Origin of the sequence: Dulcicalothrix desertica PCC 7102 (assembly GCF_003991905.1) — a bacterium.
In the GTDB taxonomy this organism is placed as follows: Bacteria; Cyanobacteriota; Cyanobacteriia; order Cyanobacteriales; family Nostocaceae; genus Dulcicalothrix; species Dulcicalothrix desertica.
The window spans coordinates 616,325-673,995 of sequence record NZ_RSCL01000001.1 but is presented as its reverse complement, the minus strand read 5'-3'; the positions used below and the strand labels follow the sequence as shown (position 1 = coordinate 673,995).

The 57,671-nt window shown below is 39.1% G+C and carries 60 protein-coding genes and 1 pseudogene (2 of these 61 running past the window's edge); 27 read left to right on the top strand and 34 right to left on the bottom strand.

The genetic code is table 11. The features are described from left to right. A protein-coding gene (locus DSM106972_RS03035) for a TIGR03960 family B12-binding radical SAM protein (protein WP_127078678.1) crosses the window boundary here: on the bottom strand, positions 1-2,471 show its 5' portion. Its footprint begins 112 nt before the window's first position; 2,471 of the gene's 2,583 nt are visible here — the first part of the coding sequence; the start codon lies at positions 2,469-2,471; the stop codon falls past the left edge of the window. A 168-nt stretch (positions 2,472-2,639) separates the two neighbouring features. Then, complete coding sequence (locus tag DSM106972_RS03030; RefSeq protein WP_019493938.1) at positions 2,640-2,969, bottom strand: STAS domain-containing protein; 330 nt, start codon at positions 2,967-2,969, stop codon at positions 2,640-2,642. A 514-nt stretch (positions 2,970-3,483) separates the two neighbouring features. On the opposite strand from DSM106972_RS03030, the gene DSM106972_RS03025 reads away from it, so the two are divergent. Further along, positions 3,484-3,678, top strand: coding sequence for a hypothetical protein (locus tag DSM106972_RS03025; RefSeq protein ID WP_073619354.1), 195 nt, complete (start codon positions 3,484-3,486; stop codon positions 3,676-3,678). A 136-nt stretch (positions 3,679-3,814) separates the two neighbouring features. Here DSM106972_RS03025 and DSM106972_RS03020 read toward each other — a convergent pair whose 3' ends face one another. After that, entirely contained in the window at positions 3,815-4,168 is a 354-nt protein-coding gene (locus DSM106972_RS03020; protein ID WP_127078676.1) for a hypothetical protein, read from the bottom strand. A 208-nt stretch (positions 4,169-4,376) separates the two neighbouring features. Between DSM106972_RS03020 and clpS the strand changes: the two genes are divergently transcribed. Next, on the top strand, positions 4,377-4,658 hold the full coding sequence (gene clpS / locus DSM106972_RS03015) for an ATP-dependent Clp protease adapter ClpS (protein WP_073619352.1): 282 nt from the start codon (positions 4,377-4,379) through the stop codon (positions 4,656-4,658). A gap of 52 nt (positions 4,659-4,710) precedes the next feature. After that, positions 4,711-5,526: a type II CAAX endopeptidase family protein gene (locus DSM106972_RS03010; protein ID WP_127078674.1), complete on the top strand. Its 816-nt coding sequence runs from the start codon at positions 4,711-4,713 to the stop codon at positions 5,524-5,526. Here the strand turns inward: DSM106972_RS03010 and DSM106972_RS03005 are convergent. From DSM106972_RS03005 to DSM106972_RS54730, 6 genes are all read right to left on the bottom strand, one after another. Continuing rightward, positions 5,521-6,603 (bottom strand): WG repeat-containing protein, encoded by a 1,083-nt coding sequence (locus DSM106972_RS03005; RefSeq protein WP_158632755.1) that lies wholly within the window; start codon positions 6,601-6,603, stop codon positions 5,521-5,523. The two genes, DSM106972_RS03010 and DSM106972_RS03005, sit on opposite strands and share 6 nt — an antisense overlap. Positions 6,604-6,815: 212 nt before the next feature. Next, on the bottom strand, positions 6,816-7,448 hold the full coding sequence (locus tag DSM106972_RS03000) for a pentapeptide repeat-containing protein (RefSeq protein WP_127078670.1): 633 nt from the start codon (positions 7,446-7,448) through the stop codon (positions 6,816-6,818). Between the two features lie 7 nt (positions 7,449-7,455). Beyond that, positions 7,456-8,832, bottom strand: a complete 1,377-nt coding sequence (locus tag DSM106972_RS02995; RefSeq protein ID WP_127078668.1) for a DICT sensory domain-containing protein — start codon at positions 8,830-8,832, stop codon at positions 7,456-7,458. Positions 8,833-9,276: 444 nt separating this feature from the next. Further along, complete coding sequence (locus DSM106972_RS02990; RefSeq protein ID WP_201800665.1) at positions 9,277-9,504, bottom strand: hypothetical protein; 228 nt, start codon at positions 9,502-9,504, stop codon at positions 9,277-9,279. Between the two features lie 357 nt (positions 9,505-9,861). Continuing rightward, positions 9,862-11,454: a photosystem II high light acclimation radical SAM protein gene (locus tag DSM106972_RS02985; RefSeq protein ID WP_127078664.1), complete on the bottom strand. Its 1,593-nt coding sequence runs from the start codon at positions 11,452-11,454 to the stop codon at positions 9,862-9,864. 90 nt (positions 11,455-11,544) lie between these two features. After that, on the bottom strand, positions 11,545-11,676 hold the full coding sequence (locus tag DSM106972_RS54730) for a hypothetical protein (RefSeq protein WP_267901045.1): 132 nt from the start codon (positions 11,674-11,676) through the stop codon (positions 11,545-11,547). Positions 11,677-11,954: 278 nt separating this feature from the next. Between DSM106972_RS54730 and DSM106972_RS02980 the strand changes: the two genes are divergently transcribed. Together DSM106972_RS02980 and DSM106972_RS02975 are read left to right on the top strand one after the other, a co-directional pair. Beyond that, entirely contained in the window at positions 11,955-12,326 is a 372-nt protein-coding gene (locus DSM106972_RS02980; RefSeq protein ID WP_127078662.1) for a DUF1830 domain-containing protein, read from the top strand. A 134-nt stretch (positions 12,327-12,460) separates the two neighbouring features. Continuing rightward, positions 12,461-12,934, top strand: coding sequence for a DUF4079 domain-containing protein (locus DSM106972_RS02975; protein WP_127078660.1), 474 nt, complete (start codon positions 12,461-12,463; stop codon positions 12,932-12,934). Here DSM106972_RS02975 and DSM106972_RS02970 read toward each other — a convergent pair. Beyond that, the gene (locus tag DSM106972_RS02970; protein ID WP_127078658.1) at positions 12,931-13,260 is read right to left on the bottom strand and encodes an SH3 domain-containing protein; all 330 of its coding nucleotides are present in this window, start codon (positions 13,258-13,260) and stop codon (positions 12,931-12,933) included. The genes DSM106972_RS02975 and DSM106972_RS02970 overlap by 4 nt on opposite strands. A 166-nt stretch (positions 13,261-13,426) precedes the next feature. Here DSM106972_RS02970 and DSM106972_RS02965 point away from each other — a divergent pair, with 166 nt between their 5' ends. Together DSM106972_RS02965 and DSM106972_RS02960 are read left to right on the top strand one after the other, a co-directional pair. Then, a complete protein-coding gene (locus DSM106972_RS02965) occupies positions 13,427-13,990 on the top strand; it encodes a hypothetical protein (RefSeq protein WP_127078656.1) in 564 nt (187 codons plus the stop codon). Between the two features lie 161 nt (positions 13,991-14,151). Then, on the top strand, positions 14,152-14,901 hold the full coding sequence (locus DSM106972_RS02960) for an ABC transporter ATP-binding protein (protein ID WP_127078654.1): 750 nt from the start codon (positions 14,152-14,154) through the stop codon (positions 14,899-14,901). Positions 14,902-14,923: 22 nt separating this feature from the next. On the opposite strand, the gene DSM106972_RS02955 is transcribed toward DSM106972_RS02960, so the two are convergent. Continuing rightward, positions 14,924-15,694, bottom strand: a complete 771-nt coding sequence (locus DSM106972_RS02955; protein ID WP_127079133.1) for a response regulator transcription factor — start codon at positions 15,692-15,694, stop codon at positions 14,924-14,926. A gap of 570 nt (positions 15,695-16,264) precedes the next feature. On the opposite strand from DSM106972_RS02955, the gene DSM106972_RS02950 reads away from it, so the two are divergent. Further along, the gene (locus tag DSM106972_RS02950; protein ID WP_026093369.1) at positions 16,265-16,519 is read left to right on the top strand and encodes a DUF6761 family protein; all 255 of its coding nucleotides are present in this window, start codon (positions 16,265-16,267) and stop codon (positions 16,517-16,519) included. A 227-nt stretch (positions 16,520-16,746) separates the two neighbouring features. On the opposite strand, the gene grxD is transcribed toward DSM106972_RS02950, so the two are convergent. The 3 genes from grxD to DSM106972_RS02935 all read right to left on the bottom strand — a co-directional run bounded on the left by grxD (position 16,747) and on the right by DSM106972_RS02935 (position 18,180). Further along, positions 16,747-17,070 carry a Grx4 family monothiol glutaredoxin gene (grxD, locus tag DSM106972_RS02945; protein ID WP_127078652.1) on the bottom strand — a complete coding sequence of 108 codons (324 nt, stop codon included), beginning with the start codon at positions 17,068-17,070 and terminating at the stop codon, positions 16,747-16,749. A gap of 23 nt (positions 17,071-17,093) precedes the next feature. After that, positions 17,094-17,345: a BolA family protein gene (locus tag DSM106972_RS02940; RefSeq protein WP_127078650.1), complete on the bottom strand. Its 252-nt coding sequence runs from the start codon at positions 17,343-17,345 to the stop codon at positions 17,094-17,096. A 241-nt stretch (positions 17,346-17,586) separates the two neighbouring features. Then, a complete protein-coding gene (locus DSM106972_RS02935) occupies positions 17,587-18,180 on the bottom strand; it encodes a hypothetical protein (RefSeq protein WP_127078648.1) in 594 nt (197 codons plus the stop codon). A 182-nt stretch (positions 18,181-18,362) separates the two neighbouring features. On the opposite strand from DSM106972_RS02935, the gene DSM106972_RS02930 reads away from it, so the two are divergent. Further along, entirely contained in the window at positions 18,363-20,465 is a 2,103-nt protein-coding gene (locus tag DSM106972_RS02930; protein WP_127078646.1) for a S8 family serine peptidase, read from the top strand. A gap of 52 nt (positions 20,466-20,517) precedes the next feature. Here the strand turns inward: DSM106972_RS02930 and DSM106972_RS02925 are convergent, their stop codons facing one another. The 5 genes from DSM106972_RS02925 to DSM106972_RS02905 form a co-directional block, all read right to left on the bottom strand. Beyond that, positions 20,518-21,285 carry a lysophospholipid acyltransferase family protein gene (locus DSM106972_RS02925; protein WP_127078644.1) on the bottom strand — a complete coding sequence of 256 codons (768 nt, stop codon included), beginning with the start codon at positions 21,283-21,285 and terminating at the stop codon, positions 20,518-20,520. A gap of 114 nt (positions 21,286-21,399) precedes the next feature. Next, positions 21,400-21,879, bottom strand: coding sequence for a tRNA adenosine(34) deaminase TadA (gene tadA / locus DSM106972_RS02920; RefSeq protein WP_127078642.1), 480 nt, complete (start codon positions 21,877-21,879; stop codon positions 21,400-21,402). Positions 21,880-21,993: 114 nt separating this feature from the next. Continuing rightward, a complete protein-coding gene (locus DSM106972_RS02915) occupies positions 21,994-23,145 on the bottom strand; it encodes a beta-ketoacyl-ACP synthase (protein ID WP_127078640.1) in 1,152 nt (383 codons plus the stop codon). Positions 23,146-23,176: 31 nt separating this feature from the next. Next, positions 23,177-23,983, bottom strand: a complete 807-nt coding sequence (locus DSM106972_RS02910) for a peptidylprolyl isomerase (RefSeq protein WP_127078638.1) — start codon at positions 23,981-23,983, stop codon at positions 23,177-23,179. 82 nt (positions 23,984-24,065) lie between these two features. Next, positions 24,066-24,662, bottom strand: a complete 597-nt coding sequence (locus tag DSM106972_RS02905; protein ID WP_127078636.1) for a photosystem I assembly protein Ycf4 — start codon at positions 24,660-24,662, stop codon at positions 24,066-24,068. Between the two features lie 530 nt (positions 24,663-25,192). Between DSM106972_RS02905 and psbD the strand changes: the two genes are divergently transcribed. The 10 genes from psbD to DSM106972_RS02860 all read left to right on the top strand — a co-directional run bounded on the left by psbD (position 25,193) and on the right by DSM106972_RS02860 (position 35,384). After that, positions 25,193-26,251 (top strand): photosystem II reaction center subunit D2, encoded by a 1,059-nt coding sequence (psbD, locus tag DSM106972_RS02900; RefSeq protein WP_019489143.1) that lies wholly within the window; start codon positions 25,193-25,195, stop codon positions 26,249-26,251. After that, the gene (gene psbC, locus DSM106972_RS02895) at positions 26,235-27,620 is read left to right on the top strand and encodes a photosystem II reaction center protein CP43 (RefSeq protein ID WP_019493911.1); all 1,386 of its coding nucleotides are present in this window, start codon (positions 26,235-26,237) and stop codon (positions 27,618-27,620) included. Before psbD ends, psbC begins: the two co-directional genes overlap by 17 nt. A 442-nt stretch (positions 27,621-28,062) precedes the next feature. Further along, a complete protein-coding gene (locus tag DSM106972_RS02890) occupies positions 28,063-29,667 on the top strand; it encodes a serine/threonine-protein kinase (protein ID WP_127078634.1) in 1,605 nt (534 codons plus the stop codon). 598 nt (positions 29,668-30,265) lie between these two features. Continuing rightward, complete coding sequence (locus DSM106972_RS02885) at positions 30,266-30,991, top strand: FHA domain-containing protein (protein WP_233787775.1); 726 nt, start codon at positions 30,266-30,268, stop codon at positions 30,989-30,991. A 28-nt stretch (positions 30,992-31,019) separates the two neighbouring features. Continuing rightward, entirely contained in the window at positions 31,020-31,454 is a 435-nt protein-coding gene (locus DSM106972_RS02880; protein WP_127078630.1) for a hypothetical protein, read from the top strand. Between the two features lie 100 nt (positions 31,455-31,554). Continuing rightward, positions 31,555-31,776 carry an EVE domain-containing protein gene (locus DSM106972_RS53075; RefSeq protein ID WP_233787776.1) on the top strand — a complete coding sequence of 74 codons (222 nt, stop codon included), beginning with the start codon at positions 31,555-31,557 and terminating at the stop codon, positions 31,774-31,776. Between the two features lies 1 nt (position 31,777). Next, positions 31,778-32,008, top strand: coding sequence for an EVE domain-containing protein (locus DSM106972_RS53070; RefSeq protein WP_233787777.1), 231 nt, complete (start codon positions 31,778-31,780; stop codon positions 32,006-32,008). A 17-nt stretch (positions 32,009-32,025) separates the two neighbouring features. After that, a complete protein-coding gene (locus DSM106972_RS02870; RefSeq protein WP_127078628.1) occupies positions 32,026-32,472 on the top strand; it encodes a MarR family winged helix-turn-helix transcriptional regulator in 447 nt (148 codons plus the stop codon). A gap of 146 nt (positions 32,473-32,618) precedes the next feature. After that, positions 32,619-33,185 carry a 3'-5' exonuclease gene (locus DSM106972_RS02865; RefSeq protein WP_127078626.1) on the top strand — a complete coding sequence of 189 codons (567 nt, stop codon included), beginning with the start codon at positions 32,619-32,621 and terminating at the stop codon, positions 33,183-33,185. 396 nt (positions 33,186-33,581) lie between these two features. Further along, positions 33,582-35,384: a serine/threonine-protein kinase gene (locus DSM106972_RS02860; protein ID WP_233787778.1), complete on the top strand. Its 1,803-nt coding sequence runs from the start codon at positions 33,582-33,584 to the stop codon at positions 35,382-35,384. 39 nt (positions 35,385-35,423) lie between these two features. On the opposite strand, the gene DSM106972_RS02855 is transcribed toward DSM106972_RS02860, so the two are convergent. Beyond that, complete coding sequence (locus DSM106972_RS02855) at positions 35,424-37,550, bottom strand: tetratricopeptide repeat protein (RefSeq protein WP_127078624.1); 2,127 nt, start codon at positions 37,548-37,550, stop codon at positions 35,424-35,426. A 52-nt stretch (positions 37,551-37,602) separates the two neighbouring features. On the opposite strand from DSM106972_RS02855, the gene DSM106972_RS02850 reads away from it, so the two are divergent. Beyond that, the gene (locus tag DSM106972_RS02850) at positions 37,603-38,310 is read left to right on the top strand and encodes a rhomboid family intramembrane serine protease (protein ID WP_127078622.1); all 708 of its coding nucleotides are present in this window, start codon (positions 37,603-37,605) and stop codon (positions 38,308-38,310) included. Between the two features lie 108 nt (positions 38,311-38,418). Further along, a pseudogene (locus DSM106972_RS02845) lies at positions 38,419-38,934 on the top strand (Uma2 family endonuclease); the annotation flags it as partial. Positions 38,935-38,976: 42 nt separating this feature from the next. Here the strand turns inward: DSM106972_RS02845 and DSM106972_RS02840 are convergent. Then, on the bottom strand, positions 38,977-39,750 hold the full coding sequence (locus tag DSM106972_RS02840) for a hypothetical protein (RefSeq protein WP_127078618.1): 774 nt from the start codon (positions 39,748-39,750) through the stop codon (positions 38,977-38,979). Between the two features lie 298 nt (positions 39,751-40,048). Between DSM106972_RS02840 and DSM106972_RS02835 the strand changes: the two genes are divergently transcribed. Next, entirely contained in the window at positions 40,049-40,432 is a 384-nt protein-coding gene (locus DSM106972_RS02835; RefSeq protein WP_127078616.1) for a helix-turn-helix domain-containing protein, read from the top strand. On the opposite strand, the gene dusA is transcribed toward DSM106972_RS02835, so the two are convergent. The 6 genes from dusA to DSM106972_RS02805 form a co-directional block, all read right to left on the bottom strand. Next, positions 40,407-41,363, bottom strand: coding sequence for a tRNA dihydrouridine(20/20a) synthase DusA (gene dusA, locus DSM106972_RS02830; RefSeq protein ID WP_127079129.1), 957 nt, complete (start codon positions 41,361-41,363; stop codon positions 40,407-40,409). The two genes, DSM106972_RS02835 and dusA, sit on opposite strands and share 26 nt — an antisense overlap. 114 nt (positions 41,364-41,477) lie before the next feature. Then, positions 41,478-43,535 carry a magnesium chelatase ATPase subunit D gene (gene bchD / locus DSM106972_RS02825; protein ID WP_127078613.1) on the bottom strand — a complete coding sequence of 686 codons (2,058 nt, stop codon included), beginning with the start codon at positions 43,533-43,535 and terminating at the stop codon, positions 41,478-41,480. A gap of 98 nt (positions 43,536-43,633) precedes the next feature. Continuing rightward, positions 43,634-43,999, bottom strand: coding sequence for an endoribonuclease MazF (mazF, locus tag DSM106972_RS02820; protein ID WP_233787779.1), 366 nt, complete (start codon positions 43,997-43,999; stop codon positions 43,634-43,636). Beyond that, the gene (locus DSM106972_RS02815; RefSeq protein WP_127078611.1) at positions 43,986-44,222 is read right to left on the bottom strand and encodes an AbrB/MazE/SpoVT family DNA-binding domain-containing protein; all 237 of its coding nucleotides are present in this window, start codon (positions 44,220-44,222) and stop codon (positions 43,986-43,988) included. Before DSM106972_RS02815 ends, mazF begins: the two co-directional genes overlap by 14 nt. A gap of 93 nt (positions 44,223-44,315) precedes the next feature. Next, complete coding sequence (locus DSM106972_RS02810) at positions 44,316-44,498, bottom strand: hypothetical protein (protein ID WP_127078609.1); 183 nt, start codon at positions 44,496-44,498, stop codon at positions 44,316-44,318. Further along, a complete protein-coding gene (locus DSM106972_RS02805) occupies positions 44,467-44,784 on the bottom strand; it encodes a phospholipase D-like domain-containing protein (RefSeq protein ID WP_233787780.1) in 318 nt (105 codons plus the stop codon). Before DSM106972_RS02805 ends, DSM106972_RS02810 begins: the two co-directional genes overlap by 32 nt. A 12-nt stretch (positions 44,785-44,796) precedes the next feature. Here DSM106972_RS02805 and DSM106972_RS02800 point away from each other — a divergent pair, with 12 nt between their 5' ends. Beyond that, positions 44,797-45,054: a hypothetical protein gene (locus tag DSM106972_RS02800; protein ID WP_127078607.1), complete on the top strand. Its 258-nt coding sequence runs from the start codon at positions 44,797-44,799 to the stop codon at positions 45,052-45,054. Between the two features lie 164 nt (positions 45,055-45,218). Here DSM106972_RS02800 and DSM106972_RS02795 read toward each other — a convergent pair whose 3' ends face one another. Together DSM106972_RS02795 and DSM106972_RS02790 are read right to left on the bottom strand one after the other, a co-directional pair. After that, on the bottom strand, positions 45,219-45,452 hold the full coding sequence (locus DSM106972_RS02795; RefSeq protein ID WP_127078605.1) for a hypothetical protein: 234 nt from the start codon (positions 45,450-45,452) through the stop codon (positions 45,219-45,221). 161 nt (positions 45,453-45,613) lie between these two features. Then, positions 45,614-47,083, bottom strand: coding sequence for a DNA methyltransferase family protein (locus DSM106972_RS02790; RefSeq protein ID WP_233787781.1), 1,470 nt, complete (start codon positions 47,081-47,083; stop codon positions 45,614-45,616). 839 nt (positions 47,084-47,922) lie between these two features. Between DSM106972_RS02790 and DSM106972_RS02785 the strand changes: the two genes are divergently transcribed. The 3 genes from DSM106972_RS02785 to rnc all read left to right on the top strand — a co-directional run bounded on the left by DSM106972_RS02785 (position 47,923) and on the right by rnc (position 50,819). Further along, the gene (locus DSM106972_RS02785) at positions 47,923-48,498 is read left to right on the top strand and encodes a Uma2 family endonuclease (protein WP_127078603.1); all 576 of its coding nucleotides are present in this window, start codon (positions 47,923-47,925) and stop codon (positions 48,496-48,498) included. Between the two features lie 681 nt (positions 48,499-49,179). After that, positions 49,180-49,914 carry an NYN domain-containing protein gene (locus DSM106972_RS02780; RefSeq protein ID WP_158632754.1) on the top strand — a complete coding sequence of 245 codons (735 nt, stop codon included), beginning with the start codon at positions 49,180-49,182 and terminating at the stop codon, positions 49,912-49,914. 230 nt (positions 49,915-50,144) lie between these two features. Further along, complete coding sequence (rnc, locus tag DSM106972_RS02775; protein ID WP_127079125.1) at positions 50,145-50,819, top strand: ribonuclease III; 675 nt, start codon at positions 50,145-50,147, stop codon at positions 50,817-50,819. Between the two features lie 20 nt (positions 50,820-50,839). On the opposite strand, the gene DSM106972_RS02770 is transcribed toward rnc, so the two are convergent. The 4 genes from DSM106972_RS02770 to DSM106972_RS02755 all read right to left on the bottom strand — a co-directional run bounded on the left by DSM106972_RS02770 (position 50,840) and on the right by DSM106972_RS02755 (position 56,598). Continuing rightward, entirely contained in the window at positions 50,840-51,256 is a 417-nt protein-coding gene (locus DSM106972_RS02770; protein ID WP_127078599.1) for a type II toxin-antitoxin system VapC family toxin, read from the bottom strand. Between the two features lie 4 nt (positions 51,257-51,260). After that, complete coding sequence (locus DSM106972_RS02765) at positions 51,261-51,563, bottom strand: type II toxin-antitoxin system HicB family antitoxin (RefSeq protein WP_127078597.1); 303 nt, start codon at positions 51,561-51,563, stop codon at positions 51,261-51,263. Between the two features lie 117 nt (positions 51,564-51,680). Continuing rightward, positions 51,681-52,967, bottom strand: a complete 1,287-nt coding sequence (locus tag DSM106972_RS02760; RefSeq protein WP_127078595.1) for an APC family permease — start codon at positions 52,965-52,967, stop codon at positions 51,681-51,683. Positions 52,968-53,109: 142 nt separating this feature from the next. Then, entirely contained in the window at positions 53,110-56,598 is a 3,489-nt protein-coding gene (locus DSM106972_RS02755) for a WD40 repeat domain-containing protein (RefSeq protein ID WP_127078592.1), read from the bottom strand. Positions 56,599-56,708: 110 nt separating this feature from the next. Between DSM106972_RS02755 and DSM106972_RS02750 the strand changes: the two genes are divergently transcribed. Further along, entirely contained in the window at positions 56,709-57,365 is a 657-nt protein-coding gene (locus DSM106972_RS02750) for a SnoaL-like polyketide cyclase (protein WP_127078590.1), read from the top strand. 168 nt (positions 57,366-57,533) lie between these two features. Here the strand turns inward: DSM106972_RS02750 and DSM106972_RS02745 are convergent, their stop codons facing one another. Further along, a protein-coding gene (locus DSM106972_RS02745) for an MFS transporter (RefSeq protein WP_127079123.1) crosses the window boundary here: on the bottom strand, positions 57,534-57,671 show its 3' end. 1,047 nt of this gene lie beyond the right edge of the window; only the last 138 of its 1,185 coding nucleotides appear in the window; its start codon lies beyond the right edge, outside the window — the gene reads right to left on this strand; the stop codon is at positions 57,534-57,536.

The window sequence follows — 57,671 nt, the reverse complement described above, 5'->3', positions numbered from 1 at the left end:
CGACAACTACCAACATATCGCAAAGTGGCGACATTATTACCGACGTTTGTATCAATTAGTTCTAAATCTAACAAACGTTCACGTAGATTAATTTGTTGGTGTTTGCCTGACTTGGTTATTTGTTCGTACCAAATTTCTGCTCTTGACTTAATTGCGTTAAGTGCTTCACTCAACGTTGAAAAGGATATATCTTTTTCGGTTGCCACAGTAATTAAATACTCAGCAGTTTGTAATAGAGCAGCAGCAGCAGGCGCCTTTAAGTCGATTTCAACGACTTTATATATAGGTATATCACTGGGCAGTACTTCAGAGAGTTTAGTTTTAAAATCCTCTACATCAACAGGTTGCGTTAATTCAAAATCAACGATTTCACCATTACTAGTGGCGCCTAATGGTAAAGCACTAGCGAGAGAAATTCGAGGTAAAGGATGAAAACCACCAGTAAATGCAACTGGTAAACAAGCTCGACGAACCACACGGTCGATTAGACGCATTAAATCTAAATGACTTACCAATGCCATATTCCCAACTTTACCAAACCAAAGCCGCAAACGTTGCACTTTGTTTGTATTGGGAACAAATTGTCCATCAAAAGTCGGGCATTCTAAAGGTTTGATTACTATATTATGACCAAAGTCGGTACTGCAAACGCCACAATGAGAACAGGAAGCAAAAGAACAGTCTGGAACTGTAGCAGCTTCCATTGCACGCTGTAAATCCTCAACCAACCATTTTTTATCGATACCAGTATCGATATGGTCCCAAGGAAAAGCAACAGAAAGAAGTGTATCAGAATTTTGACATTCCATCACATTCCATTCACCATTTTCAACTTGGCGATACTTCCAAGACAAATTGGCTTCGGTAATTGCTTGACTCCAGGCAGCAAACGCACGTTCAACACTTTCGTACCATGAGTCCATGCCGGCGCCTAATTGCCATGCTCGTAGTAAAACTTTACCTAAGCTACGGTCTCCTCTACCAATAAAATCTTCCATAGCAGAGAGGCGAACATCAGTATAATTTACTTTTATACCGCGCAAACGACGAAATTCTTGACGTAAAAGCTTTTGCTTACGCTCAAATTCGGCGGTCGCAACTGAATGCCATTGAAATGGAGTATGAGGTTTAGGAGTGAAATTAGAAATAGTTAAGTTGAACTGTATAGGCTTTCTACCTTTACCTCGACACTCGCGTTGTAGCCAAGCCACAGTTTCAACGATACCAACTACATCAGCATCAGTTTCGCCTGGTAAGCCAATCATAAAATAAAGCTTAATTTTATCCCAGCCTTTTTCCCAAGCTGTTTTGATGCCACGTAAAAGTTCTTCGTTAGTGAGACCTTTATTAACGATATCGCGCATTCGCTGAGTGCCAGCTTCTGGGGCAAAAGTTAAACCACTTTGCCGAGTTCCACCCAGTATATTAGCGATATTTTCATCAAACCTGTCTACCCGTTGGCTTGGTAAAGAAAGCGAGATATTTTCATCCTTTAAGCGGTTTCTTATTTCCATCCCAACTGCGGGCAAAGAAAGATAATCAGAACAGCTTAGTGATAGTAAAGAAAATTCATTATAACCTGTGAAGCGCATCCCCTTTTCAATCGCTTCTACTACCTTCGATGGTTCAACATCGCGCGCAGGACGGGTAAGCATTCCTGGTTGACAAAATCGACATCCCCTTGTACAGCCACGACGAATTTCGATAGTTAAACGGTCGTGAACAGTTTCAACGTAGGGCACAAGTCCAATTGAGTACGCAGGAATTGGGGTAGCAACTCGGCGTAAAATTCGTGTCGGCACATCTGGACTTAAAGCACGTACCGAACCTGACTCTACTTGCTCATAAAATCTGGGTACGTATACACCAGGTATTTGAGCAAGGTCTAGTAATAATTCTTCACGATTGAGATTTTGCGCTTTGCCTTCTTCCAGAACCATGCCAATTTCGGGTAACAGTTCTTCGCCATCGCCAAGGGCAATAAAATCGAAGAAATCCGTATATGGTTCTGGATTCGACGTTGCGGTTTGTCCACCAGCAAAAATTATTGGGTAATTTCCGTTATCTCGTTCGCTTGAAGTTAGAGGGATACCTGCCAAGTCAAGCATTTCGAGAATATTCGTGGCGCCTAGTTCGTAACTAAGACTAAAACCAAGAATATCAAAGTCAACGAGCGACCGTTTAGACTCGACAGCAAACAACGGCGTTTGGGTTTGACGTAATTTTGCTGCTAAGTCTGGTGCTGGTAAATAAGCGCGGTCGCAAAGGATGCGAGGTTGGGCGTTCAAAATGTTGTATAGGATAATATGTCCTAAATTTGAGGCGCCAACTTCATAGATTTCTGGATAGGTGAGACAAAAGCGAACATTGGCTGAATGCCAGGGTTTGTGTATTGCTCCCAACTCGTTACCGAGGTATCGGGCTGGTTTAAGAATATCCGAAGTTATTAATTCTTGTACTGCGAAAGCCACGTTATGCTATCTTACTCGTACTTTAATTTACAGCTATACCACCTCCAACATAGCATTTATTAGGGTTTTCGAGATGTCTCAAATATAATCCTAGTAACTGGGCGTTGGTGTATTTGGTACTCTCTAAGCTGCGATTGAACAAAAGCGTTTACTTAATCCTACAAGGAATTACACGCTTGTCAATGCAGTTTCGTCTGCCAATATTTCAAATACACCATCAAGCTGAGTTAATTCAAAAATAATACGTAATGCGGGAGAACAAGCGCAAATGCTGAATCGCTTATTGGTCGCTTGAGCAACCTTGAGGGCAGAAACTAAAGCCATCAACCCTGCGCTATCCATCGACTCTACTGATGCTAGGTTAACCAGCATGGCGCCATATTCGTCTTGTCTCAAAGCTGCTGTTAAATCGCGTTCAAACTCTAGAGCGTTAGCTGCGTTCAAGCTACCTTGGGGACGAATTACGGACAACTTGCGATTACTAAGTACTGCTTGCATATTTAAATCCTTATTACCTAATTTAAAGCACTCATACTTTAAAGATAGATGTATTTGACCATAAACCTTTTTTCATCGCATCGACCATTCGTATTACATCTCTTTGCCGAATCTTTATTTAATAACCCCTAACGCTTAAAGATTACCAAAACCTCAAATCATTCTGTATTTAATTATACTTTTATCAGAAAATTATTGATTAAATTTTACACAGCAGAGTTTATTTACTTGACCTTAACCTTTATTTAATGGCGTATACAGCAAGTCATTAGTTATGATAATGGAATTCATTTATTAGCTTTATGAACTAAGCTTAAAGCATAAAAAACAAATATTTCACTCTTAAGACAGATGAGCCTTCAATAAAATACCACATTTGATATTACATATGAACCTCAAAATTAACAAGGTACCTGTTGTGATTAAAATCACAGATGGGCATACACCTCTATCACTTTTTATACAAAGCCGTGCCTGGGATAATAACTAACATAAGAATTAGGATTGTGCGAAAATGAGAACGAAGTACGCGATTCGTCAATTGGTAGAACAAGCTCTGAATATTAAAAAACTCACCCCAGAGATAGAAAACGAGATTAATTACGAATTAACAGAGATGGGTTATATTTCGGATGTAGATTATGAAGCATTAGAATTGCTTATGGCTGAGATGGATGCGGGTCGAATTAAGTTGGTAGCTAGCTACTAAGTTGTTGTGTAAGTTAATATGAGCGTCATGGATAACCAAAAACGAAACCCTTCACGCTATTTGTGAAGGGTTTTTAAATTATTTGTTTTAATGTAAAATTAATTTATATTTTTGATTTAGAAATTTAATGGTATAATTATGACCTTGGAGAATCATGTTGATTCCAGAGGCGTTGAATAAAACTATGAAGTCGTTGTTTTGCTGTAATTTCGAGGTTTAGCTGAGATTCTTTAGCAAAAATTTCGCTGAAAAAGGAAATCACCTCAACATCCAAAGCAGGTTGAAATAAATTTATTGACCAGAGTAAATCGGAACTCGAGCGTAAATCGGTAACTTGAGGGGGTTCAATATCAAAGTCAGCGAGCAATAAAGGACGCACCCAACCTAGCTGACGCTCTTTCACAATTTGAATGAGTTCAGTATATAAGCGCTCTTGACCGCATTGTAAAAATAAAATTTGTCCTGTTTGAAAATCTAGGTTCTTATTCATATATACCTAGTTACGTATGCCAAAATACCAATCAAAAGCACTTTAGTATTGACGATTACCATTATATCGTGCATATCAGCCCATAGGCGTAATAATTTCAACCTTCGAGAGCATTCGCTATTGAGTACGCTAAAATAAGTAAACAAGTGTTAAGCTTTCCCCGTATAGAGTCTCATTTGTAGTATTTGAATAAACGATTCTTAGAACTGTGTCAGTAGAAACCATTGAAAAACCTTCAACTACCCGGAAGCTGGCGCCTCGATACCGCGTCTTGCTTCACAACGACGATTTCAACTCAATGGAACACGTAGTGCAATCGCTCATAACTACAGTACCGGGTCTCACACAACCGCAAGCTGTTAGCATAATGATGGAAGCACACACCAACGGTCTTGCTTTGGTCATTACCTGCGCGTTAGAACACGCCGAGTTTTATTGTGAAACTTTAAAAGGTCATGGGTTGACTAGTACTATAGAGCCAGATGAGTAGTCAAGGGACAAGTTAAGGGACAGGCTTTCTATGCCTGTTCCACAAGATAAGCATGAAAATTAATATAAGTTGGTTAGCTAAATATTCTGCCCCAGTGCGAATTACTGGGTTTTTGGTATGTTTAGCAATAGTTTGGCTACCTGTTGCGGCGCCAATATACTTACTAGTACGCGATGCTAATTTAGTCACTATTTTAACAATGGGGCTATTAGCAATCGAATTTTTTATATTTTTGCCATATTGGAGTACAAAAGTACATCAACAGCCAAGAATATATAAACATGTAGGTTTAGAGTTTTCCAAAAAAAACGGGTTTGAGCTATTGCGGGGTTTGGCGATAGGGTTAATAAGTATTGAGTTATTATTCCTTGTGCAAGGAATATTAGGTTGGTTAGAATGGCGCCAAGCGAATTCTTACGTATTGAGATTTATTATTGAAGCCATACCCACAGCATTTGGAACAGGGATAGCAGAGGAATTATTCTTTCGTGGTTTTTTATACGACGAATTAGAACGCGACTATAAACCAAACATAGTCCTTTGGGCAGTTGCAATAATATTTCCTGTATCGCACTTTATAAAACCGATACCAGAAATAATTCGTACATCACCACAATTTTTAGGTTTATTGCTCCTAGCATTAATATGTATATGGGCAAAACGTAGTTGTAACGGACGTTTAGGATTAGCAATAGGTATTCATGCTGGGTTAATTTGGGGATGGTACGTTATTAATGTCGGAAAATTAATTACATATACAGGCGCCGTGCCAGTATGGGTGACAGGAGTAAACGATAATCCCCTAGCAGGTATAATTGGGTTAAGTTTTTTAGTAGTATTAGCGTTACGAATGCGCGCTCGATTATAAAGGATTACGAATAAAACCACATTTCCCACTGACACAAACATTCGCCACTCCTTCAGAAAAACGGCGAACTTCATCAAACTGTGGTTCAATGACTAATTGACCACCTTTATTGATATAACCCCACTTGGCGCCGACCTTAACTTGAGCTAACCCTTCACTGAAAGCAGTAGCATCTTCAAACGTTGGTTCTATAATAATTTTACCTTCACGGTTTATGTAGCCATATTTATCGCCAACTTTAATTTTTGCTAAATCATCTCTAAACTCAGAGGCGCCATCAAACTTAGCGGCAATTACAAACTTACCCTGTTTATTAATAAAACCATACTTCTCGCCCATCTTGACAGGTGTTAGTTCATCGCGAAAGAAATTTGCCTCATCAAACTGCGGTTGAATAACAAACTTACCGCTTTTATTGATAAATCCCCACTTCCCACCAGATTTTACCGCCGCTAAACCATTTTTGAATAAAAAGGCGCCTTCAAACTGTGCCTTAATTGCAAATTGACCCTGTTTATTTATATAACCGTATTTGTCATCTAACTTAACAGCAGCTAAACCACCCTCAAACCCAGAGTTAACTTCATCGAACTGCGGTTGAATAACAACTTTACCTTGCCGATTAATAAATCCGTACTTATCACCAACTTTTACAGACACAAGTCCATCACTAAAAAAATCGGGCTGCTCAAGTTGCGGTAAAATCTTAAATCTACCTTCTCTATTTATATAACCCCATTTAGAGTCCAGCTTGACTGCTGCCAAACCTTCAGAAAAATCTAACACCTCTTCAAAATTAGCTTGAATAACGAGTCTACCCCTTTTGTTAATAAAACCGTACTTGTTGCCAATACGGACAGGCGCCAAACCTTCAGAGAACTGCGAACCGTTGTAGAATCTTGCTGGTATACGGTAAAAGGGAATTTTTCTGCCTTGGTCTTGCGCTTTCGTCTCGAACGAGATAGGAGTATTCGCCAATGTAGATGATAAAGTTATCAGGGGAACAGTAGTAGCGATAAATCCTGTAACCCCTAGCTGAAATGATTTAAGTAGTAATTGCTTGTAAAACAGTGCCATGATATACATCTATTAAATATATATCTAGCTTGGCACAAGGTTTAACAAAATTATTTGAGTAATTTTTCGTATATATGTATGTACTTTTTATTACTTTAGTCGAATTTAAATGTTTTCTTGACTCTTGTGGGGTGGGCATCCTTGCCCGCCCTTATATTTGAAACGGGCAAGGATGCCCATTCCACATGAATTGATTACACAAGATGGATAATTTATTTTTGGGCTAATGTTCCGGTAAGGCATGCTTTATCTAGGTTGGCGCCGTTTAGATTGGTACCTTCGAGTTCGGCACAAAGTAAGTTGGCGCCAGTTAGATTTGCTCCTGCTAGGTTTGCTCCACGCAGGTCTGCTTCTTCAAGGTTGGCTTCATTTAAATTGGCGCCTTGTAAATCTGCACGGCTTACGTCTGCACCTTTTAGGTTGGCGCCTGTAAGGTTTACACCGCGCAAATCTGCACCACGTAGGTCTACCCCTTGTAAGTTGACGTTCATGAGGTTGGCGCCACTTAGAAATGCACCTGCAAGTGATACATCGGTGAGTCTAGCACTCATTAAATTTGCACCGCGTAAATTGCTACCACGCAAGTCAGCACCTGTTAAGTCGGCTTGCATTAAATTGGCGCCCATTAAGTTTGCCCGTAAGTCGGTTTGCTTAAGGTTGGCGCCCATTAAATTTGCTCCTTCTAAGTGCCCACCTTCGAGTTTAGAATTTTGAAAGTTAACTCCTACTAAAGTGGCGCCCATTAAAGAAATGCGCGTTAAATCTAGATTCGATAAATCCTCGTCTTCTAAATCACTACCCGATACATTTTTGAGTGTGCCGTTACGAATTGCTTCTATATTCATTTGCGATTTATATACGAGAAATTATTTCTTGGCTTGCTTTATTTTCACTTTCTAAACGAGAATCGAGCAACCACATGCCAGCACTGGTTTTTGGTGCCAATAAAGGTATTTCGAGTCCTTGTTGTAAACCCATAACTAGTAAGGTTAGAGCTTCGATTAATTTTGGGTCAAACCGTGTTGATTGTTGCTGGCTACATTCTTCTAGTGCTTGAGTAAATATCTCTTGCGTATTTATACCATCAATAGATTTTTTATGATTTATTCTCAACTGAAAGTCTGATAATAAAGCCAAAATTCTTGATTCTAAAGGAATTTCATCCCCTATTAACCCTGCTGGTTCACCAGTACCATTCCACCATTCGGTTTGATGGGCGATAATTTGAGCTATGGCACGTAACCTTGGCATTGTTCGTAATACTTGGGCGCCAGGTACTAGTGGGCAAGTCAGGGGACAACTTGGTGCATCTTCTTGGTAGCGATGAAAGCTTGTTGCTAATTCACTTTGGGCACGTTGCAATGGGTCGATACGATGTAGTAAAGCAGCAAGACGCAAACGCTTAATTTGCCATGCTGGTAAATCGAGTAATTGCCCCATTGTTTCAGCGAGTGCCACAACTTCGGATGCTGCCATTGGGTTTGTAATATCCGAGAAGTCCATTATTTGCGCCATCCGTAGAAACGCTTGGATTTCGTTGGACACCAAGTTATTGTCTAAAAGTTGTACTTTTGTATTTTTTTGCTCTGCTTGTAAATAGTCAACGACGCGCGAGACAACTGCATTTAAATCTTCGGGTGTAGCTGGGTGTGTCTGAATTGCGTTTTGATATTCAAATAACTTTTGTCCTAGTTCGGGGTCATAGCTATTTATATGAGAAATTGCTACCTTGGCAGTTTCTTTGACTAATTCTGGCTCGAATGTCCACAACCCGTAAAATTTCCTTTCCAAATCGTTTTGAGGAACTCCCGCTACTCCATAATCTGACTCAGAAAGTTCTTGACAAAGAACCATTGCTGTGTATTTAGAAGAAAGAATAATTAAGTGCCATTCCTCTGATACTGGGTCTTTGCTGTCGAGTGATACTAAGTCAAGATTAGGTAGTTGGCTTGTGGAATGGGAATTCCATCCGCTATCAGGCGCCGCCATAATTACAACATGTCCAGCGTTTTTGGTAATATCTGCATATCGTTCGGCTTCTTGCAGGTACCACTTACCCCGCTGGAAAGCTGTAATTATTAAAGGTTTGCTTTTATCGTTTAATATATGGTCTTCTAGAGCATGACATAGCGAAACTAAGGTGTTTTTAAAATACACACCGAATCGTATCGGTCGTTTACTATGACGATGATTCGCTTCAAGTTTTTGTAAAATAGAGCCTTCGAGCATGGTGGTAGTAAAAATAACCTTTACGGGGGCGCCTGGGATGTATATAGATAACTATAAACGTTCTTTACTAATCAAACAATCTTATATATACTTAGCCTGTTGCCGTTTGATGCAATTAATTTTGACGACTTGTAGCACAGGCTTCTAGCCTGTGCAGTAGATATAATTTTTTAAAGCACGCTCGTCACAAAGGGCACAAAGAGAAGATAAAAAAGAAGTTAATACTAGCCTACCCAGCAAAATTAATTACATAAAGTACCACATCTATAAAGTAGATACAATACTCTAATCAATTATAATATCAAGCTTAAATGCCTAGCTAAACATGAATATTCATAATAAAACTATCGCGAAAATAACCCAAATGCCAGACTATTTGGTAAAGAAGTCAGTGAGTATATCGACTACTTACTAAGGAAACACGCTAAAGAAGATATTTCCGACTCAATTTATTACAGTTAAAATTTCTGTATTATCAATATAGGCAGCAAACAATTCATTCAAAATAGTTTCTCTCTCAATTCCATTACTACTACTTATAAACCTTTCTACTTCGATAGAACCATCATTAAAAAACTCTATTTCCCAACGTTGTCCTGGAATTGCCACCATTACCATTATCGCTTCTTCCCGGTGATGAGCTAATGCATAGTGTATTTTATATCTTTCCAACTGCCAATCGAAAATTGGTTAGCTTTATAAATCCATTACTATTCATCTATCAAACATTTTATCACTTAGTAATTTACGAATTGTCCTAAAACCTGCTAGATTGGCTTCTGCACCATCTTCTATTTGTTCCCAAGTTGTATCACTCAATTCATCCTAACTAGGTGCATTTTCAGGTAGTTCAACTTGCCTAATACTACCTTTTTTTAGCTTGAGAATTTCAGATAGTTTTAAGAAAGCGAACCTATGTGGTGGAATATTTTTAACTCCTTGTATTACAAATTTAAACGCAAATAATTAATAGAGACGTGATAAATCCCTGCGGGAAAACCTCCGGTTTACACGTCTCTACATTTACGATTAAACGCCTACTAGTTGTTTTTGTTTGTTCTCGATAGGTGCCGATAATGCTTCTTCTAGAGGGGCACATCCTAAGCGTTCTTCTAGAATTTTCATAACTTCGCGTCCGAAGTCGTTGGGGTTACGGTTCCAAGCTTGTAAGCAAACTTCACCAAAGAAGGAACCAAGCGGTTCGGGGTTCCACAGTAGTTTCTTGGCTGTCCACGGCATTAAGCTCATGGGGTCGTAACCTGGTTGAAGAATATTTTCCTTGAAAGCATATTCTTCTAAGTGGGTATGAGGTTGTAAACCAATAAAGAATATAGCCGGTTCGACTTTATCGGCGCCAAATATTCTTTCGAGTTCACGATGATATGCAATGGTTTGACGAATTGTTTCGGGACGTTCGTCAATGACGTTGAATGAGTAGTTGACTGATACTAGGTCATTGAAACCAGCAGCTTTTAAGTCGCGACAGTTTTGTAGAACTGTACGTAGGTTGTAACCCATTCGCATTTTCCGCACGAGTTCTTGGGAACCACTAGTTATACCAATTTCAAAATAGTTCATCCCAGTCTTGACCATCAAGTCCGATAATTCAGGTGTAACATTATCCGCGCGAATGTATGCTGCCCAATTAATATCGGTCATTCCAGAGTCAACGATTTTCTGTAGTAACTCAATTGCATCATCGATAAATCTACGTGCAGGAATAAATTGAGCATCGGTAAACCAGAAGTTACGAACTCCTCTGTTATATAGCTGACGCATTTCCGCTACTACTTCGTCTGCTGGGTTGATACGTACTTGTTTACCTTCAACCACGGTGTACACGCAATAACAGCAGTTATGTGGACAACCGCGTTTGGTTTGAACACCAATATAAAAGTCTTTCTCTGACAAGTAGTAGTTAAACTCAGGCCAGATGCTTTCTATATAGTCGTAATTGCAAGCTGTTTTTTCGAGTGGAGTTGGTTGTTCGTGAATTAAACGGTTTCTAGGCGCCTGTTCTCCAACAACGTAACATCTCTCGTCGCGGAACTCTCCACCACTTAATAATTTACTAAGTAGTGTTTCACCTTCACCAACCGAAACAATTGTTCCATTTGGTAGACTTTTATTAAGTTGTTCATAGAATACACTAACGGCGCCACCACCGACCATAGCTCTGGCTTCGGTATGATATCGCTGTGCTAGCTTTAACCCGCGCTTAACGAGTCCGAGGTTACGCCATAACTCGACGTAGTAAGCGATAAAAATTCGTAAACCACCCAAGGCGCCGCGTAATTTGATAAACGGATTTTTAGCATAGTAAAATTCAAAGGCGTTTTGGAGTGGGTTGCCACCACGTCCACCGACTGGAGCATAAATTTGAATATCCCGCCATGAAAACACGAGCAAAGTCGGTTTAAATTCATCAATACAGCGGTCTAACGCCGAGGTGTAATCCAAAGGTGGTACAGTACCTAAGTCAAAAATCCGCTGTTCGATATTGGGAAACTGCTTGTGAACGTGGTCTGATAGATAAACAACCCCAATGGGGAAGATGGGGTTACAAGGAAGGCGAACGTAAAGTATTCGCTCGGATGTATGTTGCTGGGTTTTAACTTCCATCTTGCCGTGGGTAATGAGGATAAAGTGAGTAATCTTATATAAAAGTGTAAATATATTTTGATTTATGTCGCATACTTCTATCTTAATTGACTAATCGACCCGGCGCCGATTATTAATCGCGATTGCTGCGTACATCAACCAATAAAAGTTAGGTACAGTCGCGCTTACTGCTACACCCAGAGACATTAGAACTAATCGTGACTCAATACTTGCTACACTCAATGGTTCAAATAGGTAAATTCAATGTATTGAAAGTGCTTTTTACATTGCTTAAAAATCTGTAACATATAGTGTATAATTGCGGAAAAGGCATATATTTTTACGAAAATTTCATAAATATACTTCTACTTAAGACAGTTCTTTACGTGTAATGCATGTCTTTAGGTAGATATGTCGTAGAAAATTTAAGTTGGTATTCACAGTTACAGCATGTGGGGATCACCCAGTGTTAGCTTGACAGGTGTAATGTAAAATTGTGGCGTAAAGCATCGAGCGCGATTATGGCTCAAATATTAGACTCCTTACCACCTGAGCAGCCTGGAAAAATTCTCTGCTGCTACGTCAATGCCACTAGTAAAATGCAAGTGGCACGCATTAGTGATGTTCCGAACTGGTACTTTGAAAGAGTTGTCTTTCCTGGACAAAGACTAGTTTTTGAGGCACCACGTGAAGCTCACTTAGAAATTCACACGGGAATGATGGCAAGCGCTATTTTATCGGATAACATCCCATGTAATAGTCTTTCTTTTGATGACGCAGTTGATGGTAGTGACTCACAACCTGTTGATAGCACTATCAATAACAAAACAAATGTACCACCAATTTTAACAAAACCTGAAGAAACAGCAAAACCTTTAAAAGCGCTTGTTTAGCATCAAGTTGTTTTAAAAATGATTTTCAAAAATGATGGGTTGCTATCCTTAAGCAACCCTATTTTATTTAGTATCGACGGGTTCAGTTATATCCTGGTAAGTAGTGAAACATTTTAGTTAACCCGCCCTTACACATGAATTTGCCTTCGTTTATTTGGTTGTGGAAAATCGCTGCTTGGTCAATGGGGTTATCCGTACTGGCTTATTTTTTTCTGGCAGTATCGGGTGCGTGGATGTTTTACACTCGCACAGCACAAAACTCCCCATTTAGCAATGCTTTTAGTAATATATTTACTGATAAAGCAGGGGGTATGCGTTTATTTCATTATGTAATGGGCGCCTGTATGGTAGCGCTTGTGCTATTACTTTTAGCAATTGGTATAGTTGGCACACTAGGACACTTTGGAACGCTTGGACATTCTTCGCACCTAGTCGCTGGACTAATAGTAGTGTTTTTAGTATTAATTTCTGCTTTTAGTGCAACTCAAATTGGCGCCAAGCATCACTGGGCAAGACCTTTACATATAGGCACCAATTTTATTTTATTTGTTGGCTTTGTCTGGGTTTCTGTGACTGGTTGGGATGTAGTACAAAAATATTTACCCTAACGAGAGTCACCACACAAGAAACTAGCAGGCGCCCATCCAAGTTTACCCTTATAGGAAACATGCCACCACCATTTACTATCTTGGGCATATTCCCCACCCTTTAATGAAACTTCTTCACCATTGGGAATTTCTCGAATTTGCTCATAATTTTGTCCGGGGCCAGTACGTAGAAACAAACTACCAGTGTCACGGTTAGTACATACTGTTGCTGAACCTTGGATGCGTGATGCAAAGCTTGTAGTACGCCCCATTCCCGGCCCCTTGGAGGCACTTGCTGGTAATGTTGATGTCAATATTAAGGCGCCTATTATTAATTTAGAAAACATATATTTTATATATTTGATATAAGAAACCCGGCTTCTATTAAAAAAAAGTAATTAAAATTACGAATAAAGTTTTGCTGAAGCCATAAAAAACTCATAATCAATAGGCAGTTACAGCAAAGTCGTTACGATATATATATAGAGCAGCGACCTAGAAGCAACTTTGATTATGACGACAACTAACTCCACAAGTGTACAAACAACGATTTTTCGACTATCACCTCTAATTAGAATTACTCTTTTGTCCTTGTATGTAGCACTTACGGTTCCTTTACCTTTTTTGGCACAAGCTACTAAGGCGCCAACACCTCCTGCATTACTATGGGTAGGAATCAGTATTGGCTTAGTAGGTTTGTATGCAGTATTGTGCGAACGAGTTATTGTTGACGACGAATCAATTCAAGTAACATACCCAAATTGGGTGCCACGCTTTTTCCGCAAAGGATGGTCGTTACCGTGGTCACAAGTCAAAGCATTAAAACCCCGTACTACTGGTCAAGGTGGTTTGGTTTATTATTTTCTTAGTAAAGAAGATAAAGCTTATTTATTGCCAATGCGGGTAGCTGGTTTCGCGCGTTTGGTAAAACTAGTACAAGAAAAAACTGGTATTGATACAAAAAACGTGTATCCACTCGCACAACCTTGGATGTACGCTATTTTATTAGGATTTACAACACTACTTCTATTAGTAGACGCTTGGACAATTACAACTGCTTTGGGACAACCTTTGTAGTATAGGTTTATAGGCTGTACATAAAGTCTATTAGGACACAGAGAGAAAGGAATAAGGCGCCGATGAGGAAATGTCTCTCTGTGTACTCTGTGGCTCTGTGGTAAAAAGAATTACTATTAAAGTTTGTTTTTAGGGTAAGCACTAAAGTGCTTATTACGAGAATGCACACCATCTTTCGGCTTGAACAGGTTAGCTTGAATGTAAGGCTTAATGTTAATAGTAAGGAGAGTTTAGCTGGGTACTCTATTCTTAAGGATATTTCATTTGAGGTACCTACAGGCGCCCGCGTTGCAATTGTTGGGGCAACTGGTGCAGGTAAAACATTTTTACTACGTTTGTTAAATCGTTTGAGTACACCAACTAGCGGTAAAATTTATTTTGATAATCAAGATTATTCTCAAGTACCTGTACAAAAGTTACGTTCTGAGGTTGTATTGGTACCTCAAGAGTCTAGGTTATTGGGTATGACGGTAAAAGATGCTTTGTCTTACCCTTTAGTTTTGCGTGGTTTACCCAAAACTGAAATTACTCAACGTGTTAGTCAATGGGTTGAATTGTTACAAATACCTGATGATTGGTTGGGAAGAACTGAAGTACAACTTTCTGTCGGTCAAAGGCAGTTGGTTTGTATTGCACGCGCTTTGGTTATTCAACCTAAAGTTTTGTTGCTCGATGAACCAACTTCTAACCTTGATGTTGGTACTACACAAAGATTATTACAAACGTTTAAAAAGCTAGTAGATACAACTGTTTTAATCGTTAATCATCAACTCGATATTGCTTCGAGTTGTGACAACGTTATTCATCTATCACAAGGGCGCCTGATATCAAATCAACGTGCTTGCGATATAAACTGGGAACTACTAAAAGCATCTATTATTCAAGCCGAAGCTGAAGATGATTTTATTTAAGAAAGTAGTTTATTTTAATTAATTACCTGGGTACACTTACTGTTGATGCTTGGACTGGCAAGGAGCGCTCTTTCGCTACTTTGGAGTGCGAATTCGTCAAACTCGTATTCAATAATTCCATATTAAATCTATACCCTACGTTGCGGATTGTTTGAATTAAACTAGGCTGACGTGGGTCGAGTTCAACTTTTTTCCTCAGTGATAATACGTGTGTGTCAATGGTACGGGGATTGTCGATGGCATCGGGCCATGCACGACGTAGTAATTCAGAGCGACTTAGTGGCACACCGCTAGCTTGTGCTAGAACATACAGCAAGCTAAACTCTTGGGGTGTTAAGTCAATGAATTCCCCCTGAAACCGGACTCGACGCTGGACTAAATCGATTTGCAGTGACCCGTAGTCTAAATATGCAGGCGCCACAGGAGTGCGCTTGCGACGAATCAAAGCTTCGGTGCGTGCAAGAAATTCTTGCATTCCAAACGGTTTGGATAAGTAATCATCGGCGCCGGCTTTAAGACCTGCGACGACATCACCTTCAGCACTACGGGCAGAAAGCATTAGAATTAACGGTTGCTGCTGACGAGTTAGCCAGCGACAAAATTCCATACCATCACCATCAGATAAATCAGCATCGAGAATAATTAGCGTTGGCTGGTGACTGAGAAAAACTTCTCTAGCCTGATAAATACTCGCAGCTTGATGCACTCGATAGTCAAGCTGTTGCAAATGCCAGCCTAGCAAAGACCTCAAGTGCGGATTCCCCTCAACAATTTCGATACATACCAAACCCACAGTGGCAAGACCCCTAGCGCGTCTATAGAGTTTCAAGGTATCAAAGCCTTGTATAAAGGTTTTGTAACCGTTGTTACTTCAGTTGTAAATTATTCAATAATAACTGCCTAAAATTAGCGTTAAGTTTTATATCAATCCCTTGTTAACACAGCGATTTATCTCAATTGTTAAATTTTTGTGACACTACCAGGCTCCGGAACGGCTCTTGTGGGTGAAATTGGACAATTATGACTCAATATGGCGCAGCGAGCGTTGTTTTTAACACCAAAGCTTACGCATTTAGCTGCTGAATACATATTAACCACGTTAACTGCCCAGAAAAAAAGTTACAATTATTCCATAATATTATCGATGCAAGAAACGATTTTCCATGCATAATAATAAAAATAACTTTGCACTCATACCTGTTCCCATACTTCTGGAATAGGATGGGAATAGACTGTAGCTTATGGTAAGTGTTCTCTGAGGGAGATATATTAGCTATGAATTGATGTCAAAATGGTTTCAGTACTTCACTTTTTAGCTTGAATATTTTACAATTCTCATTCCAAACAGATTTCTAAAGCAGCTATGCTCCAAGACACACAGACCATCCGCTTTTATCAAAGAATAACCGATGCCTTCGTCGAGTTATGGAATCGCGGCTATCGGACGGACGATATGCGGATGTATTTGGATGGCTATCTAGCCTCATTGCGACACAGTAATGCAATTGAACCTTACTTGATTCATCGCTTAGAGGAGGAAGCCACTCGCTACTTATATGATGTATCTAATTTTGCAATGACAATGACGCAGCCTGAGCCAGAACACGATTACTATTAGATGTAACAAAGGGTTAATGCGCTTTTGACCGAGACATTAACCAATAGTTCATCAACGCAGATGATTGTAGCACATCATCTGCCTTTGTCAATAGTAGCAACGGTGTGAAATTTTAGGAATATCCCTAATTTTGTTTTAATTTAATAACCCCAGCCAGATAATAATCTATCTATAGATTCAAGCTTAAGTGGCTGGGGTTATTTGTGGTTTAAAAGCAAACTAGATAATTAAGAAGCTAGTGCAACTTCCACCATCTGCTGTAATTCGCCTTTTTGGTAAAGTTCAATCAGGATATCGGAACCACCTACGAACTCTCCGTTAATGTAAACTTGAGGGATTGTAGGCCAAGCTGAGAATTCTTTTATACCTTGACGAATATCAGCATCACTCAAAACGTCAATTGTTTCAAAAGGGACGCCAAGAGTATTGAGTATTTGGACTACGTTGTTTGAGAAACCGCACTGAGGCATTAGCTTGTTGCCTTTCATGAATACCATGATTTTATTTTGCTTAATCAGGTTTTCGATACGCTGTTGTAATTCTGGTGTCATGGTTTTTCCTTAATTTGTTTAAATTAGCTTTGTGAGGTTGTTTGCCAAGACTCAGGGGTGTATGTTTTGAGTGCTAAGGCGTGTATTGCCTCACTAGACATAGCCTGCTGTACAGCACGATAGACTAACTGGTGTTGCTGTACTAATCCCTTGTTTGCAAACTGCGATGAGACAACTGTCACATCAAAATGCTCGCCATCTTGACTTTGAACATTAACTTGGGCATCAGGAAGTGCTGCCTGAATCATTGCCTCAACTTGAGAGGGGCTTATCATCGCGCTTGTAGTCGCTCAAAACGTCATTATCTATTATTAACAAATTATTGCTGGTTGTTTGATTGAAAATGTAGAGACGTGACATGTGGCGTCTCTTATATAATATATTTGTATTAAAAAAAGTAGTTTGCAACGGATACAACGGATGTAACGGATGGGTTATTGGTAACGAACAAGGCTTTATATTTTATGAATCAATTGAATCAATTATCCGTTACATCCGTTTATTATCCGTTGCCGGTTATTTGGAGGAAGTGTTGCTGCCGCGTGGGAATGGAGCATTAACAAATCCGAGTTCCAAAAGTTGCTGGTAGGCTCTTTTACCTAGGTCTCGCGTTGGGTTTTGGCTTCTAACGATTTGTACTAGTAGTGGGACAGCGAGTTCAGGTTTGTTTTGAGCGCGGTGTACGACTGCGAGTTGATAAGTAGCTTGGTCGCGCATTTGGGCACTTTCGAGTGCTTTTTTACGCTGTTCGTCAGCGATACGGTTATCTATGCCAGAAAAACTAGCGGTGAGTTCTTGATAGAAGTTTGATAGCTGGTTGAAAACAACGCGCGCTTCTTGAAGTTTCTTAACTGCACTATCATAGTTTTGGGAAGAAACGGCGCCTTCAGCTTCAGACATCAATCGTTTGCCACCTTCCATGCTCAAGACACTGCTGGTTTGACCTGATGGACGCAGGTTCGACGGGTCGTTGGGGTCAATAGGTTGTGCTTGGTTGGAGTTTGGAGTCAGCGTTTGCGCTTGTGCATGAATTGGTGATAACAGGCTAAGGGCTGCTATCAACGATAAACAAGTGAAGCGAACCCTCGTGACAGTTGCAGCTTCTTTCATGAGTATATTTTCTTGGGACAACTAAGTAAAATTATTGGTTTAGAAAAATTAGAACTTCGCGTATATTAACTCTGTTTTGCTTTTTGACAAAGCAAAGCTACATACAACGGTTTCTTTTATTTAGACTCACAGTTTATTGAAGCATGTTCCCGTAAGCAATATTGCACTTTTTTAGTAGCTTTATGACTCAAAACGTAAATTTTAACGATTCGCAATTAAATTCTGGTGTGCCTGCAAGTAGCTTGGGGATGATTCTTCAGCGTGGTGGTGAAGAGTTGAGACTACAAAAAGTTAATGACCGCTTTACTGTTCGTCTTAGTCGTAATTTGTCAACTCAAGATTTAGCGACTGTTAGCTGGGGTAACTGGCGCCGTACTATACCTGGTGCAAACCTTGAAGTATTCACAGTACCTTTTTCCCAGCTAGATACGGCGATGCAACAAGCACGCAACTCGTCGAGTGTAGATTTTGCCAGTCATGTTTACTCTGTTGAGAATAATCCTGGCACGGTTGTTTATTTAGGAGACCAAATTACAGTTCAATTTGCACCCTCTATTGATGCAGCTAAAATCAACACAATTGCTGCAACTTTAAATTTAATTAAAGATAAACCTGTAGAGGGATTGCCTAACACGTTTGTGTTTTTGGTTGGTAAAGGTGCTACCGAAAACCCAATTAAAATTACAAATCGATTACAGTCTCTCGGAGAAGTTTTAGCGGCTGAACCAAATGTTATTATTCGTACTGAGCCGCATTATAAACCTCGTGATACCCTTTATCCGCAGCAGTGGTATCTCAATAATAGTGGTGGCAGTCAATTAAAAGAAGGGGCACATATTTTTGCTGAACAAGCTTGGGATGTTACACGCGGTGTTCGTTCGGTTGTAGTGGCTGTTGTCGATGATTCTTTTGATTTGAACCACCCTGATTTTCAAGGTGCTGGAAAAGTTGTGGCGCCTCGAAATTTGAAGGATAATAATTTTTTACCGTTACCAGATGGAAGCGCAAATAGTCATGGAACGGCTTGTGCGGGTGTGGCTGTTGCATCTGAAAATGGAACGGGTATTGTGGGAGTGGCGCCTGGTTGTGCTTTAATGCCAATTCGTACTACTGGTTTTCTAGATGATGAGTCTATTGAACAAATTTTTGATTGGGCACAAGAAAAAGGAGCAAGTGTCATTTCTTGCAGTTGGGGCGCCTCTGCTGTTTACTTTCCTTTATCTTTACGGCAACGTGCAGCAATTACACGCGCAGCAACAAAAGGTCGCAATGGTAAAGGTTGTGTGATTTTATTTGCTGCGGGTAATGCTAATCGCCCCATTGATGGCACACTGAATGAAAAGAATTGGGTGAAAAATATAGTATCTGGGAATACTAAATGGCTCAGTGGTTTCGCGATACATCCCGATGTTATTGCTGTTGCAGCAACGACGAGTTTAGGTAAAAAAGCAGCTTACAGCAACTGGGGAAAAGCGATTTCTGTTTGCGCTCCAAGTAATAATGCACCCCCAGGAATGTGGTTTCAAACCACAGGGTACGTATATACAACACCACCTATCGCTACTGCATTACCTGGACTAGGAGTACTTACAACTGACCAGTTAGGAGCAGCAGGATACGATACGGGTGATTTTACAAGTGACTTTGGTGGAACATCGAGTGCCACCCCAGTTGTTGCAGGTGTTGCCGCACTAGTTTTGTCGGTGAACCCTTTACTTAGCGCGCAGCAGGTTAAGAAAATATTACAAGAAACGGCGGATAAAATTGTAGATAAAGACCCAGACCCACAACTGTTAATGCGCGCTGGTAGCTATGATGCCAACGGTCATTCTGAGTGGTTTGGGTATGGAAAAGTAAATGCACGCAATGCTGTAAGAGCAGCACAGCAATCAGCAAGTGCAACTTCTGCGGTAAGAGAAGTTACGGGAAAAAATCAAAATAGATTAACAATTCCTGACAACGACCGACAGGGAATGAAAAGCTTAATAGTAATTACGGACTCTAGTTTGGTGAAAAACATTGAGGTAAGTATTAGTATTACCCATGATTTTTTGGGTGATTTAGAAATTTATTTAATATCGCCAAACAATCAACGGGTTTTATTACAAAGCCGAACTTTAGGTCGTCGTCAGGAGTTAAACGCGAATTATACTCGAAGTTCGGCACCTGCATTAACTCAATTAATCAATACACCTTCCATAGGTCGATGGTTCCTTTGGGTTATTGACTACGCACCGCAAGATGTGGGAACGCTTAATAACTGGGAGCTAAAATTAGGAACTTAAGTTCCCAACCTTAATGTGCCCAAATTTAATGTGCCCAAATTTATGCCCAAACTTACGTATTAGTAATTTCCGCAAAAGTATGACTAGTAACTTCTGTTTGGTGGTGACTGAGTTGTTGTAACGAAGACGCTAAATCTGCCGTAAGCATTTTGGCGCCAAGTTTTGTGTTCGAGCCTAAATAATCAGCAACTTTAATTGGTTTACCAATGTTTATACTGACGTTTGTACCCCAAGTTGGATTAGTTCGACTGTAATCTATATTAATAGGAACTATTTTTACTCCCAAAGGGGCATGATTAGATTCTGCACTTATGGCTAGACGGGCAATTCCAGGTTTTAGGGGGTGAAGTTTACCTTTACGAATACCACCTTCAGGAAAAATAACTAGCGTTTCACCACGAATTAGTAATTCGACTGCGTGACGAAGTGTAGCAACTGAAGGGTGTTTGAGATTAACTGGGAACCCTCCTAAATGTTTAATAAACCATCCTTGCAATCCTTGGCATTCAGTTATAGTTACCATAAATCGCAAGTCGCGTCCTGTTACACAACGTCCTGCTGCATACGGAACGAATAATGCATCCCACCTTGACCGATGAGTGGGGGCAAGAATGACTGGACCCTCTTTAGGGATGTATTGTTGTCCAGTGACGGAAATACGCCCAAAAAACAAAGGCAGAAGCAAATGGCGCCCCAACAGATACGCCAAAGGAGCCAAAATCGGAGAAACGCGCGAGATATTGGTAAATGCAATCGGATTAGCAGCACTAGGAGCTAAATTGTAGTGGCTTTTATCCTTTGGGCAGTGAAATTCTGTCATAGTGGTGGCAGACGGATTGTCGGGTAAGATGTGATAAAAAATCTGATTAGATACACCGTAAATTTTCTTCCCTCATTTTTGTGACACCAGCTGGACAGTTTTAGCTCTGTCCCATTACAAATTTGAATGTCGTCGATTTGCAAACCAGGTTTGTAAAATATTACGGCAATCAGATTCCAGAATGCCTCCAATTACACTTAATCGATGATTGGAAGCCGCACTATCAGGGATGTTTAGAACTGTTCGCAACGCGCCAGTTTTAGCATCATCCACTCCATATACAACAAGTCCCACACGGGAATGTACAATTGCTCCAGCACACATCGGGCAAGGTTCAAGGGTGACGTAGAGAATACATTCATGTAGGCGCCAAGTTTTTAACGAACTCGATGCTGCCCTCAATGCGACTATTTCCGCGTGGGCAGTTGGGTCTTGGTCGCGTTCTTTTCTGTTCTCACCTTCTGCAATTAATTCTCCGTTGGAGTTAATTATTACTGCCCCTACAGGAATATCACCTGCGTCACCCGCAGATTGAGCTAATTGTAAAGCGTGATTCATCCATTGTCGATGTATAGTATATTCTGAGTATTTCATTAATTTTTTCTTATCATTAAAATTCTCTCATGAAAAAATATTTTATATTTTGTTGGGAAAATTTCTAAATAAAAATTTCAAACAAAATTGACAACGACTCGTTGTCAATTTCTATCAACTTCCTAGAGCAATTACTGCGTTAGTTCCACCAAACCCAAAACTTAAGCACATTGCTGTTTTGATTGTACTTACGTGGGGTTCGGTAACTAAATTTAAATCAAAGTCTGTTGAGCGCAAACCCACGCATGGTGGGAGTATTTGATTTTTTAATGCTAGTAATAAGAATGCCACACCTAAAGCACCACTGGCACCAATTGTATGACCCGTGGCGCCTTTAGTTGAACTGACATATGGGTGATGTGTAAAAACATGCTTGATAATACGACTTTCGACTTCATCGTTAAGTATTGTAGCGGTGCCGTGAGCATGAATGTAGTCGATGTCGCGCGGGTACAAATTGCTGCTAAGTAAACATTGTTTGATTGCAAAAGTCGCCATTTTTCCTTCGGGGTCTGGGGAGTTGGGATGATAAGCGTCAGCAGTTGATGCAAAGCCAAGAACTTTACCATAAATTCTTGCGTTTCTTTGTTTCGCTAACTGTTCTGACTCTAAAACAAATACCGCTCCACCTTCACCTAAAGCCAAACCTTCGCGATGTTTATCAAATGGGTATGCTCCAGTTTTTGCTAAAGCACCCATTTGTGAGAACCCATTAATAGTCATTGGTGTAATTGGTGCTTCGATTGCCCCTGCAATTACACGTAGACATTGACCAGTTTGAATAAGTGATGCGGCTTGAATAAGAGCAATTATTCCCGTTGCACATGCAGCCATTGGAGCTAAAACTATACCAGTGGCGCCGAGTAGTCGAGCAACTGAGATAGCGTTCATATGGGGTAAACTATTAAGCCAATTATTTCCCCATTGAGTTTTGTTATTAGGTTCATGACCCATATTCCACACATCAGGCGCCATTTTTTCCCATGTTGCCTGATATGCACGACTAGAACCAATAACCACACCACAGTCAGGTTGTTGTGGCGCCAAACCAGCATCTTGAAGTGCAGAAAAAACAACCAGTTGAGTTAAAGCTTGTAACTCTACTGGTTGTCTACCAATCATCGCTAAAGGACGTGGTGCAAGTTCTGAAAATGGTTGTCGTAAACTAATTCCTGTCTTTCCAGCAATAAGACTTTGCCAACTAGCTTCCAAGTTTTCACCTATCGCTGAAATTAAACCAATACCAGTTACTACAACACCACTCATCACTCAGCACTCAGAACTAGCGCACTTTTTACTACTTCCCGCCATTTTTGAGATTTTCAGCACCTTGTGTGACTTTGGCATCGTCAATGCGGTCACCTTGCTGAATTTTGTCAACGATATCCATACCGTCGGTAACGTAACCAAATACAGCATACGAACCATCGAGAAATTCGAGGTCTGCTAAAGCAAAGTAGAACTGTGAAGAAGCGGAGTTGGGCATTTGGGAACGTGCCATTGCAACGGCGCCTAACTTATGAGTAAGTAAAGGGGGTTGGCTAATTCTTGCTTCTTGGAAAGTTTTACCGTAGATAGGAGCATCTGAACCTTTGGGTTTAATTTCTAAGGGGATGCGCCGTTCACTACCAGTATTTTTATCGATAAAGCCACCTGAACCCAAGCGATTTGCAGGGAAGTTGGTATCTTTACTTTGGGGGTCTCCACCTTGAACTACAAATGGCTGAGGACTGCGTACAACCCGGTGGAAAGATAAGCCATTGTAAACACCTCTTTGAACTAAATCAACAAAATTTCCAGCTGAAATTGGAGCATTTGTGCCGTCAACTTCAATAGTGATGGGTGACCCTTTAACGGTCATCACTACGGTTGCTTTTCCTTCGAGTTGTGGTAAATCGTTCATACCTGGGATTTCACTATTATTTTGAGATACAGAGGTTGTTTGAGTTGCTGTCTCTGTTGTAGCTGTCGTCGTCGCTGTGGTTTTTGCTTCGACTGCCGTTGCGGTTGAGTCGCTACTAGTACTTGCTTGTGGTGTCGTACATCCACCCAAAAGTAAAGCTCCTACAACTACAAGTGCTATCAAAAACTTAGGAATTTTCACACCGTTACCAGTTTTACTCTCAACTTGAGTATCTTAATCAAAATTTTAGATTTTAGACTCAGCATCTAAAATCTAATCATTTTTAAAGACCTTCAACCGACACACCTAAAAATCGAGCTAGTTTGGCGCCTTCAACTTCCAAATCTTTTAATGGAATTGGTTGCCCGACTCGTGTTAAAGGAATATCTCGACGACCTTTGACGCGCAAATACAGCGCACGACGGGGGTTTAGACCTTCTTTAATTTCAACGCGCACTGACTGTACATCTTTGGTCGAAAAGTCAATCTCGATTTTGCGGTTTTTGCCAGGAAAACCCCAACGAAAAATTTTAATTTTATTCGTCTCGCGATTAAATTCGTTATAACCGCCACCGATATCCCATAAAATTGCCAGCCAAAGGTAAAGCGATAGAAGTAAACCAGCTATACCATATAGCCCCATTACGATGCCTTGGGGGATGAAGATTAATTGGGTGGCATCGGTGACGGGAAGTAAATTGACTTTAAGATAACTTGACAATCCAGCTAGTAAGAACCCTGTTGCACCAGAAGTAACAACAATAGCCCACCAGTAATTGCTAAATCGACGAGAACCCAGAACTTTTTGATTCAAAACGTTTGAAGCGGAGTTATCGCCGTTGGGCGATTCACCTTTGTTTATTGTTGTTGAAGCTGTCATGTTACCACCGCCGCTATTACCTGTTATCCAATTATCTCAATACTGGCCATATTAGCTCACTTCAGCCGTGCGCTTGTGTTTGTGTGCGTAATTGTTCGGGTATTGTTTGGCTGACGCCGTGTGACTCCGTGAAGAAACGTAAATTTTAAGTTTTCTGAGAAAACATGTGTCAAATTGTTAATTTTCTGATATTGATATTAATAGTGGTGTTTGCGTTTTATCCCTGATTTACAAGTGTAAGTGAGGCATAAAGGCGAACAATGTGGTAAGTTAAGATTGGTTAAGAAAACACGCATGACTTTTTAAGCTGCGTGGTGAGCGGTTGTGACGACACCGTGGGAGTCATAGAGCGACATGCTAGTTGGCTTCTCATAAATCTTGGTAACTTTTGAAGTAGCTGAGAACGTCAAAAACAAACGTTAATTCCTCATGGGCAGTTACAAAACGTGAAGAAGTATGTATATTCCTTCTGTTTTGTGGGCTGTATTAAAACGTCGCAATTTTAGTAAATTAAGAGGATTATACAGGAAATGACCATCGCAGTAGGACGCGCCCCCAGAAGTCGTGGGTGGTTTGACGTACTCGACGACTGGTTGAAGCGTGACCGTTTTGTGTTTGTAGGCTGGTCGGGGATTTTACTGTTTCCCTGTGCTTTCCTAGCACTCGGCGGTTGGCTAACCGGCACAACCTTCGTCACCTCGTGGTACACTCACGGATTAGCATCAAGCTACTTAGAAGGTTGTAACTTCTTGACAGTAGCTGTTTCAACTCCAGCAGACGCAATGGGTCACTCATTGTTACTTTTATGGGGACCTGAAGCACAAGGCGATTTTACCCGTTGGTGTCAATTGGGTGGTTTATGGGCATTCGTAGCATTGCACGGCGCCTTTGGATTGATTGGCTTTATGCTACGTCAGTTTGAAGTTGCACGCTTAGTAGGAATTCGTCCTTACAACGCAATTGCTTTCAGTGCGCCTATCGCTGTATTCGTCAGCGTATTCTTGATGTACCCATTGGGTCAATCATCATGGTTCTTCGCTCCTAGCTTTGGAGTAGCAGCAATCTTCCGTTTCTTGCTATTCTTACAAGGTTTCCACAACTGGACACTCAACCCCTTCCATATGATGGGTGTAGCGGGTGTACTAGGTGGTGCGCTGTTGTGTGCGATTCACGGTGCTACTGTGGAAAACACATTGTTTGAAGACGGTGATGCATCGAACACCTTCCGTGCGTTCAACCCAACTCAGGCAGAAGAAACATATTCGATGGTGACTGCAAACCGTTTCTGGTCACAGATTTTCGGTATTGCTTTCTCTAACAAACGCTGGTTGCACTTCTTTATGTTATTCGTACCTGTAACAGGGTTATGGATGAGTGCAGTTGGTATCGTTGGTCTCGCGCTCAACTTACGTGCTTACGACTTCGTATCGCAAGAGTTACGTGCCGCAGAAGACCCCGAATTTGAAACTTTTTATACCAAGAACATTTTGCTAAACGAGGGTATCCGCGCTTGGATGGCTCCTCAAGATCAGCCTCACGAAAAATTTGTATTCCCCGAAGAGGTACTACCGCGTGGTAACGCTCTCTAATCGTTCAATAAGTCTGGGTGGTCGCGACCAAGAATCCACCGGTTTCGCTTGGTGGTCTGGCAACGCCCGTTTAATCAATTTGTCCGGTAAGCTGTTGGGCGCCCATGTAGCCCACTCTGGTTTGATAGTATTCTGGGCTGGTGCCATGACTTTATTTGAAGTCGCGCACTTTATTCCTGAAAAGCCCATGTACGAGCAAGGTTTAATCTTGCTACCTCACTTAGCAACTCTCGGTTGGGGTGTAGGTCCAGGTGGCGAAGTATTTGATACATTCCCTTACTTCGTAGTTGGTGTACTCCACTTAATTTCTTCCGCAGTTTTAGGATTTGGCGGTATTTATCACGCTGTTCGTGGTCCTGAAACCTTAGAAGAATACTCTTCATTCTTTGGTTACGACTGGAAAGACAAGAACAAGATGACCAACATCATCGGGTTCCACTTAATCATTCTTGGTTGTGGTGCGTTGTTGTTGGTGCTGAAGGCTATGTTCTTTGGCGGTTTGTACGATACTTGGGCGCCAGGTGGTGGTGACGTTCGCGTCATTACGAACCCAACATTGAACCCAGCAACAATTTTTGGTTACTTGCTCAAGTCACCCTTCGGTGGAGAAGGTTGGATTGTTAGCGTTAATAACCTCGAAGACGTTGTTGGTGGTCACATTTGGGTGGCTCTGCTTTGTATTGGTGGTGGTATTTTCCACATCTTCTCTAAACCTTTTGCTTGGGCACGTCGTGCATTCATTTGGTCTGGTGAAGCTTACCTATCATATAGCTTAGGCGCGTTGTCCTTAATGGGCTTCATCGCTTCTTGTATGGTTTGGTACAACAATACCGTATACCCCAGCGAATTCTTCGGTCCTACTGGGCCTGAAGCTTCACAAGCACAAGCATTAACCTTCTTGATTCGTGACCAACGCTTAGGTGCGAACGTAGGTTCTGCTCAAGGTCCAACAGGTCTTGGTAAATACTTAATGCGCTCACCTTCTGGTGAAATCATCTTTGGTGGTGAAACCATGCGCTTCTGGGACTTTAAAGGTCCTTGGTTAGAGCCATTACGTGGACCAAATGGTCTTGACCTCGACAAAATCAAGAATGATATTCAGCCTTGGCAAGCACGTCGTGCTGCTGAGTACATGACACACGCTCCTCTGGGTTCTTTGAACTCTGTGGGTGGTGTTGCGACTGAAATCAACTCCTTTAACTACGTGTCTCCTCGTGCGTGGTTGTCAACTTCTCACTTCGTATTAGGATTCTTCTTCCTTATTGGTCACTTATGGCACGCAGGCCGCGCACGCGCTGCTGCTGGTGGTTTCGAGAAAGGTATCGACCGTGAGAACGAGCCAGTAATGTTTATGAAGGAACTTGATTAATTGCTTTTGTTTCCAAGAGCAAACATTCATAATTTTCATAACTGATTAATCGTGTTACCCTCGAAATTTATCGAGGGTTTTTTATTGCTGTTTGATTTTAGTAATAGATTATCTAATCAAAATTTAATAATTTAAAATACGTATATACACTGTTTACAAATTATTTTTAAATACATTATTGCGTTGTGATACTCTTATCAATTAGATTACGGATTAAGGGCAAAACCTCTCAATATTAAAGTTCGTCTTGTGTAGTGGGATAACTGGATAAGTATTACGGGCGTGTATTTACTGCTACTTTAAGTAAATACTGAATATTCTTTAGGAACTCTTCAAGGGATTTCCAGCAAAATTCACCTGGTAGAAGAAATTTCCGACTTTAATAATGAGATAAGGGTTTCAACGCTCTTTATTCCATTTTCGTGCAGCGAGTTGACAGTGCATGAGCTACTGCTTAAATCCTACCTGTCCTAATCCAGAGAATCCAGCTTTTAGCGAGAGGTGTCAGTCTTGTGGCTCGCGCTTGATGTTGCGCGACCGCTATCGTGTCCAGAAAGCGCTAGGTCAAGGTGGTTTCGGTGCAACATTCATTGCCCTTGATGAATCTTTGCCTGGAGAACCGACGTGTGTTATTAAACAACTGCGTCCTTCAGGAACCGCACCCCATGTCTTGCAAATGGCACGCGAACTGTTCGAGCGCGAAGCTATGACTTTAGGAAAAATTGGCAACCATCCTCAAGTTCCGAGGTTGCTAGATTTTTTTGAAGACCGTGAGCAATTTTATTTAGTCCAGGAATACATATCTGGCGCCACTTTGCAGCAAGAAGTGAAAGCCCAAGGAGTATTCAGCGAAGCTGGAGTAAAACAATTCTTGAGTGAAGTATTACCATTGCTACAATACATCCACGAGCAAAAGGTAATTCATCGTGACATCAAGCCAGCAAACTTGATACGTCGCGCTCAAGATAGCCGACTAGTACTAATTGACTTTGGTGCAGTGAAAAATCAAGTTAGCCAAACAGCAGCGCTTCAATCTGGACAAACCGCATTGACAGCATACGCAATTGGTACTCCTGGGTTTGCACCACCAGAACAAATGGCAATGCGTCCTGTATATTCTTCGGATATTTACGCATTGGGTGTTACTTGTATTTACTTACTTACTGGCAAATCTCCAAAAGATTTGGATTACAATCCAACCACTGGCGAAATGATGTGGGAACACTTAGTACAAATTAGTCCCCACCTTAGTGATGTACTACGAAAAATGCTTGATGTGTCAGTGAGAAATCGCTATCAATCATCGCCGGATGTACTACGCGCGCTAGAAATGGAGCCATACCTTGATAGTCTTGCCCAAAGCTTGGTTAGCCGACCAGCTGGTGGAATCAAAGACAGAAGTAGTCGTTTTGACGATTCAGCAGCATTACTAAGTAATTCTTCGAGTGGTTATTCAAGTGCAGGTGTTGCACAAGTGGCTGCCGCAATTCGTGAAAGGCGAGCGAAGGTAGCACAAGCTACAAGTGCAACTGCTCATAAATTAGCGACAGCTAAATCGAGTGGGTCGGGTACTATGAATACTAGCAGCAGCCTCGGTTCTAAATCTCAAGTGACGCGCTTATTTAATACTGAAGGGCTACGAGCCGCTTATACTAAAGGTCGGCGCGATTTTGCACTTCATAATCTGAGCTTGCTTAACTTGGTAGGAATTGATTTATCAGGAGCAAGCTTCCACTCTGGAGTATTAGAGCGTGCTAACCTAAGCGGCGCCAACTTACATAATAGTGATTTTGGCAGAGCCAGCCTTAACCGCGCTAATCTTCGCGATGCCAACATGAGCAAAGCTTATTTAAGTCACGCCGATTTAGAAGGCGCCGACTTACGTGGTGCTGACCTTAGTTATGCTTATCTTAATAATGCCAATCTGCGCGGAGCTAACTTATGTGGTGCAAATCTTACTGGCGCCAAAGTTTCAGACGACCAACTGGCATTAGCTAAAACCAACTGGATGACGGTACGTCCGTCGGGTAAACGCGGTTTATTGTAAATGACTTTATATCAAAATTCATTGCAATAAACCGTTAGCGCTGCTAAAAGCCAACAAAAATGATGCAAGAACTGTTGAAAATTATCAACAGTTTAAGATTGGTGCGGTTTAATACTCGCCTACCGAATAAAAGAGCCTTGACTGATTCAGGCACCCCTTAATTCGGCGCACTTTGTCTATTTAAATAAATTTAATAATCGTTCACATATTATTTAAGAATTATTTTATAAATACTTAATTAATATTTAATTATTGCAAATGCCTACTTGTGCATTTGCATTTTTTCATACCAAGCATGTGTCTATATGAATAACTTTTTGTTAGCTGCTTGAAAGCATTATTGAATCAAGGCTTCTTAAGATTTTTTTCGCAAAAACTTGTATAGAAAAAATAGAAAACTGTATATAATAGAACACCAAGTCCCTGTAATAATATTGTTATCAAATTATTATATGTTGTAAAAAAGATACTAAAACCTAACTGGAAATTACTGATATTACTTTTCAAATGCGATAGGATGATGAGAAATCGTCATCAGCCAAGCGATAGGTTTCTTAATAAATAGAATTTGTTGTTATAGTTAGAGGCTCACTAAATTATGCTTGAGTGTGTGGAAGCAGAACTCGAACGACGATTGTGTCTATATCAAACGTTTATAAAATTATATGAACACCACGCCAGTCTTCTAGATTCCATTCTTGAATTAGAGACTTTCAACCCAAGCTCGGTAGGAGTTAAGTCATTTTACTTGCAGGGTGTTATAGACAATACTTGTGTATACGTAACTACTAATTTATGTCAGGGTCAAACGCTTTGTTTGAGACAACCACAAAGTATTTGGACGTTGGGACGAGATAAAAATAGTGGTATTCATCTGGTTGATTCATATGCATCCCGGTCTCATGCAGCTATTTACTATGAAGAACAAAAGTTTTACTTAGTTGATTTCAACAGTACTAATGGTTCGTATGTTAATGGTGAGCGTATATTTAAATCGATTGAGCTAAAAGACAATGACCATATTCGCTTAGGAAATACAACCTTCGATTTTTTCTTAAATGTAAGTACTCGTATTTTGCCAGAAGTCGCATTAGAATCACTAATGCTAACTGCACAAGAATCACTAGAAGTCACAGCTACGAGAAATCTTTATCAATACCCTGGTAGTGTTTTAGAAATTTTAGAAGGCGCCGGATATGCTGGTTGTATAAACAAGGCGCCTTTACAGAAAATACAATCAAACCAGTCAGCTTTACAATTATTACAGTTTGAGCAGTCACAGGAGATTGTAGATTATTTTTTGAGCAAAAATATAACTAAATAACTTTAATCGACTCTTCACACACACAACAATGGCTGAACGGCTAGAATCCCTAAAAGCAGCAATACTGGCAAGCTTCGGCGCCATTTTTGCATTTACAATAATAAACCTAATACAAATCAAATTTTCAATCTTTAGTAGTACTTTTGATTTACATTGGTGGCTAAGTGCTGCTATCGTATTGTTTTCTGGATTTTTATTTGGAGTTACCTACAGATATATTATTCGTGATGATAATAACTTTCAGCTTAAAGCTGGAGGTGTAATGGCATTTGCTGTAGTAAGAGGATTAGTACAAGCTGATACCAAACTCGCAATGGTTAGTGATATTAACGATATCTTCTCGTTAGCTTTGCCTTTAGCTGTACTTTTAGCGGAAAATGTATTTTTGTTTGGATTAGCAGCAATATTACTTGACGTGGCAATACAAAATAGCTGGATAAAAGCTTTTAAATCGGAATCGTAACGACTGTGATTAATTGGCGCCTGCATCAATAGAGGGTATTTTAATAATTTATATATTAATCGTGGTTACAATAACCGAGATGATTATAAAAATGTAAAATATGGATTCTCACAAGTACTGGATTGTCGTAGCATCAAAAAACCATGTCCAAAATGGAGTTTTGGGTAGTTTCATGCAAGCGTGTCATGGTAAAGCATCGCCTTTAAGACGGTTACAGCCAGATGACCTTGTAATTTATTACTCACCGAAACAAATATTTGAGGGGGAAGAAAAATGCCAAGCGTTTACAGCAATAGGTCGAGTGGTAGAAAATTCGGTTTAACATGAGTGATATGAATAATGGTTTTATGCCGTTTCGTCGTTCGGTGGAGTTTTTTGATTGTAATGAAGTAAGTATAATACCTTTGATTCCTAATTTACATTTCATAAAGAATAAGCGTAATTGGGGCTACGTATTCCGATATGGCTTGTTTGAAATACAACAGCCTGACTTTGACTTAATTCACAGTCAGATGTGCCCAACCTGCATAGAAAATCGAGGTAGTGTCCGTTGAACTCGCCACACAAGATAATGGTATTTCAGTTTGAAAACCCAGATGACAGCCCAGGATTTTTACTGTGGCAAGTGTCAAATCTTTGGCAGCGAAAAATGAATTCTGGATTGAAAAAGTTGGGTTTAACCCACGTACAGTTTGTTTTGCTAGCGGGAATAATTTGGCTCAGTCAAGGTCAACAAACAGTTACCCAAGCCAAATTAGCTGCTCATGCCAAGGCAGATATTATGATGACTTCCAAAGTTTTACGCGCGTTGGAACAACGAGGATTAATCAAGCGTGAGACTGATGCAAAAGACACCAGAGCAAAATCTTTAACGATTACTAAGGAAGGTTATGATTTAGCAATTGCAGCAATCCATGTTGTTAACAAAGTTGACAGCGATTTTTTTGGTACGTTAAATGGCCAAGTATCAGATTTGAATTCACACCTTTTAAAAATTATCAGTGCCAATAATTCTTAGGGGTAAGAGGTAAGGGGTAAAGAGTAAAGGGATAAATACTACATATATGATTTGAGGGTATGACGCTGTGTTATACCCTTTTTCGTTAATTTATTATGTATTACGTGTAATATATAATAAAAACTAATGTTGAAGCAGGAAATAATATGTCTAAAAATAAAGATAGAAATTTTTATTACTTGGTGGTTGATTTAGAGGCGACTTGTTCTGAAGATGGCGCCGTTCCACGTCATGAAATGGAGATAATTGAAATTGGTGCCGTGATGCTTAATCGTTCGACATGGCAGATAGATTCGGAATTTCAGCAATTCATTAAACCCGTTAGAAACCCACATTTAACAGAATTTTGTATAGAACTCACGACTATTAAACAAGAAGATGTGGAGAAGGCGCCTATATTTCCTGAAGCAATGATTAATTTTCAACATTGGCTATCGGAGTTTGCTAATTATATTTTTTGCTCTTGGGGAGAATATGATAGAAAACAATTTATCCAAGACTGCGAATTTCATGGAGTTATCTATCCATTTAATTCTGAGCATATAAATATAAAGAAGCAGTTTTCAGAATATCTTGGTGTATCAAAAGGTTATGGGATGGCGGGCGCCTTATCAAAATTGGGAATAGTGTTAAAAGGCACTCACCATCGTGGTATAGATGATGCACGTAACATTGCTAGCATTTTTAAGCACATCAAAACTAGTAATAAGTAAAAGTCAATAATTGAAATTACTGTATCATAATTAACTAGATTTCACATCAAATACGTAATAGCATTCAAAGTGGAGCTTGTAGTGGTCAGGATTAATTTTCTGCCAATCTTCAATCATTTGTTGATTTATATTTATGCCATCTACAAAACTGTCACATGAACTGAGTTAAGAATAGTACTAGTATATAAAAATAGTTGCAGCATTTGATACACTCAACCGACAACGAGTATTTCGTAACAAAAAATATAAAATTAACATGAATTTTTACGTGTAAATAGCGAGAATATTTATGTTGATTTTATAAAGCAGCATTCAATAACATTATTTTGTAAGGGTTTCCGGAATTAGGGAACAATGTTGGGAAAGTATAAAAAGGAATGACTAAGTAACCAACTCATGACTCACCACATGCTCGGTAAAGTACTGTATAGACGTTACCAAATCGTACAAAGCCTAGGTGCTGGGGTGTTTGGACAGACATACATTGCTGTAGATATCGACCACCCAGAGAACCCAAAGTGCGTTGTTAAGCAACTGAAAGTAACAAATTTTCATCCAAGTCACTTGGAAACGTTGAGGTTACGGTTTTTGACGGAGACCGAAACTCTCAAGCAGTTAGGACACCATAACCAAATTCCGGAACTTATTGCTTGTTTTGAAGAGAATGAGCGTTTTTACTTAGTTCAAGAGTTTATTGAAGGACATGCGCTGACGGCAGAATTGCCCACCAAGAACAACTTTAGTTATTTCTGGAACGAAAACGAAGTTATCAAGTTGTTGATGGACGTTCTAGAAATTCTTCATTTTGTTCACTCCAATGGTGTTATTCACTGCGATGTTAAGCCAGAAAATTTAATCCGTCGCGTTAGTGATGGTAAGATAGTACTAATAGATTTTGGTTCGATTCAGCCAGTTGATTTTGGGACAGATACAGAACTACCAATTTATCGGATACCTGTTACTTCGTTAGGATATATTCCTCCTGAGCAATTTATTGGTCAGACACAACTTAGTAGTGATATTTATGCGCTGGGGATGATTGCTATTCAAGCGTTGACGGGTTTAACACCATTGCAGTTACAAGTAGACCCTCGTAGCAATGAAATTATTTGGAGAACCCAAGAAACAGAAGTAAGCGATTATTTGACTATGGTTATTAGTAAAATGATTCGTTACAGCCATAAAAATCGTTTTCAAACAGCAGCAGAGGTATATCAGGCACTTCAACAGATACCAGAATATATTTACACGAAGACAGTTGAGGCTGAGTATACAATTGTTGAGACAGTAGATTCGCAAAACCTAGCTAATGGTAAAAACGGTGTTAGGAAAACTTCACCATTGTTAACAGGTGTAAAAGTTGGATTAGTTGCAAATTCGTTGGTGATGGGTTTTGGAGTTTACTCGTTGCTAAATAGTAATACTCCGGCGCCATCAGAAACAGATACATTATATAAAGCGACAGAAGACTTCCAGTCAGGGGATTTAAACGGCGCCATTGCGAAAGCAAAATCAATACCTGTAACTTCTAACGTTTATCCAGAAGCGCAAGCGACGATAGAAGAATGGCTTTCGCAGTGGCAAATAGCAGCAGAACAATATAAAACTGCGGAAAATGCCGTTTCGGAGGGACGTTGGTCGGATGTATTAAAAGTAGCTCCTATTGTTCCAGATATTTTATACTGGCAAACCAAAACTGACAGATTAGTTGCACAAGCAAATCGTCATATTGAGGTTCAAAGCAAGACTTTATTAGCGAGAGCTTATGAAAAGGCAGGCGCCAAAGACTTCAATGAGGCATTGAATTATTTAAATCAAATACCCAAAAACAACAGTACCAATCCAGTAGTCGAGCTAAAGGTAGCTGAATATACTCAAAAACGTCATGTGCGTGCAGCATATATATTGCAGCAAGCGTATAAAAAAGCTACAAACCAGGACTTTAATGCGGCAGTTAAATATTTAGAGCAAATACCCGAAGATACTTCAGTATACGCAACAGCACAAGCAAAGCTGATTGAGTACACACAAAAACAGCGATTTGTTCAAGGAGAAGAAGTTGCAATGTCTACTGCACAAACTTCAAACCTAACTCGTAATCAAACTAGTACTAACAATTCGTTTATTAATGGCGCCTCACAAACTAGACTCCAAGATTTGCACCCTGGAGATTTTATGCAAGAGGTAAATATTAGATAATTAGCCAAATAGATAACTAGCTAACTAGCTAATAGCTAATTATCTTTTAATTATCTGTTGGGGTTGTTGAAGTTGTTGCTGCTGCGCTTGCAATGCTTTGAGAGCATTTATTGCTTGCTGGTAATCTGGTTTCAGTTGAATGGCACGTTCATAAGAAGCAATAGCATCTTGAAAACGCTGCATATTAAAGAATGCGTTTCCTCGACTGTACCAACTTTCGTAATGGTCTGGTTTATAACGAATCACGCGGTTGTATGATGCTGCTGCATCTTCGTAGCGTTTAAGGCTAAATAGTGAATTACCGCGATTGAACCAAACTTGATAGTTGTTACGTTTAATCGCTATTGCTTTATCGTAAGATTGTACAGCTTGTTCATATTGTTGCTGTTGATGTAATAACCAACCACGAGTTGAAAACGCTTCGTGATTATTAGAGTCATATTTTATTAGCTGGTTGAATGAGTCAATAGCTTCTGGATATCGTCGTAAATTTAGTAACATATTGCTTCGGGAAAACCACGCAGCCGCATAATCTGGTTTGAGTTGTACGGCTTTATCGTAAGCGTTAAATGCGTCTTGATAACGTTGTAAATTTGTTAACGCATTGCCTTTACTATACCAAGCTGCTTCGTAACTTGGTTTTAGCTCTATTGTTTTATCATAAGCGTTTAGAGCGTCATCATAACGTTTGAGGGTATGAAGTATTTTGCCCTTATTGAACCAAGATTGATAATAATCTGGTTTTAGCTCGACAGCTTTATCAAAAGCCTTAATTGCATCATCATAACGTTTCAAATCAGCCAAAGATTCACCTTTAGCGTTCCATACCTCAAAATCGTTCTGTTGTATAGTTAATGCTTTATCATATGAAGCAATAGCTTCGCTTTGACGATTTAACTTATCTAAAGTAAAACCTCGACCTCTCCAAGCGTCTTTATTATTTGGAGAAATTTGAATAGCTTTATCGTATGCTAGTAAAGCATCTTTATATCGTTTGAGTTCATGTAAAGCTTTACCCTTACCATACCAAGCATCACCATAATCAGCACGTATTTCAACAGCTTTTTGATATGTATTTAAAGCATCATTATAACGTTGCAATTCATATAAGGTATTGGCTTGTTTATACAGTTCAGCAGAATTATTGGAATTTATAGCACTTGCAACAAACATATATACTGTTGTCGCACAACCTAGCAAAGCTATTCCTGTTATAGTTTTAGTAACGATACTTTTTATATTGATAGACTTAATAAATTTAATATAATTTACAGGCTGAATATGTTGCTGTACTAAAACAATAGGAGATGCGGGAGAAGCAACAATTGTAGCTTGAGATGACTGGCGTTTATTTAAATCTTTAAATGCTTGTAGCGCCATACTAGCATCTTGGTACCGTTGACGAAAATCGTACCGTACCATTTTATCTAGAATTGCTGCAAGCTCGTCACTTACAGTTGTTTGATGGCGCCAAACAATTTCATTCGTAGACTCATCATATTCTAACTGTTCGGGTGGTATACCTGTTAAAGCTTGAATACCAATAATACCTAGTGCATAAATATCACTGCTATATCTAGGGTTTCCCTGTGCTTGTTCGCTAGGAATGTATCCGGGAGTACCTATAGCAACAGTAAATTTTTGACTTTGAGAAGTTACAACATTTGTAGTAATTTGCTTAACGGCGCCGAAATCAATTAAAAATAACCTATTATCGTGTTTGTGACGGAGGATATTACGAGGGTTTATATCGCGATGAATAACTTTATTTTGATGAACAAATTTTAAGATTTCTAAAATTTCTTGCAAAAGTAAAATAACTTGTTCTTGGGAGTAAACTTTACCTGGTATCAATTCAACGCTCAGGTCATGACCTTCAATGAATTCTTGCACAAGGTAAAACTCTTGATTTTCCTCAAAATAAGCTTTTAACTGAGGAATTTGTTCGTGAGTACCTAACTTATATAAAACCTGTGCCTCAGTATCAAATAGTCTCCGTGCAGTTTGTAGAGTTTCAGGGTCATTGGATTGAGGCTTGAGTTTTTTAACCACACATTGCGGTGTACCAGGGAGTTGTGAGTCCGAAGCAACATAAGTTTCACCAAATCCACCACCCCCAAGGCTATTAATAATTTGGTATCGAAGTGCGAGTGTGCTTCCTAACATTTGCTTTAATTAATGCGATACATCTAATTTTAATATTGACATACTCAATTTTATGATTCCTGTTAGCGATAATGTATTCTTGTTTACGCGCGCCAAGCCGTTAGCGATCTGGAGCTTAATTGGTTTAAACATCGCTTTATTTTTATACGAACTAAAGCTCGAACTGTCAGGAGAACTAGGATATTTTATTAATGCTTGGGGAGTAGCGCCTGCAGAAATATCGGGTGCAATGGCAAGTACCGCATCAGGTAATGCAGCAGCAAGCATAGCCATCATAATACGTTCGACGTCCTTACTAGCAGGAATGTTTCTGCATGGCAGTTTTGCCCAAATATTGGGAAATATGCTGTTTTTATGGGTATTTGGTAGCACTCTCGAAAAAGTACTCGCTCCGGTGCGCTTCTTAGCTCTTTATCTGGGAGCCGGAATATTAACAACTATAGTACAAATATTCGTAGAACCAAATTTAGCAGTACCGTTAATTGGAGCGAATGGCGCCGTAGCTGCGTGCTTAGGAGCATACATATATAAATTTCCTAAAGTTAAAATAGATTCAGTGTTACCTTTACTAGTTGTATTTATTCCTGTAGAAATACCTGCTTTTTTGTATTTATTTTGGTGGTTTATTCAACAACTATTTTATGGAATAGGTAGTTTAGATATTCCGCCCAATGGTGTTAACCAATGGAGTATAGGTTATTGGACGCATGGAATTGGAATTTTGTTTGGCGCCGTTTTTATGCGATTTCAGCAAAGGTGAAATATATAAAGCAGTTTATAATCGTAAATAAGGTAATAACAACTTTTTGCCGAATTCAAGTTTTTTGTTACCTTTCTCAATAAAAAGTGGAGTAATACTTGGGAGGAAGGCAAAGCACCAGATATTATTATTGAGCTACTTTCTAGTAGTACAGCAGCTACAGATAAAGATGAGAAAAAAATTCTTTATCATAACAAAATGCGTGTACCTGAGTATTTTTGGTTTAATCCTTTTGATCCAAGTGACTTGGCAGGATTCTCATTCCACAGTAAAACATATCAGCCAATATATCCAAACGCGCAAGGTCAGCTAGTCAGTCAAGTACTCGGTTTAACACTAGTACGATGGCAAGGTAACTATAAAGGTATAAATAATATCACTTGGTTACGCTGGGCAACCTTGGATGGGCAGTTATTACCAAACTCTGAAGAAATTGCAGAACTTGAAAAACAACGTGCCGAACAACAGGAACAACGTGCTGAACAAGAAAAACTGCGTGCGGATAATGCTGAGTCTCAATTAAAGCAAGTTGCAGCAAATTTACTCAAGCAAGGAATACCTGTGGAACAGGTAGCGCAAATAACAGGTTTACCAGAATCACAAGTTACAGAACTTGGTAATTAAATCTTGATTGCAATTACCACATCAATAGTAAGGTGGGCAGTGCTACAATATTTCTCCTAGAACTGCCAAAATTTCCCGAACAGGCGCCTTACATTGATTTAACTCTTGAACTACCTTTAGTAATTTCTTAGGAATATACCTAGAAGATTTTGATAAGCAGTCTCCTTTTTTCCAAAATTCATACTGAAAGTACGCTTCGTGATATTCTTTACCATTTTTAATAGAAGTCCGGTAATATATACATCCACTACCGTCACCCTTTAGGCGCCGCTTTTTCCTAGAGGATATATTTGAGTCTTGTTTATCCTCTAGGAATTCCGCGCCATCTATTTTCCTAGAGGATATATTGATGTCTTGCTTATCCTCTAGGAATTCCGCATCATCATTTTTCCTAGAGGATATATTTGAGTCTTGTTTATCCTCTAGGAATTCCGCGCCATCTATTTTCCTAGAGGATATATTTGAGTCTTGCTTATCCTCTAGGAATTCCGCGCCATCTATTTTCCTAGAGGATATATCGAGGTCTTGTATATCCTCTAGGAATTCCGCGCCATCTATTTTCCTAGAGGATATATCGAGGTCTTGCTTATCCTCTAGGAATTTCGCGCCATCTATTTTCCTAGAGGATATATCGAGGTCTTGCTTATCCTCTAGGAATTTCGCATCATCATTTTTCCTAGAAGATATATTTGTGTTCGAGGATTTCCTAATCTTGTTTCCAGTCCAGTATCTACCTCCTGGCTCTTTAGCTGGAAAAAGGCGCGCTTTAACTGAAACAGAATTTCTGTTGAAATCTTTAGTAGATGTAGTATTCATAAGTGACACCTCTAATAATGCATAATGATTCGCTCTTGACTTGCCGAATAAAAATTTTGCGGTAATAATACGGAGACGTTAATTAACGATTATTAAAATGTTGGGCGCCTTCCGCTTTTAATTGGGGGCAGCAAGAGGACAAGAGGTTGTTAACAAACACTCTCAAACTGTCCACTTATGTCTGATGACGATTTAGGCAAAATTGTGAATCGTTTGGTACGATTGGATTAGCCGTATATCGCTACTTTCTATTGTATCGCTTAGTATACAGCGTATAGATAACTATACAATATAAAAAATGCAAAGTTTTATAACGCAGGAAAATTTTGAATCGCACTGGCAGTTGTTCGACGAAATGATGAACCGCTTCAATTTGAATGCGACAAAAGTAGCTGCTGATGCTGGCATTTCAAGAGTTATTCTTTCGCGCTTTCGTCATGGAAAAGCTGACCTAGGAGCCGCGAAGCTTATTGCTCTACTCCTAGTACTGCCCCAAGATGCAAGAACTTGGTATTTATGTGAATTATTTGGCGTAAAGACCGACTCCGGCGCCAGTTTACGAACTATGGTGGTTCAAGCCGCGCCTGAAGAACAAGTTGAGGTTTTACGATTAATTGCTGACTCTTTGGCAAAGAATAATTTAAAAACTTCTAGTACTAATGAATTGCCTCAAGCTGTTTAATTGGTACTAAAGCAAGTGCTTGTGCGACAACTTGTGATGATGCACCTTCACGACAAGAATATTCTGTTAAATGCTGTTTCCACGCGCGACTACCTGGTTGTCCAGCAAATAATTGCAGCATGTGACGAGTGATTTTATTAAGTTTCAATCCTTTTGCTGCCCCTAAATCTATATAGGGAAACATTGCTTCTACAATTTGATGACGTGTTGGCGCCGGAGTATTTTCTCTGTAAATGAGTGAGTCGGCAGAGGCAAATATATAAGGGTTATCATAAGCTGCACGTCCAATCATAACCGCATCAACTGATTTTAATTGCGTGCGAACCTGTTCTAGATTTAAAAATCCGCCGTTAATTTCAATAAATAAGTGTGGAAATTCTGCTTTAAGACGATGAACATCTGAGTAACGTAAAGGTGGAATATCACGGTTTTCTTTTGGACTTAAACCTTTTAACCAAGCTTTACGGGCGTGAACATTAAATATACGGCATCCAGCAGAAGCAATAATACTGACAAAGTTTGCCATATCCTCGTAGGAGTCTATTTCATCGACACCAATACGATGCTTGACGCTTACAGGAATATTAGCAGCATCAATCATTGCTGCTACACAGTCAGCTACTTTGTGAGGTTTTGCCATTAAACAGGCGCCGAAGTTACCATCTTGAACTCGACTACTAGGGCAACCAACATTTAGATTAATTTCGTCATACCCCATATCGGATGCGATACGGGCACATTCGGCAAGTTGTGCTGGGTTATCACCACCAACTTGGAGAACTAGGGGTTTTTCTTCGGTTGAAAATCCTAAAAGACGTTCTTTATCACCGTGTAATATTGCTGCACTTGTAACCATTTCGGTATATAGCAGAGTCTTTTTTGTTATCTGCCGCATGAAATACCGAAAATGACGGTCTGTGTGGTCCATCATTGGCGCCACGCTTAAGGGGTAGTAGTCTTGTCGTACCAATTTTTTAGTAATTGCGATTAATAAATTACATTACATTGTAGAGACGTTACATGTAACGTCTCTACATCATCAATTTTAGCGTCTTAAATCGGCAATGGCGCCTTTTGTCATTGCGGCGATGGCTTGGTCGGTAGCTTTAGGTAGGTGATAATATTTACCACCTGAAACAGTCGCTAATTCTTTTGCGAAGCCTGTTGAGACAAATTTACTTTCGGTATCTATTACTAAAAGCTGCATTCCAAGGGCGCGGATTCGTCCTGCAATGTCTAATAATTCAGCTTTGATATCAGGTTTTCGGTCTGGGTCTTGCGGTTCTCCTAATGAACGTGAGAGGGGAATGTTACCACGACCATCAGTAATTGCGACTAGAACTACTTGCCCAATATCACCACTCATTTGAGCGTTCATTCCTACACGTACAGCTTGAGTTAGTCCGTGTGCTAATGGCGAACCACCACCACAAGGTAATCTTTCTAAACGGTTACGTGCAAGTGCTATTGAACGAGTGGGAGGTAATAGCACTTCTGCTTGTTCACCTCTAAAAGGTATTAATGATATTTGGTCACGGTTTTGATACGCTTCGGTTAGTAATTGCATGACGGCGCCTTTTGCCGACTGCATTCTGTTTAACGCCATTGAACCAGATGCATCTACTATAAATACAACTAAGGCGCCTGCTTTACGAACTAACCGTTTAGAACGCATATCACCCTGTTCAACAACGACTTTACGATTTGGTTGTCTTTCTCTACGGGCTTTTTGATATGGCGCCGCAGCACGTAAAGTGGCATCAACAGCAATACGTTTAACTTTACCTTTAGGCAACATTGGCTTAACGTAACGTCCTCGGTCATCAGAAAATATCGCATTGCGACTTCCTGACTTACCTTGACGTTGTGCCATTTGGGCAAAATACAACACACTATCATCAAGAATTACTCCCTCTGGGTCAAAAATAAACTCTTCGGGAATACCTGGGGGTTCTTGCTCAGGTTGTTCTTGGTCTTCGTTTTCTTCTTCTTCCTCTTCTTCTTCCTGTTCCTGCTCTTGGTTATCTTCCTCGTCTTGGCTTTGTGGTGGTGGTGGGGGAGGAGGTGGTGGTTGGTCGGGTGGTGGTGTTTGAACAACAGTTGCTCTTGGCACTATTACTAATTCCACCGCACGCTTTAAATCTTCTGCTGTAACTTTATTACGTCCTTCTAAAGCAGCAGCAGCTTTTGCGACTCGTACAGCAAATAACTCCGCGCGGTGTCCTTGTACTTGTGCGCGAACTGCCTCATCTACTAAATAAGCTATTTGCTCATGAGTAATAGTGACTTCTTTGAGCCACTCGCGCGCCAAAATAATTTGAGTTTTAATGCTATCAATATCTTCGCTATACTGCTGTAAAAACTCTTGAGGAGAACGGGAATAAGATATAGCTTGCTCAACTGCTTCTACACGTTGGTCTAAACCAAGTACACCACTAGCAGAAAGAACTATAGCAATACGGTCAAGAAGGTGTTCGCGTAAGTCTCCTTCTTCTGGGTTATAAGTTGCAATAAACAACGGTCTACAAGGGTGTTGAAAACTAATACCCTCACGTTCAATTTGGTTACGCCCATCAGATAATACAGTTAATAGCTGGTTACTTATTTGGTCATCAAGTAAGTTAATTTCATCAACATATAAAACTCCCCGATGTGCAGCAGCTAGTAAACCAGGTTGAAATATGGTGGCGCCTTGTTTTACCGACTCTTCGACATCAACAGAACCTAATAGCCTATCTTCAGTAGTGCCAAGAGGTATCTGTACAAAAGGCGCCGGAATAATTTCTGTCTCTCTTGTGGAACGGGCATCCTTAGAGTCTTCCAGTAACAGGCAAGATGCCTGTGGAACAAGAATATCATCCCACTCTTCAGGACGACTAGGGTCACAATTACTTATCCCCCCCTTAACCACTTCAATAGGAGGCAGCAAAGCATGAATAGCGCGTGCCATTACTGACTTTGCCGTACCGCGACGACCAGCAATAGCAACTCCCCCAAGTCCAGGGTCAACTGCTGCCAATAATAAAGCTAGTTTAATAGCTTCCTGACCAACAACAGCAGCCAGGGGAAAAGCCGTAATAGTAGGTTGAATAGACGCTGGCATAGCTTAAATAATTATCTTATCGGCTTTAAGCATACCAGAATAGTGCTGAGTGCTGAGTACTGAGTGCTGAGTGCTGAGTACTGAGTGCTGAGTATAACTTATGGTAGAGGCATTAAAGTTCTGAGTATAGTAATAACTTCAACGGTTACTTCGGGTGGTGCTTTACAAGCAAACTCAGCATTTCTTTCTTGCCAGTCAAATGATTTTACCTGGTCGGCTAACACGACCCCTGATACCGCTAAATTTTCTGGAATTGCTACCTCAAAAGGATATCCCTTAACTTTTGTAGTGATGGGACATACTAAAGCTAATCCAACTCGCCTATTATATTTAAATGGCGAAACTGCGAGTGCAGGTCGTCTACCTGCTTGTTCTCGTCCAACTTGGGGTGTAAAATTTATCCAAACTATATCACCCTGTGTAGGAATGTAAATTATTGAATCAGATGAATCAGAAGATTTCACGACCTACTGGTTCTCCACTATAGATTTCACCGTGCAAATTATCTGCTGTTACCTGTGATAATAAGTCATCAAGGTTATATACTTTCTTGCCAAAGTCGGGTAAACTGCTTGTAATACTTTGTAGAGCCAAAGATTCTACAGATTGACCAGTTAGTTCTGCAAAGCGGTGTAATTCCTCAAAGAGTGATTCTGATATTTCAAGCGTTAGCTTTTGAGTAGTCATTTTACTTATTGCCAAGGACACAAAATCATTAATGTATATATAAGGGAATAATCCCTCTTCGTTAGTTATGATATCACAAGTATAAAGTAACTATTACACTAAGCCTTCACTACAAACAATAAAGGGAATTGGTTGAGATAGTATGGGCAAGCTATTATCTTGTAACTCGTGCATGTTATGTTGACGGTAAATTAGTATTAGCTGGTTAAATAATTCTTTACCTGTAAAGCCATCTCGACGTAATTTATTTAGCTCGCGGTTGACAGCTTGGTTCACACTCAAGCGAAAGGCTTTTTCTAAAATATTGACTTTCGATTTTATCCTCAATTAATTCTAATCTTCGGTATCCTTGGGCAATTTGTTCGATAGTTTCGCGGTTGCTAGTATTGCCAATTAATAAGCGTAGTTCTTTAATATTGGTAAGACGTTCTGCAATAGCGGTAAAGCCAGAAAGAAAAAAGTAACCTACAGCAAAATGCGCTGCTTCGGATGAGTCGAGTATGCGCTTAATTTGGTCTACTAACTTTTGATTGCGATTATCTATAATATCATGTGTAGGCATTGGTATATATATATGAGTAATTTTGAAGAAGCTAATAAGTTGATTGAATCTAACGCCAAAGCAATTCAAAAAATGATGAGTTTAAGAGATTTCATTTTACCAAGGATAGATAAAATGCAACAAAAAGTAGCGGATATGCAACAACAAGTAGTAATTATGCAACGTCATAAAATTAATAATCAAGAAAGATATAGTGATAGCACAGATATTAAAGAGTTGATGCTTGAAAATCAAAGGATTCTAAACTATCTAGAATCTCTAAATAAATAGTCGTAGGTTGGGTGGAGGAACGGAACGCAACAAACGCTACAGAATACCAAACCCGCCAACGGTTATAAACCGTTGTCTAATAGCGAAAGTCCTCTTGAAGAGGACTAAATCAAAATCATAAATGGTAGACATATTTACGTCATGCTGTACTAGGATATTTAGCATTACCATGACTCCCGTTCCTCTTTGAGATACTTATCTACTTCTTCGGCAGTTTTGAAAAGCTGTCTCCCTGGTAACTCGTTAAGAATATCTACAGCTGAACGCTTTTTAGTTTCTACTTTTTCTGGCAAAACTACAAATACGTCTACATTGTCGCCAATTTGAGCTTCGGGAATTTCTACTTCTATTTTGTTGCCTGATAAAACTTTAGTTGTGATATGTAAAGCTGATTGCATGGCTTTCCTTAACATTTTCTAATATAGCAAGCGTTCTGGTTCTCTTCTATATTCTCCTATAGTCCATAAAGAGCAGCAACACGCGCGTTTATTTCTTCCTCCCACTGCGAACAATTGGCGCCTTTTGCGTCTAGGCATTTTTGAACTAGTTTAGATATTGCTTATAATCTTAACCGCGCAATATTTACGGCAAATACATCTTTATCTACACCATATAGATTATTTTCAATAATATTTAGTTTGCGTTCATAAACAGTATTTGAATCTAAGCCCTTAGTTGCAAATAAACATTGACGTAAATCTAATAGTTCGTGAAGCATTCCTAATAAATAGGCGCCGCTTCCAGCAGCTAAGTCACAGCATCTAACTGAGCGTAATGCTTCTAATATTGCTTCTGGATTTACTAAATTATCTGGGTTGTGTTCATCAACAAATTGTGCTACTGCATCTTGTGATTCGTTAGCTACTTGAGTTTTTAAATACCCCTTTAATGCTTCACGACACATGAAAGAAACGATGGGTTTTGGAGTGTAGTAGCTTCCAGACTCATGGCGCCCTGTAACTAGTTCTTCAAATACTTTACCCAACATTTCTGGGTCTACCGCGACATCTACATCAAGTGGTGTACTCTCGGTAACGGTGAATGCAAAGCGTTGGAATAGGTCATGAAGAATAGTGTCTATACATTCATCTGGAATGATAATCTTAGTATTTTTATCATCTTCAGCTTGTTCAAACAGACCACCGTTGAGGTAAGGTACGCTACCTATCAAGTCTTTTAGAAAACCACCATTATTAATTCCGGTGATGTCGTGTTCTTGAGGGTTATTGAGTCCGACGAAGAAGAGGTGGGAAAGTCTGTCTCTGTAGAAGTTTTTGTCTGAGGCGCCATCTTTGTGGTAAGATTCCCACAAAGCTGATAGGTAATCTGTTCTCTTATCAAATTTTAGCCAACCCTTTTTCTCTATAAACGCGACGAACATTAAACGGTTAAACAGCTTTTGAGTAAATAACCGTTTCTGTTCAGAGTCAGTTGTCCATTTAATTAAACCTTCTACTTTCTCAAAGGTTTTACGATACTCCCTAAAAAATTCCTGGGTGACAGCTTCAACATCAAACGCTTCATCATGTCGTGCTTGAATGTCTAAAGGTGATGCATTTGGAATTTTTTCTAAGTCCAACAGACTTATTCTGTCTATTGCAGTGCGTAATTGTTCCCCTTCTCCAACAGTAATGCGACGAAATAATCTTCGTTTTTGAGGTGAACTATCGTACTTTACATTTAGAAAATGCCAATGTGATTGAGAGTTATTGGAAAATACAAATAAAGCGTATGGATGTTCTTGTAAAAGTTGATTGACAACTACTCTTTCGCTTTGTCTAGATAAATTTTCTGATTTAAGACGGGTATAAATTATATGGAAAGCTTTATTGGCGCCTCCAGATGCTAATAATAAAGGTTCCCCTTCAACTTGATTCTTTACTGCATCACTTAATGTTCTACGAGAAAGCTCTTTATTTTCTCGTTCGTAATTTAACTGACTCCAAAATAATTTTTTAAGTGCTTCGGTATTTTTTAATTTTTGAAGCGAAGATTTAATAGACTCTTGTAGTTCTAGTGCGACTGCCATATATATATAAACCCTGTTCTTATAGTGTTTTGTCCTTAAAAAAGCGCGCTAATATCCACCTGCAAAGCTTAAATGCAGTAATTATCAATAATCGAAAGCATGATAATGTTGCACTAGTCAGATAAAACTGCTGCGTGCGGCGCCGTTAAAATTTTCAGTAAAATTTAAAATCTATATTGTAGAGAGGCAATGTATCCCTGTGGGAAAACCTCCGGTTTAAGCGTCTCTACATTAAGAGAAATTTTTTCATAGCAAAATAAGGCATATTCCTCACTGGAAAATGCGTTTATAAATATTACAGACGTTAAAATAAGTGTTACTTCCTATAGGATTAAATAGGTATCCGCATCATAAATGTAATTGGAAGGCCTGATAGACGTTGCCTCGAAACTTAGATGCGACCTTTACCTGATTTTAACTCAGTATAAACTTTTGCACAGTCTGTTTGGAGTCATCAGGATAACTAAGGAAAAATTTTATAAATTGATTTTTTGACCCTAATCAATGAAACATGTATTGCACCTTGATTTGAGCTATATTTATGTTATATGCTTCGTGAAAACGATATATATCTCCTTACCTAGCTTCACCTTAACTTTAATTTACCCGTTTAGTAACCGTCACTGATATTTATACGGTAAAAGTGAAAAGGAGTAGATAAACCCCTACGCAAAATCAAGGATATTTATAGTAGTAATTAGTTACTATATTATTTTTCGGAGCTTTTTTTGTAATATTCGCAGCTTTCTCCGTAATGTTCGGAGTTTGGAGTCAAAGCCCGTCGAACGGCTTTAAAATAGTTGTTATATTTACGAGTACAATCTTTCTAGAGAAAAGTTATGGCAATTGCTCAAGCTAAACGTTTCACTCTTGATGAGTACCACAAATTAGCAGAAATAGGCTTTTTCCATGAAGATAGTCGCATTGAGCTGATTAAAGGAGAAATCATTCAGATGGCTGCAAAAGGGAAAGCACATGAAACTTGTTTGAGAAGATTATTGAAAGAACTGCCCAAATTAGTTGGTGGTAGAGCAACTTTACAATCTCAAGCTCCTGTTACTTTGCCCCCCAACAGCGAACCTGAACCAGATTTTGCGATAGTTAAAAACAGTTCGGATGATTATTTTTCTGGTCATCCTACCCCAGAAGATGTGTTGCTAGTGATGGAAGTCTCTGACTCATCTATAGATTATGACCAAGATGTAAAATTACCTTTATACGCTGAAGCTGGTATTTTTGATTACTGGATATTTAATTTAGCTGATAACCAATTGGAATGTTACAGTGAGCCATATCAAGATAATCAAGGTAAATATAATTATCGGAACAAGCGTATTGAATTACCAAGTCAAACCGTGAAGCTACCTTGTTTCCCTGATTTGTCAATCGATTTAAACAAAATTTTTCCTGCTTAATTCCACCTCTCGCTTGTTACAGCACTGTGTATCAAAGGATTTTGTAAATAATCGAATTAAATCTAATTTTTAACACCAAAGCTCCACTACATAATAATAATCTCCAATAAATGAGAAGACAGTTTGGAGCTTGCTTGATAATGTTCCGAGCTTGTAACCAAATACAGTATAAATGAACTAAAAAGATACAACTCTTGTGGGATGGGCATCTTGCCCGTCCCATCTATACAAATTACAAGCGGCGCCTGACATTATGTAAAGATTATGTAAATTCTGAATTATAGTATTGACAAGCTTATATCAGTATGAATATTGTCTATATCAGACAGCAAAATAATCATTCTCAAGCATAAGCTTCAAAGTTGATTGTTGTCTCAATTGTCGGATTCTGGGTATCCTGCGTAGTGCCCGGTCATCCCGTTTGCTAAACGTCTGGAATGAAGTTAGCGCTATTGGCTTTAACTTTTATTTTATACGTTTGTCGAACTGGTTGACTTGACACCATGCAGGGCGCCCAGAATTCGATAACTGAGACTGGAATTTACTATTGTGGCATATGTAAGATTAGTTAATTTTAGAGAAGGTCTAACTTTAATGACTTTCTTGTATTATCTAATTTTACGTTTAATGCTTGGCATATTGTGCTGTCCGGAGAACAAAATTTCTGAGGACTTATTTATCATGGCTACACCGTTAAGCACAAAGCAATCTTCCGTTTCCATTTACTGTGACTACCAAAATGTAAATTTAAATGAAAAAACTGTAAGTTTATTGCAGGATTTCGCAAATTCGATAGGAACACTTCTTACCGCCAAACTTTATTACAATCCTTTGGTTATTAGAAAGTTTTTAGAATTTCACAATATTACTTGCATAGATGTTCCTTGTTCATTACCAAATTCTGTGGATTATAGAATATCCAATGACATAATTAAAGACATTCGTCAAGCACATCCAGATACTATTATTATTGTGTCAGGAGACGGAGACTTTATAGATTTAGTTGAAATCTTAAAATATTTGGGTAAGCATGTTATCGTAATTGCTCAAAGCGGTAATGTCAACGCTAGATTAATACAATCTGCTAACCAATTTTATTATCTCAATGATTTACAACAACTGATGGAAAAACCTGTGACTTCAGAAGCTTCAACTCAAGTTACATCGTCTGAACTTAGTTATCGTGAGGCTATTAAATATCTAATTCGGGCAGTTAAAACCGCGTTAAGTCAAAATAAATCTACAGGATTAGGTTATATTAATGATTTAATGCGTAAAAGTTTTCCTTCATACCAAGGTTGTCACTGTATTCGTACAGATAATGGTATTAAGTTTTCACGTTTTAAGAAGTTTATTGAGGCTGTTGTAAGTGATGGCAAAATTATCATGAAGGATAATCAATTATTTCTGGCTTAAATTTACCTGTCAGATATTTAATGTCATCTACTGAAGGGAGTCGGTGCGTGACGCTACAAGTTTTCTTACTACGTTGAAATTTTTTGGTGGCGTCACACACCCTACGGTTTTATATGCCTGTTGCTCCTTTTTTAAATGTCTTGTCTTGAAAAAGCAAGATTCATTTAAACTGCAAGAAATCGGTTTTTTATTGCGATATGTATCTCTATATAGGTCAAATTTTGAATCAAATGCATGAATTGTTAAGATTTCGTAATGAAAAACTTCTGCGTCACGCGCTTACTCATCGTTCGTATGTTCATGAAAACCCAGGCGCCGGAGAGCATAACGAGCGGTTAGAATTTTTAGGTGATGCGATATTAAATTTTCTCAGTGGGCAATATTTATTTCATCGCTTTCCAGATAAAAGCGAGGATGAGTTGACTCGGAGACGTTCTGCACTGGTTGATGAGAAGCAACTGGCTAAGTTTGCTCTTGAAGTTGGTATAGATTTTCGGATGCGTTTAGGAAAGGGTACTATCCGAGAAGGTGGTTTTTATAATGAGAATTTACTTAGTAGTACTTTTGAAGCTGTTGTCGGCGCCTATTATCTTGATAATGACTGTGATACTAAGGCGCTTAAAAAGATTATTGAACCACTTTTTGACGCAGTTCCTAAAAACGTTGTTACATCTCGTTCTGATGTTGATTCAAAGAATCGGTTTCAAAAGTGGGTGCAGCAAAATGTTTCTAAGAATCCTCCTAAGTATACAACAGTTGAGGAGGGTGGATTACCACATGCACCACTGTTTTTAGCAAAAGTAGTCGTTGAAGGGAAGGTATATGGCAAGGGTAAAGGAAAGAATAAAAAAGAAGCCGAAAAAGCAGCGGCAGAAGATGCGTTAATAAACGTAGGAGCAAGTTAAAAGGAAAATTAAAAGGAATGCTATATCGACCAATCTTCAATAATTAATCCGGGGATTTTATTGAAATATTGGATGTTTCTTGTTAGAAGAACACCGTTGTTAGCGAGTGCGATAGACGCTATACGTAACTCTTGAGTACCAACGTCAGTACATTGTTCCTTAAGTGTTTCATAAATCTTGTAAGGCTTGGCACTGTACTGAAGTATATTAAATTCAGACAGTAAAGTAACTGTTTCTACTAATCGTTGATAAGCAATTGACTTTTTAGCTTCATCTTGTGCTTCGGCAATTTGAGCTAAACGACCTTTCATTTGTTCTTCAACGTTAATAGCAGTTGTTGCTAATCTTATATTTGATGTTAACAACCGCATCATTACTGCTAAATTGTTACGTCCGTAAAAATTTAAGTGGTCAGTATCAAAAATATAAATTGTCATTATCCTAAACTATCAGCATTTTACCTTTACGAATTAGAGCAAGTTTCTCTGTAAAGTCATCAAATGTTGAATCTGAAGCAAATATTCCTGCATACTTATATTGCGGTGTTATCTCTTGGGTTAATGGGGGTGCATTTACCTCAATTGTTACAAACTTACTGTTTGATAATTGTGTTTCTAAGGCTAATTTGGCTTTAGATATCGCTTCTTCCTCAGTTGTGCCTTCAACTGTTAGATTTGGTATTCCAACTACTGATGCGATATAATGCTGTTTGGATTGATTCTGAACAAGGACTTGGTACTGCATTTATAAGTTTTCCTTAATATTTAATGTTGTATGATAAGGTAACTTTAGCACTATAGGTATGGGACGGGCAAGGATGCCCGTTCCACAAGAGGTTTGTTCCACAAGAGGTACAAGAGGTTAACTTGTTGCTACGGCACGTCTAACTTTGTGCCAAATTAGACCAGCGATTATTAATCCGATGCCAATTTGCCAAATTGATGATTCTACCCAGAATGCTAAAAATAAGCAGGATAATATTCCTAGGATGGCTATCCATTTGGGGTAAAGTCGTTCTTGGGGTGAGAGTTTTAATGCTGCAAAGTTGGTGATTGCGTAGTATATCAATACGCTAAATGCACTAAATGACCAGGTTGTTTTTACGTTGCCTAATAATACTAATAGGGCTATTGTGGCGCCTACTAATATTACTGCATAGTGTGGTGTTGTTTGCTGTTGGTTTAAACGTGCTAAAAATCTGGGTGCGTCAAAGCGTCTCCCCATTGCTAACCATACGCGCGATAATCCTAGTATTAAGTTTAATAGTACACCTAACATTGCTGTCATGGCGCCTATTGCTAAAACTACACTGGCGCCACTACCTGCTACACTACGAACTGCTGCTTCTAATGGCGCCGTTTTATTTTGATTAGCTAATACATCTACTCCAACTGCACCAATACCAACAACTGCTACTGTTATATAAAGCACCATTGTTAGTAACAAACAAACAATCATTGCTCTGGGAATAGTTACCCGTGGGTTTTTGGCTTCTTCCCCCATTGTCGCTATACGTCCATAACCTGTATAAGCTACAAACATCAGCGCGCTAGCTTGAAGTATGTTAGCTAAAGAAACTTCGCTTAATGTTGGTGATAAATTACTTGCACCTTCAGTAATTGCACGCGGTAAGCACACCAGAATAAAAAACACTAAAGATAATAACGTTACAGATACTATTACAGTGTTAGCAAAATTCGAGCGCTTTACTCCACTGAGAACAATTACGGTCATAATTGCTACAGTAATAAAAGCAATTGGAACAATCAAGGTTGAACTTAAACTTAGAATATTAACTAAATATCCAGCGAAACCTAAAGCTGCTGTAGCTGCTGAAGCTGTCTTTGCTACCAAAAACATCCAACCAGCTGTAAACCCAAACGCTGGAGTTAAATATCTGTATCCATATTCATAACTACCACCACTTACCGGATGACTTGCTGCTAGCTGTGCGCTGTTGAGTCCGTTAAAAGTTGCTACTAAGGCGCCTATGAAGATTGCTATTATTACCATTGGCCCAGCAATTCCTGCTGCAATACCTATACTAACAAATACCCCAGTACCAACTATTGACCCCAAACCCATAAAGGTGGCGCCGAATACTCCTAACTCACGTTTCAATTGAGGCTGTGGGTTAGTAACAGCCATATTTTACCCCCTGGTAAGCTAAAACCATTTGGCTAAATATTCTCAATAACTTAATATTTCTATTATTTTAGATTTTGGTTAAATTCAGGTAATCAACTATCCGTTACATCCGTTGCATCCGTTGCAAGCAACCTATCATTTTTTACTCGATGGCGCCAAGTAATATAAGATTCGCTATACTTGTTCCACTTAAACCAGTAACACTTTTTATCTTAATTTCTTCATAAAGTTTAGGCGCCTGAAGTGTAATATACGAGAAATAAGAAGTATTCCAAAGTTGGATTTTAGTATCGGCGCCACAAGCAAGTATTAATCCATTTGAACTAAAGGCTAGTGACCATACTGTACTATCATTAGTATTGAAGCTTTTTATACAAGTGTATGTATTAATATCCCATAGTTTAACTGTACCATCTTTGGCGCCGCAAGCGAGTGTACCATCAGGACTAAATGCAATTGATGTAACCGCATGTCCATACTGTCCTATTTTTGTACATTTACCACTGCGAATATTCCAAAGATTTACTATACCTGTTGTGCTGCCACAAGCTAAAGTTTCTCCATCTGGACTAAAGGTGATGTTATAACATGCTTGTTCTTTTAGAGTTTGGACGCATTCACCTGTTGTGACATCCCATAATTTGATAATTGAATGACCACCACAACTTGCAATTATTTTTCCATCTGGACTAAATGCGACTGAAAGGACGGGACGAGTATGTCCTATAAAGGTATTTAAGCATTGCCCTGTTTCACAATCCCATATTTTTACAGTACGGTCACTACTTCCACTGACAATAATTTTACTATCTAGACTAAAGGCAATCGACCAAATACTATCTGTATGACCGTGTAATATTTTATTTATAGATGTAAGTAAATTTTTTGTTTCTGATGATAGGCGCCATAATCGAATAATACTGTTATTACTGGCGATATGGGCACATGCTAGCCATTGTTTATCAGGACTCAATATCAGAGAATATAGCCAATCTTTATACTCGTGCCAAGTTTCAAGAGTTTTTCCTGTATTGATATCCCAGATTTTAATTGCGTGTTTGCTACCACTAATAATTACACTATCACTCTTAAATGCGAGGGAGTGTACAAAATCTGTACATCCTTGCCAGGTTTTGAGACATTTACCGTTTGCTACATTCCATAAACGTGCGGTTCTGTCTACACTGGCAGTAGCTAACACTTTACCATCAGCACTAAAAGCAAGACTATTAATTTCTGAAAGATGTCCTTCTAGTGTTTGGTGATAACTACCTGTATCTATATTCCAAAGCTTGATTGTTTTCTCTCCACAGCCACAAGCTAGCATTTTACCATCATTACTAATTGCGACTAAAGATACTTTGTAGCTGTGTTCTAGAAACGTGTAAAGACGCTCACTATTTTTAACGTCCCAGATTTGTACAGTTTTATTTTCTACTGTAACGGCTAATATCCTACCATCGTTTGTACATGTAACGGCATACACGGCGCCGTCTATATTGAAACTTACACATTCACCTGTATATAAATCCCAGATATTAACACCATCACTGGCGCCTGATATAATTTGTTTTGATACGAACAGTGCTGATACAGGTTTTTGAGTGTCGATAATCCTTGAAATACTACCTGTGTCTACATCCCAGACATATATATACTGTTTGCAAGAAGCAACTAAAAAGCATCCATCCTGGGTGAATTGAAGATTTTTGAGGTTAATTGAACCATTTTCTGTACTAGTTTGTATAAGTAGTTGACCCGTTGCTGTATCCCAAACTTTGATTGTTCCGTCTCGACTACTGCTAGCAAGTTTCCCATTTGAACTAAAAGTGACACACTCAACTATATTGCTGTGTCCTGAATAATCTAAAACTTTTTGGTTATTTTGCCAATTCCATATACTAATGTCCCCATCAATACTTCCCATTGCGAGAAATGTATTATCTGGACTAAATGCTAAACCAAAAATTATCCCAAAGCTTTCGGGAAATGTAGATTTGGCAAAATGGCTATTTTCAAAGTTAACGTTATGTAATGTAAGATTTGTTAAATCAGCTTGCCAAATTGTCAAACCTGAAAAATCTAAATCCCTGATTACTGGTTTAATTTGACCGAGCAAGTTAATTATGTTACCAGCTAAATACCCACATATATAAGCAGGTTGATTACGAAATTTGTCTAAAACACGGGAAAGTTGGATTTGTATTTGCTCTGGATGTCCAAAAAGTAAAGATAAACGTTCGAGAATAGGCGCCAAAATCAAACGAGTTTGCACTACTCTAATATAATCAGGCGCCGTTGCTTGAATAATTGCGTGACTCCGTAATAAACTAACATTACCTTGAATAATTTCTTGACAGACTGTTTCTATATACCTAAGCTTCACATATTCCATCACCACAGGCTGTAATGTAAATAAAGAAGTATTTTTCTCTATTAGCGCACGACGATGTAGCGATTCAATAGTATCAAGTAAATTTGATGGGTCAATTAGTATAACATCGCTAGCTAGTTGATTGATATCAGCAGGTTCACGATAAATCAACAACCAGTATATTACAGACTGTTCAAACTCAGATAATCGATTAAACTCTTGTTCGAGTAAGTTTTTAAGATTTCCAAATATTGAAATGTTTTGCTGAAGGTATCTTGAAATGTCACCATCAAATAAGTCTAATACTGTTGTAGAAATAATCTTTAAGTATAATGGATTACCCGCATAATTATTGATTAAATGCTCCCAGTCTGTATTTGTTCCTAAGAATATTCCTTTGTTTTGAAAAATATCTTGAATTTCTGAAATGCCTAGACCTGGAATTGTTAGACAGCGAACTGGAAGTTTATCTCCTTCTAGTGCAGTAATTTCTATAGGCTTTTCTCGTGAGGTTATAATTATACAGCTTTGGTGATGACGGGCGCCTATTTGACTAAATAATTCACTATAATCTTCATAACCTGGAAGGTAGCTACCTGCATATTCACCAGATTGAAAAATAGCTTCAACGTTATCAAATACCAGTAAACAACGCGCGTTACCTAGGTATTCTAACAAACTATTAATTCGATAAGTTATATTTTTTGGTAAATCACTTGCTTCTCCATTTGATAAAAATTGTACTAACTCATTAAGTAATTCTATCAGTGGTGGTGCATTGCGAAGACTTTGCCAGATGACATAATCAAATTGCGGCGCCACAATTTGAGCTATCTTTACTGACAATGCAGTTTTACCAATACCACCGACACCTACAAGTGTAATCAAACGAACGCGCGAGACTATAATTAATTCTTCTAACTGTTGTAATAACTGTGTTCTTCCTACAAAACTTGATATATCAGGCGCCTCACCCCAAGATTGTTTTGATATATGTACTCTTGGTTTAATATAATCATCAGCTTCCAAAGTTAATGCAAAAGCTTTGAAGAAACGTTGTAAAGTGCGTCTATCAACTCCTGTAGAACAACCTAGAACTTTAGAAACAGTACCTGGGTCTAAATTAGTACGCGCACTTAATAATTCTATTGTGTAATGGGCGCCATAATTATCATGATTTTCAGAGTTTTGTATAGCTTGTAATAATCTTTGTTGTCCAAGAGTAGTTAGCACCACTCCACGTTGACTTCGTACCATGATGTTTTCCTAAAACAGGAAGATAATTATTTTCAGAACTTCCTTAACTTCCCTGGTGTTGCTCATCTTGTCGATGCCATTATGCGTGTGTAGATGAGAGGAACTTATTTATGACTTCAAATATTAACAATCTTCCCCTGTGGTTACAACACCGAGATACTGTTTTACAATACAGCACTGATGTAAAATGGCGTTACGGAGAGAAACCTGATTATACTCGTTCTAATACCAATCTCAATAAAGAAAGCATTTGTAATCACTCGCAAAACTCACTCGCAGCATTAGTGCAAAACTTGGTACGTGCGTTTGATATTGAAGCTAATTTCAAAACTGACCCAAGACAATGGATAACAGTAGTTCAAGACAAATTTCGCATGAGTACCAATGGAGGCGCCAGTTACACAGTCAACGATATAGTACAATCAGGTACTTATAAGCTATTAATTGGTGACACCACACACTATAAAGCTTCTGAAGAAAACTTTGAAACATCCACAAAGCTATTTCATAACGCATTCCCAAATGGTTTTATGTGGGAAGTGCTAGAAATATACTCAGCACCACCAGTAATTACCTTTAAATGGCGCCATTGGGGACATTTTGAAGGTGAGTATAAAAATTATCAACCTACGGGTGAAACGATTGAAATTATTGGAGTTAGCGTTGCCCATGTTAGTGAAGATTTAAAACTTCTTTCACTTGAACATTACTATGATAATACTAAGTTTCTAGACCAACTAACTAAAAATAAAATGAGTAAAGAGTAACTTCTTTTCTTCCTTTGCGGTTTAATTTTTTTTAGGACTTACGCACAGAAACCTGGTTTCTACCAAAAATCGTCGTTTTTATGAAAAATTATCGACCGAAAAACCAGGTTTATAGGATTTTTGCGTAAGTTCTGTTTTTCCCACAGAGACTATTAGGACACAAAGAAACTACTTAGAGGTATCGCGTGTGTTTCTAAATTTTTTATCTTCAGCTTTAATCCAAATAAACATGGGTACAGCAATAAGTTGACTTACAACCGAAAAACCTACTAGCCAATTAATCGATTTATCATATAAAATCCCCAT

Excerpts from the sequence above, each read along its gene's own strand:
- DSM106972_RS03030 (WP_019493938.1), bottom strand. The coding sequence starts at position 2,969 with ATGCAAGCAGTACTTAGTAATCGCAAGTTGTCCGTAATTCGTCCCCAA.
- DSM106972_RS03025 (WP_073619354.1), top strand. The coding sequence starts at position 3,484 with ATGAGAACGAAGTACGCGATTCGTCAATTGGTAGAACAAGCTCTGAAT.
- DSM106972_RS03020 (WP_127078676.1), bottom strand. The coding sequence starts at position 4,168 with ATGAATAAGAACCTAGATTTTCAAACAGGACAAATTTTATTTTTACAA.
- DSM106972_RS03010 (WP_127078674.1), top strand. The coding sequence starts at position 4,711 with ATGAAAATTAATATAAGTTGGTTAGCTAAATATTCTGCCCCAGTGCGA.
- DSM106972_RS03005 (WP_158632755.1), bottom strand. The coding sequence starts at position 6,603 with ATGGCACTGTTTTACAAGCAATTACTACTTAAATCATTTCAGCTAGGG.
- DSM106972_RS03000 (WP_127078670.1), bottom strand. The coding sequence starts at position 7,448 with ATGAATATAGAAGCAATTCGTAACGGCACACTCAAAAATGTATCGGGT.
- DSM106972_RS02995 (WP_127078668.1), bottom strand. The coding sequence starts at position 8,832 with ATGCTCGAAGGCTCTATTTTACAAAAACTTGAAGCGAATCATCGTCAT.
- DSM106972_RS02985 (WP_127078664.1), bottom strand. The coding sequence starts at position 11,454 with ATGGAAGTTAAAACCCAGCAACATACATCCGAGCGAATACTTTACGTT.
- DSM106972_RS02980 (WP_127078662.1), top strand. The coding sequence starts at position 11,955 with ATGGCTCAAATATTAGACTCCTTACCACCTGAGCAGCCTGGAAAAATT.
- DSM106972_RS02975 (WP_127078660.1), top strand. The coding sequence starts at position 12,461 with ATGAATTTGCCTTCGTTTATTTGGTTGTGGAAAATCGCTGCTTGGTCA.
- DSM106972_RS02970 (WP_127078658.1), bottom strand. The coding sequence starts at position 13,260 with ATGTTTTCTAAATTAATAATAGGCGCCTTAATATTGACATCAACATTA.
- DSM106972_RS02965 (WP_127078656.1), top strand. The coding sequence starts at position 13,427 with ATGACGACAACTAACTCCACAAGTGTACAAACAACGATTTTTCGACTA.
- DSM106972_RS02960 (WP_127078654.1), top strand. The coding sequence starts at position 14,152 with ATGCACACCATCTTTCGGCTTGAACAGGTTAGCTTGAATGTAAGGCTT.
- DSM106972_RS02950 (WP_026093369.1), top strand. The coding sequence starts at position 16,265 with ATGCTCCAAGACACACAGACCATCCGCTTTTATCAAAGAATAACCGAT.
- grxD (WP_127078652.1), bottom strand. The coding sequence starts at position 17,070 with ATGACACCAGAATTACAACAGCGTATCGAAAACCTGATTAAGCAAAAT.
- DSM106972_RS02940 (WP_127078650.1), bottom strand. The coding sequence starts at position 17,345 with ATGATAAGCCCCTCTCAAGTTGAGGCAATGATTCAGGCAGCACTTCCT.
- DSM106972_RS02935 (WP_127078648.1), bottom strand. The coding sequence starts at position 18,180 with ATGAAAGAAGCTGCAACTGTCACGAGGGTTCGCTTCACTTGTTTATCG.
- DSM106972_RS02930 (WP_127078646.1), top strand. The coding sequence starts at position 18,363 with ATGACTCAAAACGTAAATTTTAACGATTCGCAATTAAATTCTGGTGTG.
- DSM106972_RS02925 (WP_127078644.1), bottom strand. The coding sequence starts at position 21,285 with ATGACAGAATTTCACTGCCCAAAGGATAAAAGCCACTACAATTTAGCT.
- tadA (WP_127078642.1), bottom strand. The coding sequence starts at position 21,879 with ATGAAATACTCAGAATATACTATACATCGACAATGGATGAATCACGCT.
- DSM106972_RS02915 (WP_127078640.1), bottom strand. The coding sequence starts at position 23,145 with ATGAGTGGTGTTGTAGTAACTGGTATTGGTTTAATTTCAGCGATAGGT.
- DSM106972_RS02905 (WP_127078636.1), bottom strand. The coding sequence starts at position 24,662 with ATGACAGCTTCAACAACAATAAACAAAGGTGAATCGCCCAACGGCGAT.
- psbD (WP_019489143.1), top strand. The coding sequence starts at position 25,193 with ATGACCATCGCAGTAGGACGCGCCCCCAGAAGTCGTGGGTGGTTTGAC.
- DSM106972_RS02890 (WP_127078634.1), top strand. The coding sequence starts at position 28,063 with ATGAGCTACTGCTTAAATCCTACCTGTCCTAATCCAGAGAATCCAGCT.
- DSM106972_RS02885 (WP_233787775.1), top strand. The coding sequence starts at position 30,266 with ATGCTTGAGTGTGTGGAAGCAGAACTCGAACGACGATTGTGTCTATAT.
- DSM106972_RS02880 (WP_127078630.1), top strand. The coding sequence starts at position 31,020 with ATGGCTGAACGGCTAGAATCCCTAAAAGCAGCAATACTGGCAAGCTTC.
- DSM106972_RS53075 (WP_233787776.1), top strand. The coding sequence starts at position 31,555 with ATGGATTCTCACAAGTACTGGATTGTCGTAGCATCAAAAAACCATGTC.
- DSM106972_RS53070 (WP_233787777.1), top strand. The coding sequence starts at position 31,778 with ATGAGTGATATGAATAATGGTTTTATGCCGTTTCGTCGTTCGGTGGAG.
- DSM106972_RS02870 (WP_127078628.1), top strand. The coding sequence starts at position 32,026 with ATGGTATTTCAGTTTGAAAACCCAGATGACAGCCCAGGATTTTTACTG.
- DSM106972_RS02865 (WP_127078626.1), top strand. The coding sequence starts at position 32,619 with ATGTCTAAAAATAAAGATAGAAATTTTTATTACTTGGTGGTTGATTTA.
- DSM106972_RS02860 (WP_233787778.1), top strand. The coding sequence starts at position 33,582 with ATGACTCACCACATGCTCGGTAAAGTACTGTATAGACGTTACCAAATC.
- DSM106972_RS02855 (WP_127078624.1), bottom strand. The coding sequence starts at position 37,550 with ATGTTAGGAAGCACACTCGCACTTCGATACCAAATTATTAATAGCCTT.
- DSM106972_RS02850 (WP_127078622.1), top strand. The coding sequence starts at position 37,603 with ATGATTCCTGTTAGCGATAATGTATTCTTGTTTACGCGCGCCAAGCCG.
- DSM106972_RS02840 (WP_127078618.1), bottom strand. The coding sequence starts at position 39,750 with ATGAATACTACATCTACTAAAGATTTCAACAGAAATTCTGTTTCAGTT.
- DSM106972_RS02835 (WP_127078616.1), top strand. The coding sequence starts at position 40,049 with ATGCAAAGTTTTATAACGCAGGAAAATTTTGAATCGCACTGGCAGTTG.
- dusA (WP_127079129.1), bottom strand. The coding sequence starts at position 41,363 with ATGATGGACCACACAGACCGTCATTTTCGGTATTTCATGCGGCAGATA.
- bchD (WP_127078613.1), bottom strand. The coding sequence starts at position 43,535 with ATGCCAGCGTCTATTCAACCTACTATTACGGCTTTTCCCCTGGCTGCT.
- DSM106972_RS02815 (WP_127078611.1), bottom strand. The coding sequence starts at position 44,222 with ATGACTACTCAAAAGCTAACGCTTGAAATATCAGAATCACTCTTTGAG.
- DSM106972_RS02805 (WP_233787780.1), bottom strand. The coding sequence starts at position 44,784 with ATGCCTACACATGATATTATAGATAATCGCAATCAAAAGTTAGTAGAC.
- DSM106972_RS02800 (WP_127078607.1), top strand. The coding sequence starts at position 44,797 with ATGAGTAATTTTGAAGAAGCTAATAAGTTGATTGAATCTAACGCCAAA.
- DSM106972_RS02795 (WP_127078605.1), bottom strand. The coding sequence starts at position 45,452 with ATGCAATCAGCTTTACATATCACAACTAAAGTTTTATCAGGCAACAAA.
- DSM106972_RS02790 (WP_233787781.1), bottom strand. The coding sequence starts at position 47,083 with ATGGCAGTCGCACTAGAACTACAAGAGTCTATTAAATCTTCGCTTCAA.
- DSM106972_RS02785 (WP_127078603.1), top strand. The coding sequence starts at position 47,923 with ATGGCAATTGCTCAAGCTAAACGTTTCACTCTTGATGAGTACCACAAA.
- DSM106972_RS02780 (WP_158632754.1), top strand. The coding sequence starts at position 49,180 with ATGGCTACACCGTTAAGCACAAAGCAATCTTCCGTTTCCATTTACTGT.
- rnc (WP_127079125.1), top strand. The coding sequence starts at position 50,145 with ATGCATGAATTGTTAAGATTTCGTAATGAAAAACTTCTGCGTCACGCG.
- DSM106972_RS02770 (WP_127078599.1), bottom strand. The coding sequence starts at position 51,256 with ATGACAATTTATATTTTTGATACTGACCACTTAAATTTTTACGGACGT.
- DSM106972_RS02765 (WP_127078597.1), bottom strand. The coding sequence starts at position 51,563 with ATGCAGTACCAAGTCCTTGTTCAGAATCAATCCAAACAGCATTATATC.
- DSM106972_RS02760 (WP_127078595.1), bottom strand. The coding sequence starts at position 52,967 with ATGGCTGTTACTAACCCACAGCCTCAATTGAAACGTGAGTTAGGAGTA.
- DSM106972_RS02755 (WP_127078592.1), bottom strand. The coding sequence starts at position 56,598 with ATGGTACGAAGTCAACGTGGAGTGGTGCTAACTACTCTTGGACAACAA.
- DSM106972_RS02750 (WP_127078590.1), top strand. The coding sequence starts at position 56,709 with ATGACTTCAAATATTAACAATCTTCCCCTGTGGTTACAACACCGAGAT.